Raw genomic sequence first — 43672 nt, forward strand, 5'->3', positions numbered from 1 at the left:
ATCAGCGACAAGCACCGCCTCACGGCTCGCTTCAACTGGGTGGATGCGGCGAGCGACATTCTCTCCCGCGCCGGCAACTCGTTCACCTTCGGCAACGGCGGCTACACCATGGAGAACGACACCTACTCCACCGTCGGCCAGCTCGACAGCGTCATCGGCGACAACATGGCCAACGAGTTCCGGGTCAACTACACCATCATCCGCGACGCACGCGCCACCCCGGGCGAGCGTTTCCCCAATATCACCGTGGGCGTGAACGGCTACAATTTCGTGGCCGGCACCGAGCGCTACTCCACCGCCAACTCCCTGGACCAGGATGTCCTCGAGATCACCGACAACCTGTCGTTCTTCCTGGGCAAGCACACCCTGGTGATCGGCACGCACAACGAGATCTTCGACTTCTCCAACGTGTTCATCCGCGACAATTTCGGCACCTACCGCTTCTCCAACCTCGACAAGTTCGCGACCGGCACCGCCAACCGGTACGAGTTGAGCTTCTCCAACATCGCCAACGAACCGCGGTGGGCTGCTGAATTCGGCGTCGCCCAGCTCGGTTTCTACATCGGCGACACCTACCAAATGAAGCCCAACTTCAACCTCACCTTTGGTCTGCGCATGGATATACCCATCATCGGCGATGAGCCCAGCTACAACCAGCTGGTGGAGGATGTGTTCGGCATCGACACCCGCGACATGGCCTCCGGCAACATCCTGTGGTCGCCCCGCCTGGGCTTCAACTGGGATATGGCCGGCGACGGCAGATCGCTGCTCCGCGGCGGCGTGGGCGTGTTCTCGGGCCGGACACCGTACGTGTGGATCTCGAACCAGTTCGGCAACACCGGCATCGAGTTCACGCGCTATTATGTCACCAGCAACGTGCCTGCCTTCGTCCCCGATCCCGACAACCAGCCCAAGGGTTTCGCCGTGCAGACGAGCGAAATCAACGTCATGGACAAGAACTTCCTTTTCCCGCAGGTGGCGCGCATTGACCTGGCTTACGACCGGGAACTGCCGTGGGGCCTGAAGGGAACGATTGAAGGCATCTTCACTCACAACCTCTCCGACGTGCTCACCCAGAACATCAACCTGGTCCAGACCGCCAACGACGCCTGGGACCGCCGGGCCTACTACGGCGCCCGCCGATCCAGCTCGTTCAGCGACGTGATCTACCTGAAGAACACCAGCGAGGGTTATCAGTACAGCCTGAGCTTCTCGCTGCAGCGGCGCCTGCCCAACAACGGCTTCATCCAGGGCGCCTATACCTACGGCGGCGCCCAGGATGTGAACAGCGGCTCCAGTTCCCAGGCGCGCTCCAACTTCCAGTACAACCACATCGGCATCGACGCCAACCGGCCGTCGCTCACCGCGTCGAACCAGGATATCCGCCACCGCATCGGCATCGGCGTATCCTACGTGCTGGACCTGCTCAAAAAGCACCCCACCACCCTGACCTTCTTCTACAACGGCCGCTCCGGTCGTCCGTACTCCAGCCGTTACTACAACGACGAGAACAATGACGGCAGCGTGTACAATGACCTGATCTACGTCCCGCGGTCCGAAGACGAGATCATTCTGACCGGCGGCACCTGGGCCGACCTGAACGCCTACATCGAGGGCGATGAGGGCCTGTCCAAGTACCGCGGCCAGATCGTCCCCCGCAACTCCAGCTACGAACCGTGGTATCACCGGGCCGACTTCCGGCTGCTCCAGGACTTCTCCATCCCCGGCCTCGAAGGCCACAAACTGCAGTTCTCCTGGGACATCCAGAACTTCCTGAATCTGCTCAACAGCAGCTGGGGCAAGTACCAGTACGTGTACTACCGCGGCGACGTTCCCCTTGACTATGTGGGCGTCGATTCCGCCACCGGCAAGCCGAAGTACGCCTTCCTCAAGACTGGCACCAACCGGTACGACATGGACCGGCTGCTGTCCCGGTGGCAGATGCAGTTTGGCGTTCGGTACATCTTCTAGCGTGTTCCAACTACCGGCCGGCGTTACCGCCGGCCGATTGATCCACCCCTGGGAAAGCCGAAAGGCTTTCCCTTTTTTTATATTTACAAGTGAAAAGTTAGGAGCGAACAGCGAGCGGTAAATAGTGAGTGGGGGGAGTCGTGCTCGAAATTCGTGATCGTGATCGTGCTCGAGCTCGCTGCCAGCGGTCAACGATCAACCATCACCCGCGCCGCCGGACGAGCAGGCCCCATGCCGGCAGCAGCAGCAACATGAGCGCGAAAAAGACGGGCGTCTGCAGATCGCCCAGCGCCGGAAGGAGCAGCAGTCCCGTCAAGCCGGCGCCGGCCAGCGCCCCCAGATGATCGCAGGCGTTGACGCGGCCGGCAATTGCAGCCGGCGTGCCGGGGCCCTCCATCTGCATGCAGACGGACAGAGGAAAGTAAAGACCGGTCAAAACTCCGGCTGCGAGCATCATCACGAAAAACCACGGCAGGATCACGGCGGACCGGCCGGTGGAGGTGGACGCCACGGTCACGCAGAGCGCGATGCCCGCGCCGGGCAGCGTCAGGAAGGCCCATCGCGCCATGCGGGCGGCCGGCCAATCCACCCGGCGGTCCATCCACCAGGCACCGCCGGCCAAGCCCAGCATGAACACGCCAACAAGCGCTCCCATCATGGAGTAGACGAAGCCGAACAGGTTCTGGACGCGGTACAGCAACAAGAGTTCCAGCCCCATGCCCGTGAAGCCGAGCAGGAACACGCCGGCCGCCGCGCCCGCTGCCGCCGGCCAGCCGGCGGTGCGGCGCGCCGCCAAAAACAGGTGAATCGCCAGCATCACGAGCAGAACCGCCAGGACGATCCCTCCCAACCGGATGATGTCCAGCGCCGCCACGGCGTCGAGCCAGCCGCGCAGTCGCCCGCCAGTGGCCAGATCCCACACCCGCAGGTTCAGCAGGTAGCTCACGGGCCGCCGCTCGGTGTTCTCCCACGACGTCTCGGACCGGGCCAGCACGCCGCGCAGCCAGACGACGCGTTCCTCAGGCAGGAGCACCCGAAAATGGCGCGGCGTGAACCAATCGCTCCGGGCCAACCGGCGCCCCTCGAAGCGCCGGGACAGTTCGGCGGGATCCACGCTGGGCGCACCGTGCGCGTCCGAGGCCAGGAAGGTCATCCGGGCTCCGGGCGCGGCCAGCACCACCGGAAACTCCCGCCGCAGCGTCCGGTACACGGTGCCGACCGCGCGCTCCAGGTCACCCGCGATCACGTTCTCGCCGCTGTCCAGGCCCACGGCCAGCACGCCGCCGGCGGCCAGACAGGAACGACAGCGGGCGAAAAATTCCCGGGTGTACCAGCGGTTGTTCGCCGCCGTGGCAGGAGGCGGCGTGAGCAGGACGATGAGATCGAACCGCTCCGGCGTGCCGGCGAAATATTCAACCGCGTCCGCCGAGACCCGGGCCAGGCGGGGGTCCGCCAGCGCGTGCCGCTCCGTCAGCGGCAGCCGGGGCTCCACCAGTTCGGCATACGCCGGATCCAGGCTGACCTGCGTCACGCGACGGACCGGGTAGTCCAGCATCCGCTGGACCATTCCCTCCAGTCCGCGGCCCACCACCAGGACCCGCTCCGGCCGCCGGTGCTGGTTCATCAGGAAATGCGCCCGCATGTTGACTTCGAACGGCTCGGGAAATGAGACCGCCTGCATGCCATTGAGGTAGAGAGTGAACTGCCCCTCACGCTCACCCAGGGCAAGCAGCTGATAGCGGGACTCCCGCAGCTCAACGAGACGGACGCCCGGCGCCAACGTCCGCCAGTAGGCCCCGTCCAGCCGGACTTGCAGCCGGTCGGCCGCGCCGAAAGCCAGCGCCGCCGCCGCGACTGCGGCCACCCCCCACAGCACCGGCGTCACCCATGCCGAACGCGATTGATCGTTGCAGGATGCGGATTCAGGGATCCGCGTTCTCCGTCGTTCGAGCGTCCACCCGGCGGCCAGGACCACCAGGGCGATCACTTCAACCAGGCCGAGCACGCGGACCGGCGGCCAACGACCGGCCCACCAGAAGGTGTATGCCAGCCCGCCGGCCAGGCTGCCGACTCCTTCCAGCCAGTACACCCGGCCGGCGGCGCTCAGCGACCGGCCGGCCTCTCCGGTCCCCGGCGCCCGTTCCGCCGCCATGGGAAAGGCCAGGCCCACCAGCAGCGCGATGGGCAGGACGCCCAGCACGCAGGCCGGCACGGCGTGCCGGACGTCCAGAAACAGCCCGGGCGGCACGCCGAGCCACGCACGCACCGTGTATAGGAGCGCCAGCTGGACGGCCCCCGCGACGGGCAAAACCGCAAGCACCACGGGCCAGGCGCGCGAGGCCCCGGCCGCTCGGCCGTGCCGCCGCCCCCACGCCATCGAACCCAGCGCGATGCCGGCGAACCAGCTGACGAACATCAACGCGATCATCAGCTCGTTGCCGTGGAACACGGCCAGCCCGCCACGCAGAACGACCAACTGGCCCACCATGGCCAGAAAACCCAACAGGAATGCCATCGGGAAAAACATCGCGGTCATCGGGATCTTTCCATTTGATGGGAGGTATTGTAACATAGCCTTCAATTCTGTCTGGCCGAGGCGGCATGTTCAGCAACGACCGATTTCCGCTGATTCCGGGACCCACGCCGCTCGCCGAGGCATCGCATCTGCGCCGGATTCTCGGCGGCCCCCGGATTCTGATCAAACGAGATGATCTCACCGGGCGCATCGTGGGCGGTAACAAGATCCGCAAGCTGGAGTATCTGCTGGCCGACGCGCGCCGCGCCGGCGCCACCCACGTCGTCACCGGCGGCGGCGCCCAATCCAACCACGCGGCTCAGACCGCCGTCTGCGCCCGGATGGCCGGGCTGGAAGCGGTCCTGGTGCTGTCGCGTCCGACGCCGGGCCGCCCCTGCGGCAATCTCCTGGTCCACCGGCTGCTGGGCATCACGCCGGAGTACGTGGACCGCTACGAACCGGACGATCTGGAACAGGCCATGCGGCAATGCTGCGAACGACTGACCCGTGAGGGCTTCCGGCCATACCACATCCCGCTGGGAGGCAGCACCCCCATCGGCATCCGCGGCTACGTGGACTGCTGGCATGAAATCGCCAATCAATGCCGGACGCTGGGAGTGTCGCCGGCCGCCATCTATTCCGCCACCGGCACCGGCGGGACTCTGGCCGGGCTGCTGCTCGGCCACCTCGAAGCGCCCGCCTCCTGCCGGCTGGTCGGCGTGGATGTGGGCGCTATCCCCGGCGAGGGCCCGCTGCCGCGCGCGGTGGCCCTGGTGGCCGACGCCCGCGGCGGCCCCTGCCCCACCCTGCCCGTGGAGCTTAACCGCCACCAGATCGGACCGGGCTACGCCCGCCCCGGCCCGGATTGCCTGACGGCCATGCGGCTCTTTCTGCAGACCGAAGGCCTGCTGCTGGATCCGGCTTACACCGGCAAGGCGGCCGCCGCGCTCGTCGCCGACATCGGGGCCGGCCGCTGGCGGCGGGATGAAACCGTCGTCTTCATCCACACCGGCGGTGCGGCCGGCTTCTTCACCGAAGGCATGGCGGCACATCTGGATAATTCCCCCGCGTGAGGTCCCCATGCGTCCACGATCCGTGTCCGGTTCGCGCACCCGCCTGAGCTGCGGAACCCTGCTCGGCTACGCCGCGGTCATCGTGCTCCTCGCCGCAGTCGCGATCCTGGCGCTCATGCCCCATTTTTTCCGACGCTTCGATTGGAACCGGTTTTTGAAGTCGCCGTGGGAGGAGATCCAGCGCGCCGCCGACAAGGCCGAAATCCCCCTCGAGCCGGAGGCGCCCCCGGGTGTGCGCACCCTGCGCCAGGGCCGCCTGGTCATCCAGTACGAACCGGCTTCGCCGGCCGCCGGCGCCGCGCCGTTCGTCCAGGGCCAGGTCGAGAACACGGGCACCACGGCTGTCCGCAAGCTGGTTCTTGAGATGCGGATCGCCCCGGCGCCCAACCGGGTGCACACCGAGTCGTTCGAGATCCTCCGCAACGACCCGCTCCTCCCCGGGCAGCGGCGCCGGTTCATCGTCCACCCGAGCGACGCCCCGTCCGGTTGGACACCGGGCCGCGTGAGTCTCCGGATCGCGTCGTTTGAATAGGCCGGCTGCCGCCCCGCCGTACTCAGCCTAGAGGCGGAACCGGGTGAATGCGCCGATCTGTCCGCTGTTCTCCAAGCCCACGCCCTCGTAGACCTGCAGCACCCCACAGTTGTGTTCCAGCGACCGATCGATGGCCGCGGTCACGACATCGGTGATTTCCACCATGCTCACGTTGCACAGCGGACACACGCGGTCCAGGATCCCCAGATAACCGCAGTGGCTGCACACCGAACCGGCCGCCTGGAAATCACGGGAGACCACCAGGGTCTCCAGCCCCTGGGCGTTGAGGTAACGAAGGGTCTCCTCGAGCCCGCTCACCGCCAGACCGCCCGAGGCGACGGTGTGGTGCAGGCGCTCCACCTGGCGGCAGTGGTCCTTGTAGACCAGCCCCTTCTCCACCCGCGCCGAACGCTCCAGCACCTCGTGTTCAGGCGTGTCCACCGGCAGATCGAGCTCGGCCACCAGGCGCTCTTTCAGGTAGGAGTGGAGCCACTCCTGAAATTCCGCCTCGTACTCGTTTTTGCACCCCAGAATCAGCCATTCGAACTGGTCGCGCTTGTAGAGCTGGAACAGGGTGTCGGCGACATGGTGGAAATGCTCGCTGATCTTGTGATCGCGCTTGCGGGCGGTCCGCTTCTCGTCGTAACCGGACCAGCCGCCGCGGCGCACGTGGGCCGGCACCTCGTCGGCGATCCGTTTGTACTCCAGGATGGTTCCCTTGTGGATGATGTAGATGCGGGCGTCCGACTTGTCCACCAGTGCGGTGCAGAAGCGGTGGTACTCGATTTCCTGGAAGTGGAGCGGCCGCACGTGGGGCGCCTCGCCCACGAGGAATCGGTTGCGGGGCGGCCGCGGCAGCTCCACCTCGTGCCAGAATCCGGCGGCCGAGCAGCTGAACAGGGCCAGGCCGCGGACGTTGAACTCCTTGTAATTTTTGATGATGTGATTTTCGACGCGCTGGATCTCGGCGAGGGCCTCGCGGCGGTAGTCCCGCCGCAGGTCCGATTCGATCTGGACGCGGGCCAGTCGGGTCATTTCCTTGAGCCGGGTCTCAACCTCCTTTTTGGACCCGCTCTTCCCGTCAGTGTTCAGATAGACGGAGACCACCGGATGATCCGGCGAGCGAAAGCCGCGGATCTGCTCGATGTCTCGCTTGCTGAGCATAGCCGCCTCCTGTTGGGATCGGGTGGCCGGCGCACCGGACCGGGGCCTGGGTCGGCGCCCCGGCGGCGCATGGCCGAGGACGGGAACAAAGCTGGAAACGCGTGGCTCATGAGCGCGACGCTGTCATACGCGGGTTGTTAGAGAAACCGGTAACGCCTGATCATTTTGATTTAATTATAGTCCCCAAATCGGCTCCCGCCAAGACGAAAAAATTTGCAAGCCGCGCCGCCGCCCTGCGTCTTACCGGTGAACACTTGAACGGGAGGTTCGGATCATGAAACAGAATGTGATCATCTGCCTGATGTTGGGACTGCTGGGGGGCATGGCGCTGGCGGTGCGCGCCGACGGTCCGCTGGACTTGACCGTGGTGGCGGACGGCCGCCCGCTCACCCTGCACCGCTACCAGGGCACCTGTTACATCGAGGCGCTCCCGGGGCGTGAGTACAGCATCCGGCTGACCAACCGCTCCGGTGACCGGCTGGCAGTGGCGCTGGCCGTTGACGGCCTCAACTCCATCGACGCCCGCCACACCAGCCCGCGCCAGGCCATGAAATGGGTGATCGATCCGTGGCAGACCGTCGTGATCTCCGGTTGGCAGGTCAGCACGGATCGCGCACGCCGGTTCTATTTCACCACCGAGGACCGTTCCTACGCCGCCACACTGGGCGACACGCGCAACCTCGGGCTAATCTCGGCCGCCGTGTTCCGGGAGAAAGCCCGCCCGGTTGAAAATGAGATCCTGGGCGGCATGCCGGCTCCCGGAGCCGCCGGCTCGGCCAAACGGATGGATCGGGCGGAAAGCTCGGCCCCGTGCCCGCCCAAAACGGAGGCTGGATTGTCCGAGGAATCGGCCGCCACGGGCATGGGCCGCGCCACCGACCACCGCGTGACCCGGATCCAGATGGAGCTGGAGCCCAATCCTTGCCAGCAGATCAACATCCGGTACGAATACCGCGACGTGCTGGTCCGCCTGGGCGTCCTGCCCCGGCCCCACGATCCCCTGCAGCGCCGGGAGCAGGCCCGCGGGTTTGAATCCGACGTCTTCTGCCCCGAACGTCCCCGCTGATCCGCCTGCCACCACCCCTCCACCCCACCGGCCGGGCGCACCGCCCGGCCGCCTTTTTCACATCCAGCGGGATGATACCACCCAACCGACACACCGGTCGAGCGGCGACTTCCGAAACATTCCCGCCTCTGCTGTCATCCTTTGACACCCAATCATCAATCGGAACAGACGAGGACGGCCTGAGCGATTCAGGGGGGTTCCGGTCCCGCCCGATCATGCGGCTCAAGGCCAAATGCTACGTCTATGATCACCGCCACGAGAAACGCCTGAGCATCGACATCACCGTCCGGGCCAAAGCCGTGTTCCGGGAACGGGGAATGCTGCGCGGCTGACCCTGGCTTCACGCTCGCCCGCCCGAGAAAAGTCTTGACCCGGTATCCCACATCCGATACAATGATTTTCTCATAGCGGGGTGGAGCAGTCCGGTAGCTCGACGGGCTCATAACCCGTAGGTCGCAGGTTCAAATCCTGCCCCCGCAACCAAGATTGCAAACGGCCGTTTCCCGGCCGTTTTTTCTTTGGCGCGGCGGCAGGAGGCGCATGCCCGGCATTTCCCGCTATCCCGCAACCCACACGGTTCCCGGCAGCACGCAGGCGACCCCACTCTCTCCCTTAACAAGCGGGCCGACTTTGACTATAATGGCGTGTACCCCGTCGCCGGCCGAACCCCGGCCGGTTTGTTCCACCTCGGACCCAGCGGCTGATTGAGCGTCACATGGAGGATTCATGCAGGGACCCAAGTTTATTTTCGTCACCGGCGGTGTGCTGTCGTCCCTAGGCAAAGGCATCTCGGCCGCGTCCATCGGCTGCCTCCTCGAAGCCTGCGGCTACCGAGTCACCAACAGCAAGCTGGACCCATACTTGAACGTCGATCCGGGCACCATGAGTCCGTTCCAGCACGGCGAGGTGTTCGTGACCGACGACGGGGCCGAGACCGATCTCGACCTCGGCCACTACGAGCGGTTCACCTCCGCCCGGCTGACCCGCGACAGCAACCTGACCACCGGCAAGATCTACCTGTCGGTGATCCAGAAGGAGCGGCGGGGGGATTACCTCGGCAAAACCGTCCAGGTGATCCCGCACATCACCGACGAGATCAAGCAGGGCATTCTCAAGGTGAGCCGCGGCACCGATTTCGTCATCGTGGAGATCGGCGGCACGGTGGGTGACATCGAGAGCCTCCCCTTCCTCGAGTCGATCCGGCAGCTCCGCAACGACCTGGGCCAGTCGAACACCCTGTTCGTCCACGTCACGCTGGTTCCGTTCATGGGCACCGCCGGCGAGCTCAAAACCAAGCCCACCCAGCACAGCGTCAAGGATCTGCGCGAGATCGGCATCCAGCCCGACCTGATCCTCTGCCGCACCGACCGCCAGTTGCCCGACGACATCAAGGCCAAGATCGCCTTGTTCTGCAACGTGGCCGCCGACGACGTGATCACCGCGGCCGACGTGGGCAACATCTACCAGGTGCCGCTGGCCTACCACGCGGAAGGGATCCTCCAGCGGATCGCCCTGAAGCTCGGCCTGCCCGTGCCGACAGCCGACCTGTCGCGCTGGGCGGACATGCTCCGGCGGACGGAGAATCTGACGGAGACCGTCTCTGTGGCCATGGTGGGCAAGTACGTGGGTCTGATCGATTCCTACAAGAGCCTCAACGAGGCACTGATCCACGGCGGCGTGGCCAACGGCGTGCGGGTGCAGTTGCACTGGATCGAGTCCGAAAACATCACCGCCGACAACGCCGAGGCGACGCTGGCGCCGTACGACGCCGTGCTCGTCCCCGGCGGCTTCGGCATCCGGGGGATCGAGGGGAAGATTCATGCCATTCAGTACGCCCGCACCCGCCGGGTGCCGTTCTTCGGCATCTGCCTCGGCATGCAGTGCGCCACCATCGAGTACGCCCGCAACGTCTGCGGTCTGGCCGACGCCAACAGCACCGAGTTCGACGCGGCCACGCCCTACAAGATCTTCGTCAAGTTGCATGACCTGCTGGGCGTCGAGGAGATGGGCGGCAACATGCGCCTGGGTGCGTACAGCTGCCGCCTCAAGCCGGAGAGCCTGGCCTGGACGGTCTACCGCGCCGACGAAATCAGCGAGCGCCACCGGCACCGCTACGAGTTCAACCGCAGCTACGAGGGGCTCTTGGTCAAGCATGGTCTGACGGTGTCGGGCCTGAGCCCCGACGAAAAGTTCGTCGAGATCATCGAGCTGCCCGACCACCCCTGGTTCCTGGGCTGCCAGTTCCATCCCGAATTCAAGTCCCGGCCGCTGGCACCGCACCCCCTGTTCTGCGATTTCATCCGGGCGGCCCGCGACCGCAGGCATGACGGAGGCCGGGCGTGAACGCCATCCGATTGGGCGACATCACCCTCGGCGGCGGCGAGCCCTTCTTCATCGCCGGCCCCTGCGTCATCGAAAGCGAGGATCATGCCGTGCGCCTGGCCGGCATGCTGCGGGACATCTTCCGGCGCCTCGGCCGCTCCTTCATTTTCAAGGCGTCCTACGACAAGGCCAACCGCAGCTCCGTCCGTTCGTTCCGCGGACCCGGCCCCGCCGAGGGGCTGCGCATCCTGGCCCGGATCCGGCGGGAGTTCGATCTGCCTATCCTGACTGACGTCCACGATTGCGGCCAAGTGGCCGCGGCCGCCGAGGTGGCGGACATTCTCCAGGTGCCCGCCTTCCTGTCGCGCCAGACCGACCTGCTGCTGGCGGTGGGTGCCGCCGGCCGCGTGGTGAACGTCAAGAAGGGCCAGTTCCTCGCGCCGTGGGACATGGCCAACGTGGTGGACAAGATCCGCTCAACCGGCAACTCCCGGATCCTCCTCACCGAGCGCGGCTTCACCTTCGGCTACAACAATCTCGTGGTGGACTTCCGCTCCCTGGCCATCATGCGCCGGCTGGACTGCCCGGTGGTGTTCGACGCCACCCACTCCGTCCAGCTCCCGGGCGGCGCCGGCTGCGCTTCCGGCGGCGAGGCCGAATTCATCCAGCCGCTGGCCCGGGCGGCGGTCGCCTGCGGTGTGGACGGCCTGTTCTTCGAGGTGCACGACGATCCAGCCCACGCCCTGTGCGACGGGCCCAACGCGTTCCCCATCCTGGAATTTGAAGCATTCGTTCGCCGCCTCCTGAATATCCATCGCGCCGCTCACGGAGGGCAGCCATGAGCCTGGATGTCGCCCGAAAAGTCCTCCGCATCGAAGCCGAGGCCATCCTCGCCCTGCTCGACAAGCTGGACCAGCGGTTCGAACAGGCGCTCGACGTACTGGAGGCGTGCCGCGGTCGCATCGTCACCACCGGCATGGGCAAGTCCGGCATCATCGCTCACAAGCTGGCCGCGACGTTCGCCAGCACCGGCTCACCGTCGCTGTTCCTGCACCCGGCCGAGGCGATCCACGGCGATCTGGGCATGCTGGCGCGCGGCGACGTGGTGGTCGCCCTGTCCAACAGCGGCGAGACGTCGGAGCTCGTCCGGCTCCTGGAGTTCATCCAGCGTCTGCAGATCCCGCTCATTGTCCTGACCGGCAATCCCGACTCCACTCTCGGCCGCAGCACGCCCTGCTGCCTGGACATCGGGCTGCACCAGGAAGCGTGCCACCTGGGTCTGGCGCCCACGGCCAGCACCTCCGCTTCGCTGGCTCTCGGCGATGCCCTGGCCGTGGCGCTGAGCATCCGCAAAGGATTCCGGATGGAGGATTTCGCCCTCCTGCATCCGGGCGGCAAGATCGGCAAGCGGCTGCGCTGCATCCGCGACCTGATGCGCACCGGCGACGCCGTGCCGCAGGTCGAAGCCGGCGTGAGCATGAAGGACGTCGTGTACATCATGTCGGCCGGCCGGATGGGCATCACGGCGGTGGTTGATACCGGGCGCCGCCTCATCGGCGCCATCTCCGACGGTGACCTGCGCCGGCTGCTCGAGCGGCACGGACCGGCCCTGCTCGGATTGACCGCCGGCGAGTGCATGAGCCGAGCGCCCAAAACCATCGACGCCGACGCGCTGGCCACCCGCGCCCTGGCGGTGATGGAGGAGAACAAAATCACCAGCCTGTTCATCACGGACATCCACGGCGTGCTGGCCGGCGCCATTCACCTGCACGACCTGTGGGAGACCGAACTCTTCTGACACCGGAGGCCCGCTGTGCACCGCGTTTCCCAAAAGCCCTGTGACCTGTCCCGAATCCGCCTCGTGGTGACGGACATGGACGGCGTCTGGACCGACGGCAGCATCTACCTGGACGACCGGGGCATCGAGTGCAAGCGGTTCTCCGCGTACGACGGTCTGGGTGTCCGGCTGGCGACCGAGGCCGGCTTGCGGATCGCCATTCTGTCGGGGCGGGCCAGCGCGGTGGTGGCCCTGCGGGCGGCCGCCCTCGGTGTCGAGCGGATCGTCCAGAACAGCTCGGACAAAGGGCCCGACTTCCTGAAGCTGTGCCAGGAAATGGGCATACCACCCGGCCAAACCGTCTACGCCGGCGACGACCTGCCCGATTTGGCGCCCATGGCCCTGGCGGGCGCCGCCGTCGCGGTGCCCAACGCCCCCGCGGACGTCTGTCGTGCCGCCGACTGGCTCACCGATTCGCCCGGCGGCACCGGTGCGATCCGCGAGATCGTGGAGTGGCTGCTCCGGGAAGCCGGCCGCTGGGAGGAGACCCTGGCGCGCTTCGGCACCGGCGCCCGGCCATGACCGGAGACGGCGCACGGCCACCGCGGCCCGCAAGGAACTGGAGGCACGAGCCATGACCCAGCGCCCCACGATGATCCAGCGCATCCGCTACTACTACAACCAGCGGGACCTGCTGCTGAGCTACGTCCGCAAGGATCTCAAGGAGCGTTACGTCGGCTCCGTCATCGGCTTCTACTGGTCGGTGCTCAATCCGCTCATCCTGCTCGGCATCTACACCTTCGTCTTCTCGGTCATCTTCCGGGTCCGCTTCGGCGAGGGCGAGGGCCTGGTGAACGCGGCGCTGTACATCTTCTGCGGCATGGTGCCGTGGATGGCGTTCAGCGAGGCGGTGGGCCGCTCCACCGGCGTGCTCATCGACAACGCTAACCTGATCAAGAAGGTGATGTTTCCGTCCAAGATCCTGCCGATGTATCTGGTCTTCTCCCACGCGGTCAACCTGCTCATCGGCTTCGGCATCCTGCTGGGCGCCGCGATGATGGCCGGCATGCCCCCGACCCCATACCTGGCCATCCTCCCCCTGTATGTGGGCGCGCAGTTGCTCCTCACCCTGGGGTGCTGCTGGTGGAGCGCCGCCGTCAACGTCTTCGTGCGCGACATGGCCCAGGTGATCGGCCAGTTCATGATCGTGTGGATGTACCTGTCGCCCATCTTCTACTCGGTGGACTTCATTCCCGTGGAGTACCGTCAGTACGCCTACATCAATCCCATGACACACCTGATTGAAGGGTACCGGGACATGTTCCTCAACGGCTGCATGCCGGACCTGGCGGGACTCGGCATCTTCACGCTGTTCGCGCTCGTGGTGTGCGTCACCGGCTACCTGTTCTTCACGCGGAACCAGCACAGTTTCGCCGATATCCTGTAGTCGAAAGGCATGAACTCCTGTTTGCCGGTTCACAGGTTCACAGGTTCACAGGTTCACAGGTTCACAGGTTCGCAGGTTCGCAGGTTGAAAGGTTTATGGTTTGAAAGTACGAAGGTTCTAGAAAGATGTTCGGTTGAGTTGAGGGTTGGGACAAACTGCGAAACCCTAAACCCGCAACTCAAGCCCTGTGCCCCGAGCCCTGAGCCCCGATGTACGAGGATCTAGGACCCAAGACCCAGGTCCCAGATCCGAATGCCGATGTCCGAAGTCCGATCCCCGATGGAGGCCCCCATGGAGCACCGCCTTGAACTCCCGGACGGTTTCTGCCTGAACTACACCAACGTGACCCGTGACAAAATCGGCCCGCTCGGCCTGGCGGTGAACGAGCTGGCCGGCCGGCCCGAAATCGGCGCCGCCATGGACGCGCTCGCCGTCATGCGTCGCAGCGGCGACGTCCGCGGGCACAACGAGAAAGTGTACTTCACCCACCTGGCATACCAGGAGGGGAACGCCCCGGACCGCCTCCGGGCCATCGCCGAGTGGGGCGCCGACGTCCGGTCCCGGTGTCGGGCGGTGGTGTCGCTGGGCATCGGCGGCTCGTACCTGGGCAACCAGGTACTGGCTGACGCCCTGTTGTCGCCGCTCTGGAACTCCCTGGCGGGACCGGAAACCGCACCGCAGCTTTTCTTCTCCGGCAACAACGTGGACCCCCAGTCCATCCGCGACCTGGACAAGATTCTGGACCTGGAGCGGACCATGTTCGTCGTGATCTCCAAGTCCGGCACCACCACCGAGACCATGGCCGCGTTCCTCCATTTCTACAATCGCTGCCGCGCCGCCGGCCTTGATCCCAGCCGGCATTTCACCGCGGTGACCGACCCGGAGCGCGGCATCCTGCTGCAGATCGCCCGGCAGGAGCGACTGCCCTTATTCCAGGTGCCGCCCGGTGTGGGCGGACGCTTCTCGGTGCTCGCCGACGTGGGCCTGCTCGTCGCCGCCGCCGCCGGGATCGCCATTCCCGAGCTGCTGGGGGGCGCCCGCGCCATGGTGGAAGCGGCCGACAGCCGCGACCTGCTCCAGAACCCGCCCTGCCTCTACGCGGCCATCTGCCACGAACTGTACCGGCGTGCCGGCATCCACGAGGCGGTGCTCATGCCGTACAGCGACCGGCTCCGGTCATTCGCCCTGTGGTACGTCCAGCTCCTGGCCGAGAGCCTCGGCAAGGAGAAAAACCGGCGGGGCGAGACGGTTTACGAGGGGCGCACGCCCATCGCGGCGGTGGGGACGTCCGATATGCACGCCCAGACGCAGCAGCACCAGGGCGGCAAGAAGAACAAGCTGGTCACCACCATCGCCGTCGCGGACTTCGGCGCTGATGAGATCACCCTGCCCAGCGAGGGCCCGTGGACGCGGGAACTGGCGTTCGTCGCCGGCCGGAGCTTCGGCCGGCTGCTGCGGGCGGCGCGGGTGGCCAACGAGGAGGCGCTGGCCGCCGACGGCCGGCCGAGCCTCTCCATCACCATCCCGCAGCTGTCGCCGTACACGCTGGGCCAGCTGTTCCTGTTCTTCGAGCTGGCCACCGCGTTCGAAGGCGAGCTGCTCGACGTGAACGCCTTCGACCAGCCGGGCGTCGAGAACTACAAGAAGCTGATGAAGGAGCTGCTGCGCTGAGATGCCCCGCCTCGCCCTGCCCCACTTTCCGGCGGTCGCCGACGCGCGCGCGGCCGCTGCCCTCCAACGGGAGCTGGCCGGCCGGGTGCGGCTGGAGCCCCTGGCGGCGCCGCCGCGGACCATCGCCGGAACCGACCTCGCCTTCGACCCGCGGGCGGGCCTGGCGCACGCCGCCGTCGTCATCGTGGACGCCGCGACGCTGGCGCCCGTGGCCGCCGCCGCGGTGACCCGGCCCGTGGATTTCCCCTACGTGCCCGGCCTGCTCTCCTTCCGCGAGATCCCCGCGCTGCTTGACTGCCTGGAGCACCTGGGAGAACTGCCGGACCTGTTTCTCTGCGACGGCCAGGGCATCGCCCACCCGCGCGGCTTCGGTCTGGCCGCCCACCTGGGCGTGCTGCTGGACCGCCCGGCAATCGGCTGCGCCAAGAGCCGGCTGGTGGGCGAGCACGCCGAACCGACGGCCGAGCGCGGCAGCCGGGCGGAGCTGCTGTACGCCGGTCGGGTCGTGGGCACCGTGCTCAGGACCCGCCACGATGTCCGACCGCTTTACGTCTCGCCCGGCCATCGGGTCACCGTCGCCGACGCGGCGGCGCTCGTGCTGGCCACCGCGACCCGCTTCCGGGTGCCGGAACCCATCCGTCTGGCGCACCGCCTGGCGGCCGAGGAAAAACGAAACCATCTCCGACGGAGTGCCCTATGACCGAACGACTGTACTACCAGGACGCCACCCGCTGCGAATTCGAAGCCGACGTGCTCCGGTGCGAGCCGGCGGCGGGCGGCGTCCGCGTCTACCTCGACCAGACGGCGTTCTACCCGGGGACGGGCGGCCAGACGGCCGACACCGGCACCCTGGCCGGGCAGCCGGTGATCGAGGTGGGCGAAGACGACGCCGGCGACATCTACCACCTGCTGGCGCACCCTCCGGCCGCGACGCGGGTGCGGGGCCTGGTGGACGCGGACCGCCGCTTCGACCACATGCAGCAGCACACCGGCCAGCACATCCTGTCGGAGGCGTTCGTACGGCTTTACCAACTGGGCACGGTGGGCTTCCACATGAGCCAGGACGTCAGCACCATCGACCTGGCCACCGATCGGCTCGACGACCGCCAGGTGGCCGAGGCCCTCCGCCTGGCCAACGCCGTCGTCTGGGAAGACCGGCCAGTGGACATTTCCTACCACGACGCCGCCGAGACCGGCGCCCTGGGCCTGCGCAAGCCCACGCGCCGCGAGGGGGAGGTCCGGGTGATCGGCGTGGCCGACTTCGACCGCTCCGCCTGCGGCGGCACCCACGTGGCCCGCACCGGCCAGGTGGGCGTCATCACCGTCGTCCGCACCGAGCGGTTCGGCGACAAGACCCGGGTCTATTTTCTGTGCGGCGGCCGGGCGCTCCGGGCCTTCCAGGACAACCAGGCGATCCTCAGCGCCCTGTCCGCCATGGCGACCACCGGCATCCCCGAGCTGCCGGCCAAGCTGGACAAACTGCTCCAAACCGTCAAGGCGGTCGAACGGGAAAACGGCAAGCTCAGGGCCGAGCTGCAGGCCGAGCGCGCCCCGGCGCTCCGCGAGCAGCATCGGGGCGCCGACGGCATCAGCCGCGTGATCCTCACCCTCGACGAACCGGCCGACATCGCCCGGTCGCTCTGCCAGAAGCTCATCGCCGGCGACCACCGCACCCTGGCGGCTGTGCTGTCGGCGCCGTCCGGAACCGTGTTCGTCGGGCGCACCTCCGACCTGACCGCCGACATGCAGGCGCTGGTGACCGAGCTGCGCGCGGCGTTCGGCGCCAAGGGAGGCGGGCGCCCGGACTTCGCCCAGCTGGGCGGCCTGTCCAGGGAGACGGCCGCGGCGTTGCTGGACCAGATCGGGAGCCGCTACCGGTCCTGCTCCGGCTGAGATCGTCCCATCCGTCACATTTGCTGATATCGCGGAACATTTTCGCCAAACAACTCGTAAAGCATACGAACGCTGATGACGAGGTTTCCATGTCCGCGATCGCCGAAGTGCCCGTTCTGACCAATCAAGCGAACGTCAAACCCAACCACACCCTCAGCGGCTGGCCGGTTCTGCTCGAAGCGCTGCGCATGGCCATCGAATCGGTGATGGCGCACAAGCTGCGCTCGCTGCTCACCCTGCTCGGGGTCATCATCGGGGTCGCCTCGGTCATGATCGTCGGCGCCTTCATCAGCGGACTGGAAACATACGTGACCGACAGCGTCACCAGCATGATGGGCAGCAACACGTTCATCGTCGCCCGCATCGCCGCGGTGAACATGAACCGTGAGGAGTTCGAGAAACGCCTCCGCACCCACCGCGACCTGCGCTGGGACGATTACGAGTACATCCGCAGCCGTTCGAAATTCGCCCAAGAAGTGTCCATCGAGCGCTCCACCCGTCAAGACGTCCATTACAAGAACCTGGAGGTGCTGGACACCACCATCAGCGGCGCCAGCGCCAACGTGCCCCGCATCTCCAATATCAACATCCACAGCGGCCGCTTCTTCCAGGAGTTCGAATTCGCCCGCTCCCTGCCCGTCTGCGTCATCGGCTGGGGCATCAAGACGGAATTGTTCCCCTCCGAGGATCCCATCGGCCACGACGTGAAGATCGCCGGGCAAAAGTATCGCGTGGTCGGGCTGTTGGCCCGGCGGGGCTCGTTTCTGGGCCAGAACCTCGACAATGAGATTTTCATCCCCACGACCGCCTACGCCAAATTGTTCGGCGTCCGCCGCGGCTGGGAGCTCCGGATCAAAACCGCACCCGGTCCCGAGTTCGAAGCCGCTCAGGACGAAGTCCGCACGCTCCTGCGCGGCAAGCACCACCTGCAGCCGTCCCAACCCGACGATTTCGACATCCTCAGCGCCGACGACATCAACCAGTCGGTGGGCGAGTTCACCGGCGCCATCGCCACGGTGGTCACGCCCATCACCAGCATCGCGCTCCTGGTGGGTGGCATCGTGATCATGAACATCATGCTCATGTCGGTGACCGAGCGGACCCGCGAGATCGGCATCCGCAAGGCGATCGGCGCCCGGCGACGCGACCTATTGCTGCAGTTCCTGCTGGAGTCGGCCATCCTGGGCATCATCGGCGGCCTGCTGGGCATCACGCTGTCTTACACCGCGTGCTACGTCATCGAGGCCCTATCGGACTTCACCCTGACCATCACCGTCGGCTACATCATCCTCGCCCTGGCCGTCTCGGGCGGGGTGGGCATCCTGGCCGGGATGTACCCGGCGTTCAAAGCCGCCCGGCTGGATCCGATCCAGGCGCTGTCCTTCGAGACCTAAAGGAGCCGATCACCGTGACCGCCGCCGAAAAACGCCGTATCTGGTTTGAAAACTTCCTCCAGGCGTTCGACACCATCCTGTCGCACAAATTCCGCTCATTCCTCACGGTGCTGGGCGTGCTCATCGGCGTCATCACGGTGATCCTGGTGGCCTCGATCCTGACCGGCTTGCGCGGCCGGATCGTGAGCATGATCGAGGAATTCGGCACCACCAACATTTACGCCTTCCACCTGAACACGGGCGTCCAGATCGGCCGCCGCCCGCGCAAGGAGATGGAACGCAAGCCGCTGTCCATGGAGCATGTCCGGGCGATCAAGACCCGCTGCGACGCGGTGCAGGATGTGGGCTGCCAACTCTTCCCGGTCCGGCTCACCGATCGGAGCATCAAGTACCAGGGCGAGTCTTTCTACGAGGGCGGCATCGAGGGCATCACGCCCAACAACCACGAGATCGCCCATCACGAGCTGGCCATGGGACGGTTCCTGAACGACAGCGATAACATGCACCGGCAGTACAACTGCGTGATCGGCTACGCCGTTTACGAGGCGCTGTTCCCCAACATCCAGCCCATCGGCAAGCACATCCTGATCGCGGGGAAGCGGTTCCAGGTGGTGGGCGTGCTGCAGAAGCGCAAGTCCACGTTCCTGGGCGAAAACCAGGAAGACAAGACGGTGAGCATCCCCCTGCTCACCTTCCGGAAGCTGTCGCCGCAGGACGACTGGCTGTTCCTTATCATCCAGGCGCGTTCCGGCCAATTGGTCCAGGCCATGGACCAAGTGGAGCAGGTGCTGCGGGCGGAGCGGCGGCTCAAGGCCAATGATGACAATGATTTTTCGCTGTCCACGGCCGACTCGATCATCCAGCAATTCGACCAGGTGGTGGCCGGGATCGGCATCATCACCATCGCCATCTCCGGTGTGGGACTCCTGGTGGGCGGCATCGGCGTCATGAACATCATGCTCGTGTCGGTGCGGGAGCGCACCCGCGAGATCGGCGTCCGCAAGGCGCTCGGCGCGCGCAATCTCGACATCACCGTGCAGTTCCTAATCGAAGCCATGACGCTCACCGGCATCGGCGGCGTCATCGGCATCGTGTTCGCCGCCGCCATCGGGCTGCTGATTTCGATGCTGGTGCCCGACCTGCCCACCAGCATTCCCTTCTGGGCGGTGAGCGCGGCGTTCACCCTGTCGGTGCTCATCGGCCTGGTGTTCGGCGTTTGGCCCGCCACCCGCGCGGCCCGGCTTGACCCAATTGAGGCTCTCCGGTACGAATAGCCGACCCTTTGCCTGTGGCGGCTCCCCCCCTTTTGTGATAGATTATGGCCAACTCTGTCGAGAGGGGATCGCCATGACCCAGTGTCCCTCCTGTAAGGCCGAACTCACAGCCGGCACGCGCTTTTGCACATCGTGCGGCCAGCCGGTGCCTCCAGCCGGTCCCGCCGCGTCTCCGGACGCGAAAACCGTCATGGCCGCCGCGGCCACCCGGACCGCGTCGCCCGGAGACGGCGAAAAGACCGAGATGGTGATCCCGGAAGGGGTCAAGGCCGCGCCGGATCAGGCCACCGAGATGATGACCCGCGCCACCCCTGCTCCATCCGCCACCCCGGCCCCGACGGCCGCCGGCGGCGCCAAGGATGACATCTCCAAGATTTTCGAGACATCGGGTGTCTGCCCCAATTGTTACGCCACGTTGAAGAAGGGCGCCAGCCAGTGTGCCGAATGCGGCTACCGTCTCACCGGCACGTTCTGCCCGCGGTGCAACGCCCAGTTGCCGGACGACGCCAAGTCATGCCCCGCGTGCAAGTGGTCGGAAACTTCTCCCGGCACCTGGGTGCCGGGTGTCGCGGCGGTACCCGTCTCGGCCGGCACCATCCCGCCGGGTACCGTGCCGCCGGGGCCGGCAATGGGCCAAACCGTGATGACGCCGCCCCCCGCCGCGCCCGCCCTCGGCCAGACGGTGGCGGCAGGGACCGCCTACGCGCCGCCCCCCGCGGCAGCGCCCCTGGCACAGACAACGTATGCCGCCCCGCCGGCGGCGCCGTCGCCGGTTCCCGCCGCCAAGAAGGGGTTTCCCGTCGTGCTGGTGCTGGTCATCGGGCTGTTCTTGCTTGGTATCCTGGCCGTCGGCGGCTGGTTCGGCTGGCGCTACTGGCAGCAGCGTCAGGCTGCAACGACGACCGGCACGGCAGGGTCCGGCAGCACGGCAGGCGGCACCCAGTCCACCGGTGGATCGCAGACCGGCGGCACGGGCACCACGATGCAGGGATTCGGCAGCGAGGCCGGCGCGGGCGAGAACCTGCTGCAGCAGGCCCGGACCTACATGGACAGCGGCGATTACACCCGCGCGCTGGCCAAGGTTCAGCAGCACCTGCAGGACAATCCCGGCGACGCCGACGCGCACACGCTGGCCGGCCAGGCCTGCCGCGCACTGGGTCAGGCCGATGAGGCGATCCGCCACTTCCAGACGGCGCTCAGCATCCAGCCCGACAACGGCGCGCTTCGCCTGGAGCTGGGCAAGCTGTACACCGCCGGCGGTTTTTCCGACAAGGCCATTGAAAATTACCGCGAGGCGGTCCGCCTGCTGCCCGACAATCCGGAACCGCAGTGGTGCCTGGTGCAGGAGCTGCAGAAATCCGGCGACGCCGACAGCGCCCGCCGGGAAGCCGAGCAATATGTCAGCCGCTACCCGGCCGGGCCCAACCGGAGTGACGCCGACGCCCTCCTGACTCAGGGCCAGCGGACGCGCGGCGGCCGGACCAGCGCCGGCTCCACCACGGGCGGCACGACGGCCGGCGGCGCCACCTACACCGGCCGCACGACTGACGCCTCCCGTGACCAGTCCGGCGGCTCCGGCGGCTCCGGCGGCTTCGTGCAACCGCCGCCGCCGTCGCCGTACGTCACCGTCATTCTCGACGGCTCCGCGCTGAACCTGCCGGGCAAGGTGGCCGAGGTCACCGTCAGCTTCGCCGGCATCCAGCAGCGGTTCACCAGCAGCGCCACCGCCCGGCTGGACAACGTGGAGAAAGGCAGCCACGCCTACAACGTGGTGGTGACCTATGTCCTTTCCTCAACCGGCGAGAAGGAGTTTACGTACAGCGGCAGCGGTACTCTGTTGATCCGCTATCAGGACCAGAAGATCCGGGTCCGCCGGATCGGCGAGCGCATCTTGATGGATTGAGAGGCGGCCATGGAACAACTGAAGCGCATCCTGGACACCGTCACCCAGCAACCCAAAGAGGACGTCCGGTACGCCGACGTCCTGCGTGAGGTGATCGCCATCCTCCACGCCAACCTGATGGCCCTGCACGGCGTCAAGGAAGACGAGGTGGCCATCTTGCTCATCGACAAACGGCAGCATCTCAAGTTCTATCGGCCCAGCTACCTGGAGAAGACCGGCTCCATCCCGATGGCTTACACCCGCTCGTTCGTGACCAAGGCGCTGCAGACGGGCAAGGCCATGCTGGACAACCGGTTTTCCTCAACCCCGCACCTGGGCGTCTTCGAGGAAATCAAGCGAAACAACCCGAACTTCCTGCCCATCCAGAAAATCATGTGCGTGCCGCTGGTGACCTCGGACCGGAAGGTGTTCGGCGCCGTGGAGGTCAGCCGAAAGGGCGAGCGGCTGGAATCCGCCGGCCCCGACTGGACCGCCGACGAGATGGACACCATCGTGCGGCAGCTGGCCTCGATCGCCGACCAGTTCTACCGGGTGTACAAGCTGGCCGACACGGCCGAGTGACCCCATGATCGGGCGGACGCCCACCCCACCCCGCTCGATCGGCTGGCGGACCGCATGAACCGCGTCCGAGACGACCACTCGGCCTCCCACTCCGGTGGCACCGCGCGCTTCACGCCCGACCAACGCGCCATGGTCTATGACTGCCTGGCGGTCGCCGAGCGCTGCCTCGAGGAGTTTTACCGGTTCTCACCCCGCGAGTGGTTCCACTACAGCTACACGCTCATGACCGCCGGCGACCTCCCCGACGGATTCCCGCCGCGGCCGGCCAACGTGTTCGGCGAAATCCAGAAGCACTCCGAGCGACCGCCGGCCGGCGGTGGTGCCGCGCCCGATGCCGGCTACACCATCGTGCTCTTCGACGGCAACATCCTCCTTCACCTGAGCGGGCATCCGGAGGTCTCCTTCCGGCACCTGCTGCTCTACATCCTCGCCCATGAGCTGGTGCACATCGCGCGGTTCCACCACGCCCGGCCCTTCGACACGCCCGAGATCGAAAAGGAAGACGAGGAGCGGACCGTCCATGCGATCACCGGCCGGGTGCTGGCCCGGCTGGGCGACGACCAGCTCGTGCGGCTGGCCGACAACTATTTGTCGGAGGAATATTCCCTGTAAATGAGTTCGCGGCCGCGCCGGACCACCTCCTCCACGGTGATCGCCTTGAAGCAGCGCAGGTCCAGCGGGCATTCCCGGAGAAAGCAGGGGCTGCATTCCACCGGTTTCTTTACCACCACCGCCCGCGGGGAAAACGGTCCGGTGGCCACTGGGTCGGTGGACCCGAACAGCGCCAGCTGCGGGATCTGGAATGCCGCGGCCACGTGCATCGGCCCCGAGTCGTTGGACACAAACAGATGGCAACTGCCGATCAGCGGGACCAGTTCGTCCAGGGTGGTCCGGCCGCACAGGTTGTGGAGGCGGTCGCCGCCGACGGCCGCGGCGATCGCGTCCGCGAGTGGCTGCTCCGCGGGTGATCCGAACAACACGACGGTCAGCGGCAGGTCGGATCGCAGCTCCCGGATGAGCGCGGCGAAGCGTTCGGGAAACCACCGCTTGGCCGAACCGTAAAAGGCGCCCGCGTGCACGCCCATCACGGGCCCGTCGGCACCGATACCCTCCGCCTCGAAGAAGCGCCGGCTGACGGCCTCCATCGCCGGCGTCCGTCGCAACCGCAGGTCGGGCTTGAACTCCGGATCGCGGAGATAATCAACGGGCGACAGGCCGACGGCATGCAACAGGTGGAGATAGTAATATACCTGGTGCCGCCGGTGCAGCTCGGTGGGAACCGCGGCACCGTGCGTCAGGAGGAAACCCCGCCCCTCGGTGCGGTACCCCGCCCGTTCCGGCACCCCGGCGATCCGCCCCATCAGGGCGGATTCGAACGAATTGGGCAGGCAGACGTACAGCGACGGACGCCGGCGGCGGATCTCGCGACACCCGCCCAGGAAAGCCCGCCGCCGGGTCCGGCCGGCTTCGGAAGGCAGGGTGATGACCTCGTCCACCTCGGGCGCCCAGCGGTAGAAACCGGCCACCCCCGCCCGTGCCGCCACCACCAGCCGGGCGGCCGGCCGGAGCCGGCGCAACTCGCGCAGCGCCGGCAGGGCCATCACCGTGTCTCCCAGCCAGTTGGTAGTCCGTACAATCAGGGTTTCCGTCGCCGTCATGGCCCACAGCCCCCTTCGATCGGGTCCGACCGAACCGTGCCGTCGCGAGTCGGACGGGCGCCGCGCTGCCGCATCATAGCACTAAAATGAAACATTTTCACAGCGATCGCGTATATAATGCGTTGTCATTCAAGGCGACCGCAAACAATACCCCAACAATATCCCAGCAAGGAGAATGCAATGAGGTTCCGAAACAGCGCACTCGGCCTGGCCCTGATCCTGGTGCTGCTCGCCGGGGCTGCACCGGCGACCGTGCAACAGGACATGGCGCGCAAGGTCACCGAATTCCGTCTGCCCAACGGCATCCAATTCCTCATCGTGGAACGTCACGAAGCACCGGTGGCGTCCTTTGTCACCTACGTGGATGTGGGCGCTTCCAACGAAAATGTCGGCGCCACCGGTTTGGCGCATTTCTTCGAGCACCTCGCCTTCAAGGGCACACCGGAGATCGGCACGACGAACTACGCCGAGGAGAAGAAAGTGCTGGACGAGATGGAGACGGTCTTCCGCCAGATCCTGGCCGAGAAACGGAAAGTGACCGGCCCCGACGCCCAGCGGCTGGAACAGTTGAACGCCCGGATGGACGTCCTGCAGAAGCAAGCCGACCAGTACGTCGTGAACAACGAGTTCGTCACCATCCTCGAGAAGAACGGCGGCGTCAACACCAACGCCGGAACGGGCATGGACGCCACCATGTACTTCATCAACCTGCCGTCGAACAAGGTGGAATTATGGGCCTGGCTGGAATCCGAGCGCCTGCTCCGCCCCGTCCCGCGCGAGTTTTACAAGGAAAAACTGGTCATCATGGAGGAGCGCCGGCAACGCACCGAGAGCAACCCCATCGGGCGGCTCATCGAGGAGATCCAGACCACGGCCTTCAAGGCCCACCCGTACAAGGAACCCACCGTGGGGCACATGTCGGACCTTGCCGCCGCCAGCGCCACCGAAGCCATGGCGTTCCACAAGCAATATTACGTGGGCCGGAACATCACCGTCGCGGTGGTGGGCGACGTCTACCCCACCGAGATCAAGGCGCTGGCCGAAAAGTACTTCAGCCCCATCCCGGAAGGCGAAATGAGCGGCCGGGCGGTCACCGAGGAACCGAAACAGATGGCCGAGAAGCGGATCTCCATGCAGGATCCGTCTCAGCCGGTCGTGGTGCTGTGCTACCACAAGCCCGACATCCGGCACCCCGATTCGGCGGTCTACGACGCCATCCAGGACATCCTGGCCGGTGGCAACTCCTCGCGCCTGCACAAGAAGATGGTCAAGGAGGAGAAGTCCGCCCTCTTCGTCGGCGCGTTCCCGGGTTTCCCGGGCACCAAGTATCCCAACCTGTTCCTCTTCTTCGGCATTCCCAACCAGAATCACACCAACGAGGAGATGGAGAAGGGCATCATCGCCGAGCTGGAGCGGATCAAGAACGAGCCGGTGTCGGCGGAAGAACTCGCTGCCGTCCAGACCAAGGCGACAGTCAACCTCTACCGGCAGCTCATGTCGAACGGCGGAGTGGCGCTCCAGTTGGCCTACTATCAGGTCATGACCGGCGACTGGCGCAACCTGTTCACCGCCATCGACAAGATCCAGAAAGTCACCCCGGCCGACATCCAGCGGGTCGCCCAGGAGTGCTTCGTGACCAGCAACCTGACGGTGGGCACCATCGTCCACGCCCAGGCGCAGAATTGAGCGGCTCAAGACACAGATGGAGAGAAACATGAACAAGAACACCCAATGGATCGTGCTGATACTCGTTTTGGTCCTCGGTTTGTCCGCCGGTGTCGCGGCCAAGGAACGCAAGTTCCAGTATCCGTCGCTGCGGGAGATCAAAGCGCCACCCGTCACCACGGGGGCCCTCCCGTCGGGTCTCAAGCTCTACATGATGGAAGACCACGGTCTGCCCATGGTCCAGTTCCAGGTGCTCATCCGGACCGGGTCGGCCTTCGATCCCCGGAACATGGCCGGCTTGTGCGGTGCGACGATGGAACTCATTCGCACCGGCGGCATCCCCGGCAAGACCGGTGACGAGCTCGACCAGATGCTCAACGACATGGGCGCCGTCATCCGCGCGGGCGCCGACGCCGATTCGGCCTCCATCTCCGGTTCCTGCTTGGCCAAGGACGCCGAGACTGTGCTCGGAGTTGTGGACGACATGCTGCGCCGGCCTGCGCTGGCACAGGACAAGCTGGACCTGATCAAGGTGCAGATGCGCAGCGCCATTTCCCGCCGCAACGACGATCCGAGTCAGATCGCCTCGCGCGAGTTTACCCGCCTGGTCTACGGCGCCGACAGCCCGTACGCGCGGCAGACCGAATACGCCGACGTGGACGCCATGACCCGCGACGCTGTGGTCAGCTTCCACCGGCAGTTCGTGCAACCCGGCGGCGTCGCCATCGGCGTCTGGGGCGACTTTCAGACAGAGACGATGAAGGCGTGGCTCAGCGAGCGCTTCGGCACCTGGTCGAACGCCGGCCCGGTCGTGGGTGTCTTCCCGGAAGTGCGCGTCACGCCGGCCCCGTCGGTTCGGCTGGTGGTCAAGAAGGATGTCAACCAGTCCAACATCCGCCTGGGGCATATCGGCCTCCGCATGGACAATCCCGACTACTTCGCCGTCGAGATGATGAACAGCATCTTCGGCACCAGCGGCTTCCTCTCCCGGCTCATGCAGATCGCCCGGACAGAGCACGGACTGACCTACGGCATCCAGGGCGGGATCGCCTTCGAGCGCGGCTACCTGGGACAGTTCGTGGTGGGCACCTCAACCAAATCCGAATCGACGGTCGACATGATCAACATCATCATCGGCGAGATCAACCGGATCCGCAACACCCCGGTCTCCGACGCCGAGCTCACCCTCGCCCGTGAAGCGTTCCTCAATAGTTACGTATTCAAATATGAATCCACGTTCGACGTCCTCACCCGGATGATGTCGCTGGACTACTTCGGCTTCCCGCCCGATTTCATGCAGACGTTCCAGAAGCGCATTGCCGGGGTGACCGCCGCCGATGTGCGCCGCGTGGCCAACGCCTATCTGCACCCGGACAAGCTGACCATCCTGGTGGTGGGCAATCCCGACCAGTTCGTCAAGCCGCTGTCCGCGTTCGGTGAGGTGCAGGAGTTGGATATCGCCATCCCGGCGCCGGCCGCCGCGGCGGACGCGGCCCCCGCCGCCACCCCCGCTTCCCTGGCCAGGGGCCAGGTGCTGCTGAGCCGGATGATCGACGCCATGAAGGCCACCGACAAGCTGGACACGCTCGCGGGCATGCACCTGCAGCAGCAGTCCACGCTCCAGCTGGCACCCCAGATGAGTTTCACCTTCGACGTCGACAGCTACACCTTCCTTCCCGATCAACTCTACGTGAAGATGGCCAGCCCCATCGCCACGATCGTTCGCGCGTTCGACGGCAAAGCCGGCTGGATGCAGATGCCCCAGGGAATCAAGGACCTGTCGGCTGCCGAGATCGAGGAGGTCATGGAATCCATCGCGCACTCGCCGCTGGTATTCCTGAAGCACTCACGAGTGGAGGGTGCTCAGGCTGTCTACGCCGGTCGCGCCGATGTGATGGGCCGGAGCTACGAGTCGATCTACATCCCCCTCGGTGAGGGGAAGGGCTTCCGCGTGTATGCCGATCCGGACACGGGCATGCTCGCCGGGCTGGCCTACGCCGGCAACTACAACAACGAACCCGGACAATTCATCCAGCTCTTCAGCAACCCCGTCGAGTTGGCCGGCCTGACCCTCCCCCGGGACAGCGAGACATATTTCAACGGCAAGAAAGTCGCCAGCGGCGCCATCCAGGCGCTGGAACTGAATCCGACCCCGAATCCTGCGTTGTTCCAAAAACCCGCCAATTGATCGTTCACCGGGGGGCGGCGCCCGAACGGGCCGCCCCCTATTCCTCCTCGCCCAGCATCGCCAGCAGCAGCTCCTGCAGCTCCCGCATCCGGTCGCGCAACGCCGCCGCCCGTTCGAATTCCTGCGCGCCGGCGGCTTCGATCATCCGCTGGCGGGTGGCGGCGATGTCCCGCTCGAGGTCAGCGGTCGTCCGGTAGGTCTTCGTCGCGGGCAGCTCCCGGGTGAGATCCACGTAGTCGGCCTCGCACACCCGCACGAGTTCCTCGTCCAGCGGCTTGACGATGCTCTGGGGGGTGATGCCGTGGGCGCGGTTGAATGCCTCCTGGATCTCGCGGCGGCGCTGGGTTTCCCGCATCGCCGTGGCCATGGAGTCGGTGACGGCGTCCGCGTACAGGATGACCGTGCCGCTGAGGTGGCGCGCCGCCCGGCCCATGGTCTGGATCAGCGCGGTGGCGGACCGGAGGAAGCCCTCCTGGTCGGCGTCCAGCACCGCCACCAGCGATACCTCGGGCAGGTCCAGCCCCTCCCGCAGCAGGTTGATGCCCACCAGCACGTCGTGCACCCCGAGGCGCAGGTCCCGCAGGATTTTCATCCGGTCCAGCGTCTCGATCTCCGAGTGGAGGTAGGCCACCCGGACACCCAGCTCGCGGAGGTAGTCGGTGAGATCCTCGGCCATCTTCTTCGTCAGCGTGGTCACAAGGGTCCGCTCGCCCGCCTCGGCCCGGCGGCGGACCTCGGCATACAGGTCGTCGATCTGCCCCTTCACCGGCCGGACGTGAATGACCGGATCGAGCAGGCCGGTGGGCCGCACGATCTGCTCCACCACCCGCCCGGCGGCCTGCTGGAGCTCATAGGGCCCCGGCGTGGCCGACACGTACACCACCTGGTGGACGCGGTTCTCGAATTCCTCGAAGTTGAGCGGGCGGTTGTCCAGCGCCGACGGCAGGCGGAACCCGTGCTCCACCAGGGTGAGCTTGCGGGTCCGGTCCCCGTGGTACATGCCCCGCACCTGGGGAATGGTCACGTGCGACTCGTCCACGAAGATGAGGTGGTCGGACGGCAGGTAGTCCAGCAGGGTCGGCGGCGGTTCGCCGGGCTGGCGTGCGGTGAGGTGGCGCGAGAAGTTCTCGATGCCCCGGCAGTATCCCAGTTCCTTGATCATCTCCAGGTCATACATGGTGCGCTCGTGCAGGCGCTGGTGCTCCAGCAGCTTTCCCTCGCCGAGCAGGCGCGATTCGCAGCCCTGCAGCTCGCTCTTGATGCTGGCCACGGCCCGGTCCCACTGGGCACGGGGGATGACGTAATGGCTTTTGGGATAGACCGGCAGGCGCTCGTGCTGCGACAGCGTCCGGCCGGTCAGCGGATCCACCATCGCCAGCGCTTCGATCTCGTCGCCGAACAGCTCCACCCGGATCAGGCCCTCGCCGTAGGGTGGATGGATGTCGATCACATCGCCCCGCACCCGGAAATTGCCTGCCTCCGGCGCCACGTCGTTGCGGGTATACTGAAGTTCCACCAGCTTGAGCAGGAGCTCGCGGCGGTGGATGGTTTTCCCCTTCTCCAGGAACAGGACCATGCCGTAGTAGGCCTCGGGTGAGCCGAGGCCGTAAATGCAGCTCACGCTCGCCACGATGATGCAGTCGCGGCGCTCGAACAGGCTGCGCGTGGCCGAGTGGCGCAGCCGGTCGATCTCCTCGTTGATCTGGACCTCTTTCTCGATGTAGGTGTCGGTGGCCGGGATGTAGGCTTCCGGCTGGTAGTAGTCGTAGTAGCTGACGAAATACTCCACCGCGTTGTCGGGGAAGAAACGCCGGAACTCCTGGTAGAGCTGGGCGGCCAGCGTCTTGTTGTGGGCCAGCACCAGCGCCGGCCGCCCCATGGCCTCGATCACCCGGGCCATGGAGTACGTCTTGCCGCTGCCGGTGACCCCCAGCAGCACCTGGTGCCGGGCGCCCGCCCGCAGGCCGGCCGTCAGCTTCTGGAACGCCTGCTCCTGGTCGCCCTGCGGCTGGAAGCGCGCCTCCAGCCGGAACGGCCGCTCCCGTCCCACCTGCCGGGAATAGGCGATGCCGCGATCATTCAATCCGTCGTCCGCCACTCGCCCCTCCCGCCGTTCCGTCGACGGAGCGGCGACGGCACATTCTAACACATTGCAAACGCTTGATTCTTGTGATATATCAAAGCTCCGGGAGCCGTGATGGACGAACTGAAAACCGAATCCTTCGACATTCAGGAATACCTGACCCTCATCAAGAAAAACCGCCTGCTGATCCTGGCCTGCGTCCTGGCCGGGGCGTTCCTGGCTCTCATCTTCAACGAATCGCGGACACCCATCTACAGCGCCACCGTCCGGATCGAGGTCCGCTCGGTGCCCCAGGTGCTGCTTACCCAGTACGCCTACGTTTCCGACTGGTGGACAAAGGAACGTGACCTGAACACCCAGTTCGAAATCCTGCGCAGCCCCGCCATCCTCGAGCGGGTGGTGCGCAAAGCCCGGATCATGGAGCAAGCTGAACCGCCGGGCGAACGCTCTTCCGGCACCGCCCGTTTCTTCTCCGGGCTCACCCATTTCTTCGGCCTGTCACAGCCCGAGGCTGCGGCGCCCACCGGCTCGCACAGCCAGCAGGAGTTCGATGCCATGGTGGCCTCCCTGTGCGCGGGTGTCACCATCGAGCCGGTCAAGGACACCAACCTGGCTGACATCACCATCAAGCATTCGAACCCGTCGGTCGCCTTCATGGCCACGGACACTATCGCCAAGGCGTATGAGGATTTCATCCTCGAGACCCGCTTCGACGAAATCCGCCGGATGATGAACATCTACACCGACCAGCTGGTCACGCTGAAGAAAACGCTGCGCGAATCGGAAGAGGACTACCTGGCCTTCATCCAGCGCACCGGCATCTCCTCCCTCCAGGAGAAGAAGGAGATCACTCTAGAGGGGCTGTCCGACCTCAAACTCAATTACACCGACACGAAGATCCGTCGGGCCGAGGTGGAGGCGGACCTGGAAACCCTGCAGGGCGTCTCCCAGGAGAGCGATCTCGCCCGCCTGCTGCAAGCGCCTCTGCTGGACAAGAACGCCGCCCTGAACCAACTCAAGCTGGAGATTCTGAACGTCCAGTTCCAGCTGCAGGACCTGCAGAAACGCTATCGGCCTCAGCACCCGGAGGTGACGAAGAAGGAGAGCATGCTGCAGTCGCTGGTGACCAAGTTCCGCGGCGAGCTCGACACCCATCTCCGCAGCAAGCGCGCCGAGCGCGACGCCCTGATCGCCAAGGAAAACGAGCTGGCCCGGGCCATCCGTGAAAACGAGTCCATCGCCATCAAGGATTCCTCGGTGGCGCTGCAGTACAAAAAGTTCAAGGACGAGCTCGATTCGAACAAGACGCTCTATGAGACGCTGCTGAACAAAATCAAGGAGCTGGACATCACCAAGTCGTCCCGCGAGAGCTCGATCCAGGTCGTCGAACAACCCGTCCGGCCGGTGGATCCGATCTCCCCCCGCAAGGGCGTCAACCTGCTGCTGGGCTTGCTGCTGGGCCTGCTGACCGGCGTCGGTCTGGCGTTCGGCCTGGAATACCTGGACCAGACGCTGCGGAATACCGACCAGATCAAGCACCTGCTCAAGCTGCCCACCATCGCCATGATCGGCCAGCTCAACGACAAGGAGCTGGCGGGCGCCACTGTCCCGCTGGTCACCGAGCCGTCGATTCCCGGCACGTTCCAGGAAGCATTCCGGTTCCTCAAGACCAACCTGACCATCGCCACGCTGAACCGAAGGCACACGCTGATGATGATCACCAGCACCGGTTCCGGCGAGGGGAAAACCACCGTTGCCGTCAATCTGGCGCTTTCCTTCGCCCGTGAAGGCAAGGACGTGCTCCTCGTGGATTTGGACCTGCGCCGGCCCAAGGTGCACGCGGCCCTCGGGATCGACAACCGCCAAGGGTTCACCGACCTGATGGTGGATCCGTTCACCTGCATCCCACTCAGCGGCTCACTCGACAGCATCCCGCTGAGCGATCTGATCTACCTGCTGATCCATCTCGGCCACAGCGGCTGCCTCACCATCGAGACACCCGACAGCCATTACGAGATCGTCCTGGTCAAGGGGCGGATCGCCCTGGTGAGCTCCTCGCAGCGCGAGGAGCACGACCGCCTCGGCCGCCTGCTGGTGAACAAATTCGGCTTCCCCGAGGCGCGGCTGGCCGACGCCCTCCAGGAGGCGGCGCGGCGCCGCCAGCGGTTGGGCGAGTATCTGTACGACATCGGCGCCGTGGAACTGGAACCGGTGATCGAAGCGCTCCGGCACCAGTTCACCGCCACCTTCCACCGCCTGCTCCCCGCCACCGCCGGCACGTACCGCTTCGAGGAACGGGAGGACCTCTTCTTCCATCCCGAGATCCTCCAGCGGCTGGAGGCGGAAAAATCGCTGGCGGACGACCTGGCGGTGCCCATCGGCAGCGTGGCGAAATTCCACGATCGCTACGGCATCGTGAAAGGCCCCGCCGACGGGCTATACGTGTTGACCGCCGGTTCCCGCTCCCCCGAACCCGACGAGATCCTCGCTTCGGAGCGACTCTTCAGCATGCTGGACATGCTGCGCAAGCATTTCCACACCGTCGTCATCGACTCGCCGCCGTCGGCCATGGTCAGCGACTCGAACACCCTGTCGCCCCACGTGGACGGGATCGTGTACGTCGTCCGCTACGGCAAGCTGCCCCGCAAGCTGATCCAGAGCACGGTGGAACGCCTCCGCGCCAACAGCGGCAAGATTTTCGGCGTGGTGCTCAACGGGGTCAACATCCGGCGGGAATCGTACGTGGACGAATACTACTACTACAGCGACTACTACCGCCGGACCGACGAAAGCTGAGCCGCCGCCCCCTCCGCGCGCGGCCTATCGTAACGCATCCAGCTCCCGCCGCGCCGCTTCGTTGCCCGGTTCCGCCGCCAGCAATGCCGTGTAGCACTGCCGAGCCCTGTCCCGGTCGCCGGCCAACAGATAACTGCGGCAGATCCTGAGCTGAAGCGCCCGGTCGGACGGCCGGAGGCCGGCCAGTCGCTGGTACACGCCCGCAGCCAGCGCGAACCGGCCCTTATGTTCGTAAAGGAGGGCCAGGTATTCAAGCAGCGCGGTGTTGTCGGGAAACTGCCGCACCGCCATCTCCAGCTCGGGCACCGCCTGCTCCACGAGGTCCTGCGCCACGAGCACCCGGCCCAGTTCCAGGTACAGGTTCGGCTCTTCCGGCCGGAGCCGGATCACCCGGCGCAGAGTCTCCTCGGCCCGGACGCGGTCGCCGCTGCGGGTGTACAACCGATAGAGTCGGTTCAGCGCGTCGACATCGTCCGGGAACCGGCCCCGGTACGATTCCAGCGCCTGAATGGCGCCGGTGACATCGCCGCGTGCCTCCGCGGCCTGCGCGGAGAGCAGCGCCACGCGGGGATACGCGCCGGATCGGCCGGTTAGGGCGGCCAGAAACCGTTCCCGGGCACCCACCCGTTCCGGCCGATCGAAAAATTCGTAAGCCTGGTTGGCGGCGCCCGCCGACCACGCCTGTGCATCGCCGTACGCCAGCCAGAGCGCCACCGCCTCGGCGTCGCGATTCTGCCCGATGGCCAAGCCGGCCGCCAGAGCAGTCCGGCGCGGATCGTCGGACGGGCCGCGCCCTTCCAGCATGTTAAGGTGGCCGGCGGCCTCGTCCGGCCGTCCCGCGTCGAGCGCCCAGAGCCCCAGGGTCAGGTGAATCCCGGTGGGATCCGGCGCCCACTGCAGGGCGGACCGCAAGCCGCGCCGGGCCAGTTCCCGAAAGGCCGCCTCACCGAAGAACGGCTGGAGCGGCTGGTGGTAACCGAGATCCGGCAGGAGGGCCACGGCGCGCTCCATGTGCCGTTCGGCCGCAGCCCGATCGCCGCGGCGCAGGAAGTGGATCGCGGCGATGTCGTGGAAATACGGATTGTTCGGATCCAGCTCCAGGGCCCGCCAGTAGTAGCGCCACGGATCGAGGTCGCCGCCGCGGCGCGGATCCCGTTGCCGCTCCATGGCCGCCAGGCGGTTCAGCACCGGCGCCATCTCGGCGCCGCCGAGCGGCGCGCGGTGCAGTGCGGCCGCGGCCTCCGCCAGCATCCCGGCCCGGAGCCAGGCGCGGCCGTCGAGCGGAAACGCGCGGAGGGCGTCCAGGTAGCCCTGCCACGCCGGCTCGAAGGCGCGGCTGCGGTTCAGCCCGAACCGCGCCCGTAGCGCCCAGCGCTCGCCCCATTCGAAATGTGCCTCGGCGTTGTCAGGATCCACGCGCCGCGCGACGGCAAGCGCCTCCACCGACGGCGTCTCCCGCTCCAGCACGGCCAGCAGGCGGCTCTCCTCCAACTTCAGATTGGCCAGTCCGAGCCATGCGGCCGCAGGCACGAGGAGCAGGGCCGGCGCGAAGCAAACCGCAGGCAGCCGGACCGTCTCGCCCGACCGGTTCGCCACGGCGGCGCCCAGCAATGCCGCCAGCGTATAGGCGCAAGCCAGGATGTGCATGTGAAAATCGAATGACACCTCGACGAGGACGGCCACGAGCGCCCCCTGGGTGGCTAGAAACAGGCTCTGCTTCATCGGCCGGCGGGCCGTGCGCATGCCGGACAGCAGGAGTCCGGCCAGCACGGCAACAAGGCCGACGACCGCCGCGGCGCCCACCAACCCGGCTTCAGCCAGCACCTGCAGATAGTCGCTGTGTGCAAACCAAGCCTGGCTGTTGGCTCCCGGTGCGCGATACAGGGGAAACATCCAACCGAAAGTGCCCGGACCGCAGCCCAAAACGGGGTGAGCCAGGAACATGGCCAGCGCCGACCGCCAGATCGCCACACGACCGCCGATGCTGACCAGCTGGGCTTCGGTGGACGACTGGCCCAGCCGCCAATCCAGCGGCTCCAGGCCCAGCTGAATCAGCACGCCGCCGATGATCACAAAGAGTAGTACACCGAGCCGGAATACCCGGCCGCGGTGGGACTGCAGGTCCAACTGCAGCAATCCCATTACCCCCACCGAGGCGAGCAGCCCCAGCCAGGCGCCGCGTGACAGAGAGAAGGCCACGCCCGCCGCGATCAGGCAGTTGGCCACTGCCAGCACGATCTTCCCGGACAGCGACCGGGCGCGCAAATACAGGATCAGTCCGAACGGGAAGAGCAGCGTCAGGTAGCCGGCGAAATGGTTGCGGTTAATGAAGGTGCCGTGCGCCCCCCCCCGATCGAGCCCGACCGCCACGCCCCACACCTGGTGCACGTCGAGGAGCCAGTTCAGCAGACCCCACAGGGCGATGGCGGCCGCCAGCGCTACCAGCCCGACAGCCAGCCGACGCCACTGCCGCAGGTCGTTGAACAGGGCCGCGCTCAGGAAGAAGACCAGTCCCAGGCCCGACCAGTACAGAAAGCTCTCCAGCGACATCCGCCGGTACTCGCTGAACAGGCCGGCGGCCGCGAGCGCCCCGACGGTCAGGCAGACCGCCAGTGCCAGGCGCCGCGGGCAAGCCACTTCCACCGCCCGTCCGAAAGGCGCGAACGCCAGGGCGGCAGCCGCCGCCAGCAGGCCCGTCGCCAGCAGGGTGTAACCCGGGGTCACGCCGCCGAAGTACAGCGGCGCCGTCAGCAGAATGACCAGCGCGGTTCCCCGTGCCGCGGTGGAGCGCCAGTGCCGTTTCATGCCGCGATCCGCTTAGAACCAGCTTTCCGGGACAATGACCTTGTCCCCCGGGACCAGGGGGACATCATGGATTTCGCCTTTCTTGATTTTCTTGATGTTGATCTTGAGCCGAGTGACTGTCTCGCCGTCCAATCGGATCACCTCGGCGCGGTTCTCCGCCGCGAAGGGCAGGAAGCCGCCGGCCATCAGGCACAACTCGTACACGGTCATGCCCGGCCGGAAGTCGTAGGCCCCCGGTGATTTCACCTTCCCCTCGATGTAGACCTGGTAGGACTGCGTGTCGGATTTGCGGGACGGCACATTGATGATGTCATCGGGCAGGATGGGCAGGGCGTCCGGATCCTGCCGGCCGCTGAGCACGTCCTGGAGACTGATCGTGTACTTCGTGCGCCCTTCCCCGCCAGCCGGCTGCTCGGCGGCCCGCCGGAACAGGATGGCGTCCGACGCGGCGTTTTCGGTCATCCCGCCGACAAGCGACAGGATCTCCAAGATGTTGGTCGCATCCTGCCGGAGGAAGTATTCGCCGGGCTTGCGCACCTCGCCCAGCACCAGGATCTTTTTACTCTTGTACTCCTGAATGTCGACCTTGACGGTGGGATTCAGCAGGTAGTCCCGCTCGAGCACCGCCCGGAGCTTGTCCCGGGCCTCGGTGAGAGTCAGCCCCCCCACTTCGATCTCGCCGGCCAGCTTGAGGGTGACCGTGCCGCGCGGGCTGACAGGAAACACCCCGGTCAGATCGGCTTCACCCACGACCTCAATTTTCAGCACGTCGCCGATACCGAGATGATACGTTTCAGCAGCACTCGCCCACGCCGCCGCGACGATCCACGCCAGCGCGCATCCGGCGGCCGTGACGACTCCATACAATCGTGGAAATGATGTCACCATACATCCGCCACTGGGGACATCGGGCGCAGCGGCACCCGGCGAGCTCCCGGACCGTCCTCCCGGTGTCTAGAAAATCGTGTACCGGACGCCCACCGAGAACACGTTCATGCCGAACTCGTAATCGGCGTTGCTGGAGTTGCGGTTCATGAACCGGTAGTGGGATTCGATGAACCAGCGGTCCTGCATCTGGCGGGCATAGCCGACGCCGATGAACTGGTAGTCGTCCTCGCGGTTGTCGGCCAGGTCGTCAGCGGACAGGACCTCAAAATCGTTCCAGCGCAGGCCGAACTCCAGGAACAGGTTGTCCCGAGCGGTCATCAGCCAGTTGCCCCGGCCCTGCAGATAGTAATCCGTATAGAAATCCGCGCTGTAGTTGGGCGCCTGGCTGCGCTCCCGGCCCACGGTCACGTTCAGGCCGGATCGCTCGCGCTGCATCTGGACGCCGAAGTTGTAGTACAGGTTGGTGCCGCTGCTCCAGGTGCCGCCATCGACGTCGCGATCCTGGGCGCCGATTTCGCCATTCAGGCTCCAGGCGTCGGAAAACTGCCGTTCGATGACGCCGCCGAAGGTGTTGTCGGTGTAATCCATGTAATCCGCGTCGGGGAAGTTGCGGTCATAGTACCGGTAGATGAAACCGGCCTTGGTGCGGGTGTTGAAGTGGTAGTACAACCCCGCATTGAACTGGTGTCCCCGGGAGTTGATGAAATCGTGATCGGCGCTGTCATCGTCACGGTAGTAATCGATGATGGTATTGCCGTAGCCCACGGAGAGTTCCACGTGATCGGTGGTCTTGAAGATCACGTCCGCCAGCAGGTTGTTCTGGATGAACCGGCCATACACCATCTCGTCGACGAGACGGAAATCGGGGCGGTTCGTGTTGTCCAGATTGTCCCGCAGGCGGAACAGCACGTGGTCGCTGAGCCGGTAGCCGAAGTTGAACTTGAGATAGTTGTTGTAGATATCGGAGCTGTCCAGTTCCTGGCCGGGAATTTCGGACTCGGTGTCCAGGTAGAGGTCGCCCTGGCCGCGGTAGCCGATGTTGAAGAACGACCGGGCCCCCTCCTTGCTCCACTCCAGTTCCGGCGCGATGGTGAACACCCACGTGCTGACCTCGGTACCGTCCGGGCTGTAGTACACGTTGTCGTCGTACTGGGGCATCACCGCCACGCTCAGCTTGAAGCCCTTGGCGGGTGTCGCGGCGGTAACCACGCCTGCCAGCATCAGTGCCAAGCCCATGATCAGTCCGATGAATATCCGTCTCACGCGCGCAACCTCCGTGTGATCGACTCTGTCGGTTCCCAAACCGACTCACTTTTTCCGGGAAGGATAAACGGGGCTGGCGGTCTCTTCGGTGACATTCTTCAGCCGGTAATTGCCGAAGGGGTCCGTCAGCAGGTCGTTCGGCTGGGTGCCCATGGGCTTGCCCGCGGCGTAGGCGGCCACCGCGGCGGTGAACGCGGGCAACTGCATCAACCGGAGCACGTCGTTGGCCGGCAGGCACTCTCCGGGCTCGCCGGCGGTCATCAGGCCCGCCTCGGCCAGGAGACGGATCTTGTCCTCGCACGTGACGGCCGTGAAGTTGTACTGCCGCCGCACCAGCTCGAAGGTCACCTCCGCCAGCAGGCAACGAGTGACGCACTGGGAGCAATCGGCGCGGGTGAAAGCCTCAAGGCCGTGGGCGACCAGAACGCTCCGCCTCACCTGGCAGGCTTCGGCGGCGCCCAGGTCCTTGTAAGTGGGGGGAAGCCGGCTCTCCAGCCCCAGTGCGGGGACCAGCAGCTCGGTGTACCGGCCGACAGTCATGGAATCGCCCGGGCTGTCAGCGGCCCACGCGGCCCCAGTTGCCACCAACAAGATACACACAGCCAGCGTTTTGATCTTCATGCGTGCACACCCTCAGTCAGAATACACGACACACAATAAAGTGTGTCAGATTAAATCTAACAGATTCTTAGGTATACCTGCAAGAAAAATATGGGAATCAAGATGGTGCTTTTCCAATATTGTTAAACAATTGCCCATTGTGCGGTTGACACACCCTTCGGGCGGGGTATAACATGAAAGACTCTTTCCCCATCATGGCGGGCCGGATCGGCTGATTCCAACCGACCGGTTCCGCGGCAGTTCGAGGAGGACCTGTCGATCATGAGCATCAGTCAATTGGCCCGTTCCATCGCCGAGTCGCCGACCCTGAAACTGAACCAGGCCGCCCGGGTACTCCAAGCGAAGGGGGAACCGGTGATCCATCTCGGCGCCGGTGAGCCAAAAAGCAAGGTGCCCGTCGAGGCCATCCGCGCGTCTGTCGCCCAGCTCAACACCGGTGAAGTGCGGTACACGCCCACCAGCGGGATTCCGGAGCTCAAGCGGGCGATCATCGGTTACACCGAACAGCATTACAGCCGGACCGTCGCGCCCGAGAACGTCATCGTATCCGGCGGCGCTAAGCAGTCGCTCTCCGTGCTGCTGTTCACCCTGCTCAACCCGCAGGACGAGGTGATCATCCTGGCACCCTACTGGGTCAGCTATCCGGACATGGTCAAGATGGTGTACGGCGTCCCCGTGATCGTCAAGCCGGAAGACGGCGGCTTCGAGCCCCGCTTCGACGAGATCACCCGCGCGGTGACGGCCTACACGAAAGCCATCATCATCAACAGCCCCAACAACCCTTCCGGCGCCGTCTACTCCGAGGAGTTGATCGCCCAGATCGTCCAGTTCTGCGAGAAAAAGAACATCTACGTCATCATGGACGACATCTACCATCAGCTGGTGTTCGACAGGAAGCGGGCCGCCAACGCCTACCAGTGGGCCAAGGAGGACTTGGAAAGCTCCAAAGTCATCGTGATCAACGGCGTCTCGAAGCTGTACGCCATGACCGGCTTCCGCATCGGCTGGACCATCGCGCCACGCGCGATCGTCTCGGTGATGATCAACGTGCAGGGACAGACCACGTCGTGCCCCGCTACCATCTCCCAGCACGCCTCCGTGGGCGCCCTGACCGGTTCCCAGAGTTGCGTTGAAAGCCTCCGCTTGACGCTCCAGAACAACCGTGACGTGATGGCCAGGGAGTTCGACGCGTTCGACGGCGTCCGCCTGATCAAGCCCGAAGGAACGTTCTACTGCCTGCCCGATTTTTCCGCCTTCAACCGCAACTCGGTGGAGTTGTCCAGTTTCCTGCTGGAGAAGGTCCTGGTCGTGACCGTGCCCGGGCGCGAGTTCGGCATGGAGGGCCACCTTCGCCTGAGCTACTGCGGCTCCGTCAAGGACGTCACCGAAGGCGTCGAACGGATCAAATGGGCTCTGGATCCCAACGCGCCGAGCGAGCTGTATATCGGTGACCGAAAAATCGTCAAAGACTGGTCATGAAGCACTTCCTTGAGATCAAAACGCCGGCGCAGAGCGTTGCCCAGGAGCGGGCCAGCTCCTTCACTCTGAAGCACCAGGGGTTCCCCAAGCTCAACCGGGTCTACTGGAATCTGCCGGTCCCGGCGCTGTGCGAAGAGATCGTGTTCCGCGGCGAAGGACGGCTGGCCGCCGACGGGCCTGTCCTGGTGGACACCGGCCGGCACACGGACCAGTCGCCCAACGACGCGTTCATCACCCGCGAAGCGTCCACCGAAGAGCACGTTGGCTGGGGCCAGCACAACCGGCCGTTCAGCCCGGCGAAATTCAGCGGTCTCCTGAACCGGCTTCACGCCTACCTGATGGACCGGGACGTGTTCGTCCAGGACGTCTATGCGGGCGCTGATCCCGGTCGCCGCCTGGCTGTCCGCGTGATCACCGAGCTGGCCTGGCACAGCCTGTTCGCCCGTCACCTGTTCCGCCCCGCCGATACGCTCGACGCGCAGCGAGACTTTGCACCCGACTTCACCGTCCTGTGCATCCCCTCGTTCCAGGGTTCGCCGGAGATCGACGGTGCCGCGTCGCAGACCTTCGTCGCCCTGAGCCTCGGCCAGAGGCTGGCCCTCATCGGCAACACGGCCTATGCCGGCGAGATCAAACGGGCGGTCATCACTTACCTGAACTACACGCTGCCCCTGGACGGCGTCCTGACCCTGAACTGCGCGGCCAACGTCGGCCCCGAAGGGGATCCGGCGCTGCTCTTCGGCCTGCCGGGCACCGGCAAGACCACGCTGGCCGCCGACCCGCGCCGCCGCCTGCTCGGCGACGACGCGCACGGCTGGAGCGACGAGGGGATCTTCAACCTGGAGAACGGCTGCTATGCCCGGGTGGCCGCTCTCACCGCGGCCGACGCGCCGCAGCTCCACCCCGCCACCCGCCGGTTCGGCAGCATCCTGGAGAATGTCGCATACGATCCGCTGAGCCGGATTCCCGACCTCAGCGACGTGTCCCGCACCGACAACGCGCGCTGCGCCTGCCCTCTGGCGTTCGTCGACCAGGCAGTGGCCGAGCCGCCGGCCGGCCACCCCCGGCACGTCGTGATGCTCATCGGCGACGCCTCGGGCGTCATGCCGCCCATCGCCCGGCTCACCCCCGAGCAGGCGGTCTACCAGTTCATCTCCGGGTATTCGGCCCGAATCAACACCCCCAAGTCCGGCAAAGGCGCGGAGCCGGAAGTCGTCTTCAGCCCCTGCTTCGGCGCCCCGTCCATGGTTCTGCCGCCCGGCGTCTACGCCGACCTGCTGCTGCGCAAGATCACCCGCCACGGCATCAACTGCTGGCTGCTGAACACCGGCTGGGTGGGCCGGTTCGGCTCGGGCAAGCGCATCGGTCTCCACCACTCCCGCGCCCTGCTGCAAGCGGCCCTCGACGGCGCGCTCGACAAGGTCAAGTATTGCAAGGATTCCGTGTTCGGATTCTCCGTCCCCATCGCCTGCCCCAACGTGCCCGAGGATCTGTTGCACCCCGAGCGCGCCTGGCGCAGCAAGGATGCGTACGCGAAGTGCTGCCGCGCCTTGGCCTTCCGGTTCGCGGAGAATTTCAAGAAATACAAGGCCCGGTGCCCCGCCGGCGTGGCCAAGGCCGGCCCGAAGCATTGAACCGTCTCCCCGTGAACTCCGTCGCCCTGCCGGCTGTCCCACAGCCCGACGCCGCCGACCGTGAGCCGTTCGATCCCGTCAGGAGGCCGGGCACCCGGCGGGCGATGGCCAGCGAACACGTCAGGCCGGGGGAGTCGATCCCGAGAAGATGGATACAATCGCCGTGCCGCGGGTCGCGCCGGATGATGAAATCCCGTTCGACCGGCAGGCGGACCATGATCCCGGTGAAATCCATTTCAAGGTCTTCCAACCGGAGGATCGGGACATAACGTCCGGCCTGTTCCAGAAAGTGCCCGGTCGGCCGCCGATTCTTCTCATCATCCTCAGGACCGGCGGCCGGACCGAATTTCGGGCCGACGGTGACCGTGTCGCCCACCGCTACGCGGCCGTCACGATCCAGCCCGAACGGGGGCGTCAGGTGAATGCCCGCCATGCTGAGGCGCTCGTCGCCCAGGCGCAGGAGCTGGGAAACCGGATCGACGTCCAGCCCGTTGAGCCAGAGTCGGTGCGGCGGCAACAATTGAATCTGTAGTATTCCCCTCTCAGCGGCACCGACCGGAAGCCACAATCAGGATTGACCGTCCGGACGATGGCGTGGGTGTACAATTCCGTCGCGTTGACCACGACCGCGGCGGCCGGACCTCCGCGCGCCGGCCCCGATGGCCTCCATGATGCCACGCTCCCGCTTCAGCTTGCGCGGTCGTGCCTTGGTCCGCCGGCCGGTTCCGCCGGCTCCAGGTGTGCTGTCATCAGCGCCAGGTTGGCCGTGTCATCCTCCCCCCAGTCGCGCGTGTCCAGGAGCGCCGCCCGGACAATGAACCGGCTGAACGGCCATGGCAGGCGGGTCCGATCCCACGAGTTGAAGGTTATCCGCGGCCGCGGGTCGAACCCCAGCACGACCACCATTGCCCTGGCGCGCCGCGCCAGCAGGGCCGCACCCGGCTTCCCCACGCGGCGGGGTCCCCGGGGCCCATCCAGGGCCAGCGCAGCGCAGTGGGGGTGCGGATCGGACGGTATGGCCAGCCAGTGCTTCAACTCAACGAGCCCGCCCACCGCCCCGCGGCTGGACGACCCCCGGACCGCCACCAGTCCCAGGCGCTCCATCACCCGGGTCAGCATCTCGCCGTCGCGGGAGCGGCTGATCATGACGGCCACGCGGCCCTTCGGCCCGCGCCGCAGGTTGACGATCTCGACATTGAACAAATCCTCGTGCCAGAACGCGAACACGATGGGCCGTCCGGACGCCTTGGCCGCATCAAACTGATCCAGCCCCTCGATCCGCAGCCGCTGGGTGGCCGCCAGCGCCCGGATATAACCGGCGATGAGCGGCGCGCCCACACGCCGGAACAGCCGGTCGCCCAGCGTCTCGGTCCGACGAGTTTCCGGCGGCGGAGCGTCCGGTCGCGGCCGGCCGGTGGTCATGCCGCTGGATCCTGATTCGGCGGAGTACGCACCATGGCCGAATTATACGGGATGCGCCGGATGACGCCAAGGGTTTCCCGTAGCGGGAGGGTCTTGATCCCCGGAGCCGGGCCGTCTACAATCGACCGGGAAACAGCCGTGACTATGCACGCACCAACTCACGCTCCAGCCCCCGTACCGGTTCCGCGTCCGGAATCCACCGATCCGCTGGACCGCGGGGCGCTGCGCCGCTTCCTGTACGGCTTCGGGGCGCCGTGGCGCGGCCTGCGCCTCCTGTTCACCCATCCCCGGCTGTTGCTGCAGATCGTCGTCCCGGCAGCCATCAACATGGTTCTGGTCCTGCTCGTGGTGGCAGCGGCGCTGATCTGGTCCCCGGAACTGATGGGGATATTCTGGGAACGGCCGGTGGGGGTCGGTTTTGGCGACATGCTCCTCACCGGCATGTGGCTGGCCGGCGTGGCGTTCGTCGCCCTGTTCCTGATCGCGCTGGGCGTCATCTGCATCTACGGCGTGGCGGGACTCGTGCTGACCCCGTTCCTGGATTACCTGTCGGAGCGGGTGGAAGAGCTGGATCTCGGACCGCGCCCCGAGGGGTTCGCCTGGCCGG

General features: G+C 66.0%; 33 protein-coding genes and 1 tRNA gene. 24 read left to right on the forward strand and 10 right to left on the reverse strand.

Features of this window, described 5'->3' with window-relative positions; all coding sequences use genetic code 11:
- Positions 1 to 1971 (forward strand): TonB-dependent receptor (locus tag GX414_14665; GenBank protein NLI48343.1); only part of this gene is annotated, 1971 nt, incomplete at its 5' end.
- A gap of 202 nt (positions 1972 to 2173) precedes the next feature.
- On the opposite strand, the gene GX414_14670 is transcribed toward GX414_14665, so the two are convergent.
- Complete coding sequence (locus tag GX414_14670) at positions 2174 to 4507, reverse strand: hypothetical protein (GenBank protein ID NLI48344.1); 2334 nt, start codon at positions 4505 to 4507, stop codon at positions 2174 to 2176.
- Positions 4508 to 4572: 65 nt separating this feature from the next.
- Between GX414_14670 and GX414_14675 the strand changes: the two genes are divergently transcribed.
- On the forward strand, positions 4573 to 5559 hold the full coding sequence (locus GX414_14675) for a pyridoxal-phosphate dependent enzyme (GenBank protein ID NLI48345.1): 987 nt from the start codon (positions 4573 to 4575) through the stop codon (positions 5557 to 5559).
- A 7-nt stretch (positions 5560 to 5566) separates the two neighbouring features.
- A complete protein-coding gene (locus GX414_14680; GenBank protein ID NLI48346.1) occupies positions 5567 to 6091 on the forward strand; it encodes a hypothetical protein in 525 nt (174 codons plus the stop codon).
- 27 nt (positions 6092 to 6118) lie between these two features.
- On the opposite strand, the gene GX414_14685 is transcribed toward GX414_14680, so the two are convergent.
- On the reverse strand, positions 6119 to 7255 hold the full coding sequence (locus GX414_14685; GenBank protein NLI48347.1) for a hypothetical protein: 1137 nt from the start codon (positions 7253 to 7255) through the stop codon (positions 6119 to 6121).
- A 274-nt stretch (positions 7256 to 7529) separates the two neighbouring features.
- On the opposite strand from GX414_14685, the gene GX414_14690 reads away from it, so the two are divergent.
- The 15 genes from GX414_14690 (at position 7530) to GX414_14760 (ending at position 23175) form a co-directional block, all read left to right on the forward strand.
- Positions 7530 to 8321, forward strand: a complete 792-nt coding sequence (locus tag GX414_14690; protein ID NLI48348.1) for a hypothetical protein — start codon at positions 7530 to 7532, stop codon at positions 8319 to 8321.
- Between the two features lie 406 nt (positions 8322 to 8727).
- Positions 8728 to 8804, forward strand: a tRNA-Met gene (locus GX414_14695).
- Between the two features lie 243 nt (positions 8805 to 9047).
- Positions 9048 to 10664 (forward strand): CTP synthase, encoded by a 1617-nt coding sequence (locus tag GX414_14700; protein NLI48349.1) that lies wholly within the window; start codon positions 9048 to 9050, stop codon positions 10662 to 10664.
- Entirely contained in the window at positions 10661 to 11485 is an 825-nt protein-coding gene (gene kdsA / locus GX414_14705; protein NLI48350.1) for a 3-deoxy-8-phosphooctulonate synthase, read from the forward strand. The genes GX414_14700 and kdsA overlap by 4 nt, the downstream gene beginning before the upstream one ends.
- Positions 11482 to 12441: a KpsF/GutQ family sugar-phosphate isomerase gene (locus tag GX414_14710; GenBank protein ID NLI48351.1), complete on the forward strand. Its 960-nt coding sequence runs from the start codon at positions 11482 to 11484 to the stop codon at positions 12439 to 12441. Before kdsA ends, GX414_14710 begins: the two co-directional genes overlap by 4 nt.
- 15 nt (positions 12442 to 12456) lie before the next feature.
- Entirely contained in the window at positions 12457 to 13002 is a 546-nt protein-coding gene (locus tag GX414_14715) for an HAD hydrolase family protein (protein ID NLI48352.1), read from the forward strand.
- Between the two features lie 52 nt (positions 13003 to 13054).
- The gene (locus tag GX414_14720) at positions 13055 to 13867 is read left to right on the forward strand and encodes an ABC transporter permease (protein NLI48353.1); all 813 of its coding nucleotides are present in this window, start codon (positions 13055 to 13057) and stop codon (positions 13865 to 13867) included.
- A 291-nt stretch (positions 13868 to 14158) separates the two neighbouring features.
- Positions 14159 to 15538, forward strand: a complete 1380-nt coding sequence (locus GX414_14725; GenBank protein ID NLI48354.1) for a glucose-6-phosphate isomerase — start codon at positions 14159 to 14161, stop codon at positions 15536 to 15538.
- A 1-nt stretch (position 15539) separates the two neighbouring features.
- On the forward strand, positions 15540 to 16238 hold the full coding sequence (locus GX414_14730) for an endonuclease V (GenBank protein ID NLI48355.1): 699 nt from the start codon (positions 15540 to 15542) through the stop codon (positions 16236 to 16238).
- Positions 16235 to 17431, forward strand: coding sequence for a hypothetical protein (locus GX414_14735; GenBank protein ID NLI48356.1), 1197 nt, complete (start codon positions 16235 to 16237; stop codon positions 17429 to 17431). Before GX414_14730 ends, GX414_14735 begins: the two co-directional genes overlap by 4 nt.
- 89 nt (positions 17432 to 17520) lie before the next feature.
- Positions 17521 to 18825, forward strand: coding sequence for an FtsX-like permease family protein (locus GX414_14740; protein NLI48357.1), 1305 nt, complete (start codon positions 17521 to 17523; stop codon positions 18823 to 18825).
- 14 nt (positions 18826 to 18839) lie between these two features.
- A complete protein-coding gene (locus GX414_14745; GenBank protein NLI48358.1) occupies positions 18840 to 20099 on the forward strand; it encodes an ABC transporter permease in 1260 nt (419 codons plus the stop codon).
- Positions 20100 to 20172: 73 nt separating this feature from the next.
- Positions 20173 to 22002, forward strand: coding sequence for a tetratricopeptide repeat protein (locus GX414_14750; protein ID NLI48359.1), 1830 nt, complete (start codon positions 20173 to 20175; stop codon positions 22000 to 22002).
- A 9-nt stretch (positions 22003 to 22011) separates the two neighbouring features.
- Positions 22012 to 22563, forward strand: coding sequence for a GAF domain-containing protein (locus GX414_14755; protein ID NLI48360.1), 552 nt, complete (start codon positions 22012 to 22014; stop codon positions 22561 to 22563).
- A 54-nt stretch (positions 22564 to 22617) separates the two neighbouring features.
- Entirely contained in the window at positions 22618 to 23175 is a 558-nt protein-coding gene (locus GX414_14760; protein ID NLI48361.1) for a hypothetical protein, read from the forward strand.
- On the opposite strand, the gene waaF is transcribed toward GX414_14760, so the two are convergent.
- Complete coding sequence (waaF, locus tag GX414_14765; GenBank protein ID NLI48362.1) at positions 23148 to 24221, reverse strand: lipopolysaccharide heptosyltransferase II; 1074 nt, start codon at positions 24219 to 24221, stop codon at positions 23148 to 23150. The genes GX414_14760 and waaF overlap by 28 nt on opposite strands.
- Positions 24222 to 24401: 180 nt before the next feature.
- Between waaF and GX414_14770 the strand changes: the two genes are divergently transcribed.
- Together GX414_14770 and GX414_14775 are read left to right on the forward strand one after the other, a co-directional pair.
- Positions 24402 to 25907 carry an insulinase family protein gene (locus GX414_14770; GenBank protein NLI48363.1) on the forward strand — a complete coding sequence of 502 codons (1506 nt, stop codon included), beginning with the start codon at positions 24402 to 24404 and terminating at the stop codon, positions 25905 to 25907.
- A 28-nt stretch (positions 25908 to 25935) separates the two neighbouring features.
- Positions 25936 to 28074, forward strand: coding sequence for an insulinase family protein (locus tag GX414_14775; protein NLI48364.1), 2139 nt, complete (start codon positions 25936 to 25938; stop codon positions 28072 to 28074).
- A 37-nt stretch (positions 28075 to 28111) separates the two neighbouring features.
- Here GX414_14775 and uvrB read toward each other — a convergent pair whose 3' ends face one another.
- Positions 28112 to 30124 carry an excinuclease ABC subunit UvrB gene (gene uvrB, locus GX414_14780; GenBank protein NLI48365.1) on the reverse strand — a complete coding sequence of 671 codons (2013 nt, stop codon included), beginning with the start codon at positions 30122 to 30124 and terminating at the stop codon, positions 28112 to 28114.
- Between the two features lie 147 nt (positions 30125 to 30271).
- On the opposite strand from uvrB, the gene GX414_14785 reads away from it, so the two are divergent.
- Complete coding sequence (locus tag GX414_14785) at positions 30272 to 32953, forward strand: DUF4388 domain-containing protein (GenBank protein NLI48366.1); 2682 nt, start codon at positions 30272 to 30274, stop codon at positions 32951 to 32953.
- Between the two features lie 24 nt (positions 32954 to 32977).
- On the opposite strand, the gene GX414_14790 is transcribed toward GX414_14785, so the two are convergent.
- From GX414_14790 to GX414_14805, 4 genes are all read right to left on the reverse strand, one after another.
- Positions 32978 to 35758, reverse strand: a complete 2781-nt coding sequence (locus GX414_14790; GenBank protein NLI48367.1) for a tetratricopeptide repeat protein — start codon at positions 35756 to 35758, stop codon at positions 32978 to 32980.
- Between the two features lie 12 nt (positions 35759 to 35770).
- Complete coding sequence (locus tag GX414_14795) at positions 35771 to 36646, reverse strand: hypothetical protein (protein ID NLI48368.1); 876 nt, start codon at positions 36644 to 36646, stop codon at positions 35771 to 35773.
- Positions 36647 to 36712: 66 nt separating this feature from the next.
- A complete protein-coding gene (locus tag GX414_14800) occupies positions 36713 to 37909 on the reverse strand; it encodes a phospholipase A (protein NLI48369.1) in 1197 nt (398 codons plus the stop codon).
- Positions 37910 to 37954: 45 nt separating this feature from the next.
- A complete protein-coding gene (locus GX414_14805) occupies positions 37955 to 38530 on the reverse strand; it encodes a hypothetical protein (protein ID NLI48370.1) in 576 nt (191 codons plus the stop codon).
- A 261-nt stretch (positions 38531 to 38791) separates the two neighbouring features.
- Between GX414_14805 and GX414_14810 the strand changes: the two genes are divergently transcribed.
- Together GX414_14810 and GX414_14815 are read left to right on the forward strand one after the other, a co-directional pair.
- A complete protein-coding gene (locus tag GX414_14810; protein NLI48371.1) occupies positions 38792 to 40009 on the forward strand; it encodes a pyridoxal phosphate-dependent aminotransferase in 1218 nt (405 codons plus the stop codon).
- Entirely contained in the window at positions 40006 to 41643 is a 1638-nt protein-coding gene (locus GX414_14815; GenBank protein ID NLI48372.1) for a phosphoenolpyruvate carboxykinase (ATP), read from the forward strand. Before GX414_14810 ends, GX414_14815 begins: the two co-directional genes overlap by 4 nt.
- Here GX414_14815 and GX414_14820 read toward each other — a convergent pair.
- Both GX414_14820 and GX414_14825 read right to left on the reverse strand, forming a co-directional pair.
- Positions 41585 to 42160: an FAD-binding oxidoreductase gene (locus GX414_14820; GenBank protein NLI48373.1), complete on the reverse strand. Its 576-nt coding sequence runs from the start codon at positions 42158 to 42160 to the stop codon at positions 41585 to 41587. The two genes, GX414_14815 and GX414_14820, sit on opposite strands and share 59 nt — an antisense overlap.
- A 170-nt stretch (positions 42161 to 42330) precedes the next feature.
- Positions 42331 to 43065, reverse strand: coding sequence for a DUF374 domain-containing protein (locus tag GX414_14825; GenBank protein ID NLI48374.1), 735 nt, complete (start codon positions 43063 to 43065; stop codon positions 42331 to 42333).
- A gap of 144 nt (positions 43066 to 43209) precedes the next feature.
- On the opposite strand from GX414_14825, the gene GX414_14830 reads away from it, so the two are divergent.
- Positions 43210 to 43672: hypothetical protein (locus GX414_14830; GenBank protein NLI48375.1), on the forward strand; the 463-nt coding region annotated here is incomplete at its 3' end.

This window comes from Acidobacteriota bacterium (assembly GCA_012517875.1).
Taxonomy (GTDB): Bacteria; Acidobacteriota; JAAYUB01; order JAAYUB01; family JAAYUB01; genus JAAYUB01.

Bases quoted from the DNA above. Each gene is read 5' to 3' on its own strand.
- GX414_14670 (NLI48344.1), bottom strand. From the start codon at position 4,507: ATGACCGCGATGTTTTTCCCGATGGCATTCCTGTTGGGTTTTCTGGCC.
- GX414_14795 (NLI48368.1), bottom strand. From the start codon at position 36,646: ATGGTGACATCATTTCCACGATTGTATGGAGTCGTCACGGCCGCCGGA.
- GX414_14790 (NLI48367.1), bottom strand. From the start codon at position 35,758: ATGAAACGGCACTGGCGCTCCACCGCGGCACGGGGAACCGCGCTGGTC.
- GX414_14730 (NLI48355.1), top strand. From the start codon at position 15,540: ATGCCCCGCCTCGCCCTGCCCCACTTTCCGGCGGTCGCCGACGCGCGC.
- GX414_14740 (NLI48357.1), top strand. From the start codon at position 17,521: ATGTCCGCGATCGCCGAAGTGCCCGTTCTGACCAATCAAGCGAACGTC.
- GX414_14685 (NLI48347.1), bottom strand. From the start codon at position 7,255: ATGCTCAGCAAGCGAGACATCGAGCAGATCCGCGGCTTTCGCTCGCCG.
- GX414_14760 (NLI48361.1), top strand. From the start codon at position 22,618: ATGAACCGCGTCCGAGACGACCACTCGGCCTCCCACTCCGGTGGCACC.
- GX414_14770 (NLI48363.1), top strand. From the start codon at position 24,402: ATGAGGTTCCGAAACAGCGCACTCGGCCTGGCCCTGATCCTGGTGCTG.
- GX414_14725 (NLI48354.1), top strand. From the start codon at position 14,159: ATGGAGCACCGCCTTGAACTCCCGGACGGTTTCTGCCTGAACTACACC.
- GX414_14815 (NLI48372.1), top strand. From the start codon at position 40,006: ATGAAGCACTTCCTTGAGATCAAAACGCCGGCGCAGAGCGTTGCCCAG.
- GX414_14680 (NLI48346.1), top strand. From the start codon at position 5,567: ATGCGTCCACGATCCGTGTCCGGTTCGCGCACCCGCCTGAGCTGCGGA.
- GX414_14735 (NLI48356.1), top strand. From the start codon at position 16,235: ATGACCGAACGACTGTACTACCAGGACGCCACCCGCTGCGAATTCGAA.
- GX414_14710 (NLI48351.1), top strand. From the start codon at position 11,482: ATGAGCCTGGATGTCGCCCGAAAAGTCCTCCGCATCGAAGCCGAGGCC.
- GX414_14785 (NLI48366.1), top strand. From the start codon at position 30,272: ATGGACGAACTGAAAACCGAATCCTTCGACATTCAGGAATACCTGACC.
- GX414_14700 (NLI48349.1), top strand. From the start codon at position 9,048: ATGCAGGGACCCAAGTTTATTTTCGTCACCGGCGGTGTGCTGTCGTCC.
- GX414_14805 (NLI48370.1), bottom strand. From the start codon at position 38,530: ATGAAGATCAAAACGCTGGCTGTGTGTATCTTGTTGGTGGCAACTGGG.
- GX414_14775 (NLI48364.1), top strand. From the start codon at position 25,936: ATGAACAAGAACACCCAATGGATCGTGCTGATACTCGTTTTGGTCCTC.
- GX414_14750 (NLI48359.1), top strand. From the start codon at position 20,173: ATGACCCAGTGTCCCTCCTGTAAGGCCGAACTCACAGCCGGCACGCGC.
- GX414_14810 (NLI48371.1), top strand. From the start codon at position 38,792: ATGAGCATCAGTCAATTGGCCCGTTCCATCGCCGAGTCGCCGACCCTG.
- GX414_14755 (NLI48360.1), top strand. From the start codon at position 22,012: ATGGAACAACTGAAGCGCATCCTGGACACCGTCACCCAGCAACCCAAA.
- GX414_14825 (NLI48374.1), bottom strand. From the start codon at position 43,065: ATGACCACCGGCCGGCCGCGACCGGACGCTCCGCCGCCGGAAACTCGT.
- GX414_14690 (NLI48348.1), top strand. From the start codon at position 7,530: ATGAAACAGAATGTGATCATCTGCCTGATGTTGGGACTGCTGGGGGGC.
- GX414_14720 (NLI48353.1), top strand. From the start codon at position 13,055: ATGACCCAGCGCCCCACGATGATCCAGCGCATCCGCTACTACTACAAC.
- waaF (NLI48362.1), bottom strand. From the start codon at position 24,221: ATGACGGCGACGGAAACCCTGATTGTACGGACTACCAACTGGCTGGGA.
- GX414_14675 (NLI48345.1), top strand. From the start codon at position 4,573: ATGTTCAGCAACGACCGATTTCCGCTGATTCCGGGACCCACGCCGCTC.